Below are 49,881 nucleotides of genomic sequence, written 5' to 3' on the forward strand. Positions count from 1 at the left end.
CCTCAAGGTCACCCTCTCCGTCTCCACCGGCGACAAAGGGCAGGGCCGAGGCCATCCAGCAGGGCCTGTCCCGGGCCGGGCATCCAGGTCGTCATCGACACCGTCGACCCCGGCGCGTACTACGACGTCATCGGGCGACCTTCTCCACCACCCCCGACATGACCTACACCGGCTGGTGCCCCGACTACCCCTCCGGCTCCACCTGGATGCCCTTCGTCTTCGACGGACGCACCATCAAGGACAAGGGCAACCAGGGCAACTACTCCCAGTTCCGCGACGAGGCCACCATGAAGCGGATCGACGAGATCAACGCCATGGCCGACGCGAAGCAGGCCAACCAGGCCTGGATCGACCTCGACGCCGAGATCATGAAGAAGTCCCCCTCCATCCCGATCCTGATGGAGCGCAAGCCGCTGCTCGTCGGCCCCAACATCGCCGGCGCCTACGGCCACCCCTCCTGGACCGGCACCATCGACTACGGGACCGTCGGCCTCAAGGACCCGTCGAAGAGCCAGGGCTGAGGAACCCCGAGGCCACCGACACCATGACCACCACCACACCCGGCGCCGCTCCCGCCCCCGCGCCCGACGCCCCGGCCGAACGGCCCGCGGCGGCGCCGGGCAGCAGCCCCTGGCAACTCGCCCGGCGGGAACTGCGCCGCCGCCCCGCCGTCCGCGTCAGCGCCGCCGTCGTCCTCCTCTTCGTCCTGATGGCCCTCACCGCACCCTGGCTCGGAGCACTCGGCGGCTGGTCCCCCGAGGAGTTCGACAAGAGCGCCGTCGACCCCTACCTCGGCGGTCTCCCGCTCGGCGACCTCGGCGGGATCGGCCCCGAGCACTGGCTCGGCGTCGAACCCGTCACCGGCCGCGACCTGTTCGCCCGCGTCGTCCACGGCGCCCAGGTCTCCCTGCTCATCGCCTTCGCCGCCACCGCCATCGTCGTCCTCGCCGGGACCGCCGCCGGCATCGCGGCCGGCTACTTCGGCGGCCGCACCGACGCCGTCCTGTCCCGGCTGATGGACCTCACCATGTCCTTCCCCTCGCTGATCTTCATGATCGCGATGCTGTCGGTGGCCAAGGACGTCAACCGCATCGTCCTCATGACCTCCGTCATCGGCCTCTTCGGCTGGCCCGGCGTCGCCCGCGTCGTCCGCGGCCAGACCCTCTCCCTCAAACACCGCGAGTACGTCGACGCCGCCCGCGTCGGCGGCGCGAGCGCCTGGCGCATCCTGACCCGCGACATCCTCCCGGGCGTCTCCGGCCCGGTCATCGCCTACACCACCCTGCTCATCCCCGGCATGATCAGCACCGAGGCCGCGCTCAGCTACCTCGGCGTCGGGGTCCGCCCGCCCACCCCCTCCTGGGGCCAGATGATCGCCGAGTCCGTGGCCTTCTACGAGACCGACCCCATGTACTTCGTCATCCCGAGCGTCTTCCTCTTCCTCGCCGTCCTCGCCTTCACCCTCCTCGGCGACGCCCTGCGCGACATCCTCGACCCGAGGGGAGGCCGCAGTTGATCCTCTACCTGCTCCGCCGCCTGCTCGCCCTGGCCGGCGTGCTCCTCGCCATCGCGGCCGTCACCTTCGTCATCTTCTACGTCCTGCCCACCGACCCGGCCGCCGCCGCCTGCGGCAAGACCTGCAGCGCCGAACGGCTGGCCGACGTACGCCAGTACCTCGGCCTCGACCAGCCGCTGTGGCGGCAGTTCGCCGACTTCCTCACCGGCATCTTCACCGGCCGCACCCTCGGCTCCGGCCAGTACGCCGTCCAGTGCGACTTCCCCTGCCTGGGCTACTCGTACGAGAACTCCCTGCCCGTCTGGGACCTGCTGATGGACCGGCTCCCCGTCTCCGCCTCCCTCGCCGTCGGCGCCGCCGCCCTCTGGCTCCTGCTGGGCCTCGGCGCCGGCGTCACCGCCGCCCTGCGCAAGGACACCGCCACCGACAAGGCCCTCATGGTCGGCGCCGTCGCCGCCGCCTCCCTGCCCGTCTACTTCACCTCCGTCATGCTCGTCTACGGGGTGATCCGGGTCGCCGGACTGCTGCCCTACCCCAGCTACCAGGCCTTCACCGAGGACCCCCTCGCCTGGGCCTCCAACCTGCTGCTGCCCTGGACCGCGCTCGCCCTGCTCTACGCCGCCATGTACGCCCGCCAGAGCCGCGGCTCGATGATCGAGGCGATGGCCGAGCCCTACATCCGCACCGCCCGCGCCAAGGGCATGCCCGAACGCACCGTCGTCGTCAAACACGGCCTCCGCTCCGGCATGACCCCCATCCTCACCATCTTCGGCATGGACCTCGGCGGCCTCCTCGCCGGAGCCGTCATCACCGAATCCATCTTCGGACTCCCCGGCATCGGCAGGCTCTTCTACGGAGCCCTCGTCAACTCCGACCAGCCCGTCGTCCTCGGCGTCACCCTGCTCGCCGCCTTCTTCATCGTCGTCGCGAACCTCGCCGTCGACCTCCTGTACGCCGTAGTCGACCCGAGGGTGAGGTACTGATGACCACCCCGCTGCTCGAAGTCCGTGACCTGCACGTCACGTTCAGCACCCCGCGCGGGACCGTACGCGCCGTCGACTCGCTCGGCTTCGCCGTCGAGGCCGGCCGCACCCTCGGCATCGTCGGCGAGTCCGGATCCGGGAAGTCCGTCACCTCCCTCGCCGTCATGGGCCTGCACCGCACCGGCGCCGAGGTCACCGGCTCCGTCAGGCTCGCCGGACAGGAGCTGAACGGCCTGCCCGAGAAGGAACTCGCCAAGGTCCGCGGCCGCAGGATGGCCATGATCTTCCAGGACCCGCTGTCCAGCCTGCACCCCTACTACACCGTCGGCGAACAGATCGCCGAGCACTTCCGCGTGCACTTCCGGGCCGGGCGCGCCGCCGCCCGCAAACGCGCCGTCGACATGCTCGGCGAGGTCGGCATCCCCGAACCCGCCCGCCGGGCCGGGGAGTACCCCCACCAGTTCTCCGGCGGCATGCGCCAGCGCGCCATGATCGCCATGGCCCTGGCCTGCGAACCCGAACTGCTCATCGCCGACGAGCCCACCACCGCCCTCGACGTCACCGTCCAGGCCCAGATCCTCGAACTGATCGCCCGCCTCCAGGAGGAACGCGGCCTCGGCGTCGTCATGATCACCCACGACCTGGGGGTGGTGGCCCGCGTCGCCCACGAGGTCCTCGTCATGTACGGCGGCCGGGCCGCCGAACAGGCCCCGGCCGACGAGCTGTTCGCCGACCCGGCCCACCCCTACACCCGGGGCCTGCTCGACTCCCTGCCCCGCCTCGACAGCCCCGACGACGTCCCGCTGCCCTCCATCCCCGGCTCCCCGCCCTCGCTCCTCAACCGCGACCCCGGCTGCGCCTTCGCCCCCCGCTGCCCGCGCGCCGCCGCGGGCACCCGCGAGGAGCGGCAGCGCTGCACGGGCGAACTGCCCGAGCCGCGCCCGTACGGATCCCCGGCCCGGACCGCCGCCTGCCACTTCGCCGGCTCCGCGCCCGTACCCGTCCCCACCCCGGAGGTGTCCCGATGACCGCCCCGGCCACCGGTCAGGACCGGGCCGTACGGCAGGACGCCCCGGCCGGGCCCCTGCTCTCCGTACGGGACCTGACCATGACCTTCCCCGGCAAGCGGTCGCTGACCGGACGCCGGGCCGCCCCCGTCCGGGCCGTCGACGGCATCTCCTTCGACCTGGAGCCCGGCCGCACCCTCGGCCTCGTCGGCGAGTCGGGCTGCGGGAAGTCCACCACCGGCCGGATGCTGGTACGGCTGCTGGAACCCACCTCCGGCCGCATCACCTTCGACGGCCGGGACATCAGCCGGCTCTCCCAGTCCGCGCTGCGCCCCCTGCGCCGCGACATCCAGATGGTCTTCCAGGACCCGCACTCCTCCCTCAACCCCCGCCAGACGGTGGCCCGGATCATCTCCGACCCGCTGCTGGTGCAGGGCTGGAGCGCGGCGGACGCCCGCCGCCGGGCCGCCGAGCTGATGGAGCTGACCGGGCTGATCCCCGAGCACATCGACCGCTACCCGCACGAGTTCTCCGGCGGCCAGGCCCAGCGCATCGGCATCGCCCGGTCGCTGGCCACCAGCCCCCGGCTGGTGATCGCCGACGAGCCGGTCTCCGCCCTCGACGTCTCCGTCCAGGCGCAGATCGTCAACCTGATGGAGCGGCTGCGCGCCGAACTGGGCCTGGCCTACGTGTTCATCGCCCACGACCTCTCGGTGGTCAAGCGGGTCAGCGACCGCGTGGCGGTCATGTACCTCGGCCGGATCGTCGAGATCGGGGACAAGAAGTCCCTCTACGAGAACCCGCAGCACCCCTACACCCGGGCGCTGCTGTCCGCCGTACCGCTGCCGGACCCGGCGGCGGAGCGGCGGCGGGAGCGGATCGTGCTGCTCGGCGACCCGCCGAGCCCGGCCGCCCCGCCCCCGGGCTGCACCTTCCACCCGCGCTGTCCCAAGGCGCAGGAGGTCTGCCGCACCGAGCGGCCGTTGCTGCAGCTCGCCGCCTCGCGAGAGGTGGCCTGTCACTTCCCGGGTGACTGACGGGGATCACGGGAAGAAAGGGAGGGCCCCGCGGACGGCAGCGTCCGCGGGGCCCTTTTCCGGTGTCCGGGGGGCGACGGGCCCGCTACGGGTCTACAGGCCCAGCTCGCGGCGGGAAGAAACTCCAGCTTCCAGCCGCCATGATCTTCTCCGGCGTCCCGCCCGGGGTCATGTGCGTGACGCCGGGCAGCGCGAGCAGCTGGTGCGGGCGGCCCGCGTCGGTGAAGGGCCCGGGACAGGCGCAGGGTGTGGGAGGGGTGACGTTGTCGTCGGCCAGGCCGTGACCAGCAGCAGCGCCGGGCCAGTCGCGGCGCGTCGGGGATCAGCGAGTCCCGCTCGTAGACCTCGGGGTGTTCCTGAGGGAGGCCGAGGTAGCACTCGGTGTAGGCGGTGTCGTAGTGCCGGAAGTCGGTCGGCGCGGCCCCGGCTGCCGCCGCGTGGAAGACGTCCGGCCGGCGCAGCACCGCCATCGCCGACAGGTAGCCGCCGTAGGACCAGCCGCGGACGCCGACCCGGCCGAGGTCGAGGTCGCGGTGGCGTTCGCCGAGCGCCCGGAGCGCCGCGACCTGGTCCTCCAGGGTGACGTCCGAGAAGCCCCGGTACATGGCGTGGGTGTGGGCGGGGGAGACGTACGGGGTGCCCCGGTTGTCGACGGTGACCACGGCGAAGCCCTGGTCGGCCCACCACTGCCGGGCCTGCCAGCGGCGCGGCTCGGCGGACACGTCCTGGAAGCCGGGGCCGCCGTAGCTGTCCATCAGCACGGGCAGCCGCCGGCCCGGGACGTGGCCGCGCGGCAGCACGAGGGCCGTCGGGATCCCGAGTTCGGTGACCCGTTCCAGGACCGGCTCCACCCGGTACGGCAGCGGGGCGGACAGGTCGGCGGGAGTGAACTCCCGCCCGTCCGGGGTGCGTACGGTGCGCCGGATGCCGTCGGCGTCGGCGCTGGTCAGCAGCAGGGTCCCGGCCGACGCCGAGACGCCGTACACGCCGGGCCCGTCGGCGAGCGGGGTCAGCTCGCCGCTGTCGGGGTCCAGCAGCAGCACCTGCTGTTCGGCCGGGTCGCGCAGCCCGGCCTCGATCAGCAGCCGGCCCTCGTGGAGGCCGGCGACGGCGCGGACCTGTATCCCCTCGCCGGTGAGGGGCTTCCCGTCGAGGGCGAGGCAGCGTGCGGTGCCGCCGGGGGTGTCGGCGGCGGTGAGCATCCGCCCGTCGGGCAGCCGGGCCGGGGTGCCGGGCAGGAGGGGGTCGACCCACTGGGGGTGCGTGGTGCGGGACAGCTCCGTGGTGCGGCCTGTGGCCGGGTCGGCGGCGAGGAGGAGCACGTTGCGCTGGAGCCGGTCCTGCACGGTCAGCAGGATCTCGGTCGCGGACTCCCATCCCGCGTCGGAGACGTACGGGTAGGCCTCGGCGTCCCAGTCGAGTCGGATCCGGCCGCCGTCGGGGCCGAGCACCCACAGCTGCACGTCGGCGTTGGGGCCGCCCGCCTCGGGGTAGGCGAAGTCCTCGGCCGGCAGCTCCGGGTGCGCCGGGTCGGCGAAGTGGCGGCGCTGGAGGGCGCTCTCGTCGACGCGGGCGGCGAGCAGGGTGACCCCGTCGGGGGACCACCAGTGGCCCCGGCTGCGGCCGAGTTCCTCGGCGGCGGCGAACTCGGCCAGGCCCCAGCGGGCCCCGTCGGCGGGACTGATCCGGCCGCCGGGGTGGACGTACAGGGCGTCGTCGGATACGTAAGCGGTGCGCGAGCCGTCGGCGTTGGGGCGCGGATCCAGGGCGGGGCCGGCGGCCGGGACCGGCTCGGGCGCGGCGGCGCCGTCGCAGGTGACCGCGTACAGCCTGCCGTGGAGGGGGAAGACGGCGCGGCGGCCGTCGCCGGAGAGGGCGTACGAGCCGATCCCGGCGGCGACGAGGCGGGTGCGCTCGCGCAGGCGGCGCTCGGCGACGGGGAGTTCACCGGGCTCGGGGGAGAGGGCGCGCGGGTCGGCGAGCCGGGTTTCGGCGCCGGTGGCGGTGTCGAGGACCCAGAGGCTGTCGAAGGCGTCGGTGGGGCCCGTGGAGCGCAGGAACCAGAGGAGGCGGCCGTCGTCGCCGAACGAGAAGGCCCTGGGCGAGCCGTGGGTGAACCGGGCCGTGTCGGCGGAGAGCCTGAGGAATTCATCCATGATCGCATTGTGGCATGTGCAATATCACACAGCATAGGCCATTCGAGTGGTGAGCCCTGGTCCGCGGGCTTAGCGTCGACTAGTGGACCCGAACGCACTGCCGAACAACAACGGGACCGACGGCAAGGTCCGCGGGAGCGGAAACGGGCTGGCGCTGTTCGTGATTGCCTCCTGCCAGCTCATGGTCGTGCTCGACATCACCATCGTGAACATCGCGCTACCACACATCCAGACCGCGCTCGACTTCTCCACCGAGAGCCTGTCCTGGGTCGTCAACGCCTACACCCTGACCTTCGGCGGCCTGCTCCTGCTGGGCGGCCGCACCGGCGACATCCTCGGGCGCAAGCGCGTCTTCATCTTCGGCGTCCTGCTCTTCGGCCTCGCCTCCCTGCTCGGCGGACTCGCCCAGAACGCGGGCCAGCTGATGGCCGCCCGGGCCCTCCAGGGCGTCGGCGGAGCCATCGCCTCCCCGACCTCGCTCGCCCTGATCACCACCACCTTCCGCGAAGGCCCGGCCCGCAACCGGGCCTTCGGCGTGTTCGCCGCCGTCTCCGCCGGCGGCGGTGCGATCGGGCTCCTCGCGGGCGGGGTGCTGGTCGAATGGCTCAACTGGCGCTGGGTGCTCTTCGTCAACGTCCCGATCGCCCTGCTGATCGCCGTACTGGCCGCCCGGGTCCTGCGCGAGTCCGAACGCCACCCCGGACACTTCGACCTGATCGGCGCGCTGCTGGGCACCTGCGGCATGGTCGCCCTCGTGTACGGCTTCATCCGCGCCTCCCAGGACGGCTGGCGCGACGGGTTCACCCTCGGCTCCTTCGCCGCCGCCGTGGTCCTGCTGGTCCTGTTCGTCCTCAACGAGCGGCGCTCGCCGCAGCCGATCACGCCGCTGCACATGTTCGCCGACCGCAACCGCGCCGGGACCTACGGGATCATGCTCTTCCTCGCCTGCGCGATCTTCGGCATGTTCTTCTTCCTGACCCTGTTCGTGCAGAACGTCCTCGGCTTCAGCCCGCTGCGCGCCGGACTCGCCTTCCTCCCGGTCAGCGTGATGGTCGCGCTCGCCGCCGGGACCACCTCCCAGCTGCTGCCGAAGTACGGGCCCAAGCCCTTCATGGTCACCGGCGCCCTGTGCTGCGCCGTCGGACTGGGCTGGCTGACCCGCGTGGACGTCCACTCCACCTACCCCGGCAGCGTCCTCGGCCCGCTCCTGGTGTTCGCCACCGGCATGGGGCTCCAGTTCGTCTCCCTGACCCTGATGGCCCTGTCCGACGTCCCCGACCGGGAGTCCGGTGCCGCCTCCGGTCTGCTCAACTCGATGCAGCAGATCGGCGGGTCGCTCGGACTGTCGATCCTGGTCACCGTCTTCGGCACGGCCAGCCGCAACGAAGCCGAGGAGCAGGTGCCGGCCTTCCTCGGCTCGGCGAGCCCCGAACAGAAGGCCTTCTTCGCCCGCACCGGCCAACTCCCCGAGCCCTGGGCCGACCAGGTACTGACCTCGGGGGTCAGTACGGCCTTCGTGGCGGCCTCGCTCTTCACCCTCGTCGGCGCGGTCATCGCGCTCTTCGCGATCCAGGTCCGGCCCTCCGACCTGGAACGACTCCAGGGCAACCACACCCCGGCGGCCGTCCCGGGCGAGGGCAGGGGGTAGGCTCGGCCGATCATCGCAAACCGGGGGGAAATCCGATGTTCCGATCCACGATGCGCGGCGCCGCCGCGGCAGCCCTGACCGTCACCCTGGCGGCGTTCACCGTCTCCTGCGGGAACGACGCCGAGCCGAAGGCCAAGCCCTCGTCGCCCGCCGCGGCCGCCTCGCCCGCCACCTCCGCACCCGTCCCCGGCGCCGCGTCGCCGAGCGCGGGCTCCGCCGGTACGGGCACGCCCGCGCCGGCCGCGACGCCGACCGCGCAGGCCTCCCCGAAGGGCCCCTCGGCGTCGCCCTCCACCCCGCCCGAGCTGGTCCGGGACGCCTTCGCCGGACTCCAGGCGACCCTGAACGACTCCTGCACCCCGGGCAACTGCGCGTACTTCCTCGGCCGGGTGTACGACGAACTCCACCGCCTGGACCGTGCGATGAAGGCCGACGCGAAGGGCCCCGGCCACTTCCCCGAGCCGATCGCCCTCATCGTCAAGCTCGACAAGGAACTCGGCGGCGACCGCACCTTCGAGAACCTGAAGAAGCACCAGAACGCCCTCATCGGCACCCGGGACCAGATCAACACCTGGATGCAGGACCACCCCGACGACTACCGCTGACTAACCCTCCAGGCGGCGGATCCGGCAGCGCGCCGGACCCGCCGCCCGCAGGGTGATCCCGGCACTCACCGGCACCTCCCGGTCCACGGCCTCGAACTCGTACGCCCGCAGCAGCATCGCCAGCGCGATCACGGACTCCAGCATCGAGAAGTGCTGCCCGATGCAGGCGCGCGGCCCGCCGCCGAACGGGAACCACGCGTAGCGGTGCCGGCCGGCCTCGGCCTCCGGCGCGAAGCGGTCGGGGTCGAAGCGCTCCGGCTCCTTCCAGTACCGGGGATGGCGGTGCGTGACCCAGGGGGCCACGATCACATCGGCCCCCGCCGGGACGGTGTGGCCCTCGATCTCGGTGGCGGCGACGGCCTTGCGCCCGATGACCGGGGCGGCGGGGTAGAGCCGCATGGCCTCCTTGAGCACCTGGGTGAGGTACGGCAGGCGCTCCAGGTCACCGGCCACGGGAACCCGTCCGCCCAGCACGCTCCGCACCTCCTCGCGGGCCCGGGCCTGCTCCTCGGGGTGGCGGCCGAGCAGGTGCAGGGCGAAGGCCAGCGAGGTGGCGGTCGTCTCGTGCCCGGCGAGCAGGAAGACGAGCACCTGGTCGCGGAGTTCGGCGGGGTCGAAGGTGGCGTCGTCCTCGCCCCGCGCACCGGCCAGCAGGCTGAGCAGGTCCTCGCCCTCCGCCTGCCCGGGCGGGGCCGCCCCGAGCCGCTGGGCGATGATCTCGTCGCAGACGGCGTACAGCTCGTCCAGCGCGGTGGCCGCCCGCCGGTTGCCCGGGGTCGGCCAGGTGCGCGGGAGGTTGGCGGGGGAGTAGCCCCGGCGCAGCACGTAGTCCGTGATGACCGGAAAACACCGGTCCACGACATCCACGGTGGCGTCGACATCGGCACCGAACAGGATCCGGGACACCGCGCGCAGGGCCAGGTGCATCATCTCGGTGGAGACGTCGACGATCCCGTCCCGGGCCTCCGCCCACGCGGCGAGGGTGCCCTCGGTCTCGGCGGCGACGGCCCCGGCGTAGCCGTCCACCCGCTTGCGGGTGAACAGCGGCTGGACCAGCCGGCGCTGGCGCACGTAGTCGGCGTCCTGGCTGGTGAGCAGGCCGTTGCCGAAGGAGTCGCGGACCTCCTGGTAGAAGGCGTTGTCCTTGCGGAAGTTCGCGGCCTCGGAGGCCAGCACCCGCTGGGCGCCCTCCGCGGAGAACACGCAGTACAACTCGGCGCGCAGCCCGGGCGGGCCGGCGCTGATCCGCACGACGTCCCCGTGCCGCTGCCGGGCCCGCTCGTAGGTCCCGAGGGAGTCCGCCTTGAGGTCGAAGAGCGACCCGAGCAACGGAACCCCCTCCAGCCCCGGAACCCGCACCCCGTCAGCCATTCCCCGCCCCCGCCTCTGGACACCGCCCGTCGGGGCCGATTCTGCCCGCCCGCCCGACCGGGATCGACCCCTGACAAGCCATCCGGCCGAATCTCGCCGCCGCCCCGGCGTCCGGTGTGGCGCCACGAGCCGCCCTGGCAGGCATTGCCACGGCCACACCACACTGACTGTTCGTCAGTCGATCACCGCAACAACATCTTCAGATCTGAGGATCCACGCGTTACCGTCCCCGCCTTCGCCCAAGGAAGGACCACTCGCGTGAGATCCGTTTCCCGTGCCGTCAGCGCGTCCGCCGTCGCCCTGGCCCTCGCCGCCACGCTGGCCCCCGTGGCCGCCCACGCCGCGACCACCGCCCCCGCGACCACCGCCCCCGCGCCGGCCGCGTCCGTCTCCGGCGCACCCAGCCGCGTCCTGTCCGTGCCCGGGCTCGTCAACGCCCGCGACCTCGGCGGCTACACCACCTACGACGGCAAGACCACCAAGTGGGGCACCGTCTACCGCACCGAGACCCTCTCCAAGCTCACCCCCGACGGCGTCAACGCCGTCGGCGCGCTCGGCCTCGGCAAGGTCGTCGACCTGCGCACCACCCCGGAGATCTCCGCCGACGGCACCGACAGGCTCCCGCCCGGCGTGACCGCGGTGGCCCGGCCGGTCGACGACACCAGCCTCTTCGCGTTCATCGGCGGTGTGGTCCGCTCCAAGGACCCCGTCTACCAGCAGGCGCAGCTCGGCAACGGGGCGGCGGAAGCGCGGATGACCGCCCTCTACAGGGGCTTCGTCACCAACCCGGGCAACCGGGCCCAGCTCGGTGCGGCGATCAAGGACGTCGCCAACTCCACCAAGCCGATCGCGTTCCACTGCTCGGCGGGCAAGGACCGCACCGGCGTCCTCGCGGACACGATCCTGCGCGCCGTCGGCGTCCCCGCCCCGACCTCGGAGCAGGACTACCTCCTCTCCAACAGCCTCCGTGCAGCGACCGACAAGGCCCTCCGCGACCAGGTCAGGGCGGCCGGGTACATGCAGGACCCGGACCTGCTGATCCCGCTCCAGGAAGTCCGCAGCGACTACCTCGCCGCGTTCCGGAACCAGGCCGTGGCCGACTACGGCAGCTTCGGGGAGTTCCTCACCAGGGGCCTCGGCCTGAGCGTGTCGGACCTGCTCAAACTCCGCTCGCGCACCGTCTCCTGACCCGGCAGACGACGAAGACCCCCGCCCGGACGGATCGTGCCGGAGGCGGGGGCCTTCGAGGTCAGGGCCGCACTGGAACTCCTGATGCTCCGCCTCCGCCTCCGCCGCCGGGGGGCGGGGGCCGGGCATGAGGAAGCCCCCGCCCCGGAGAAATCCGGGAGCGGGGGCTTCTCGGCGGGTCAGGGCGGCTCAGATGTCCCGGAAGATCTCGATCTGCGCGCCGACCGAGTTGAGGCGCTCCGCGAGTTCCTCGTAGCCGCGGTTGATGACGTAGACGTTGCGCAGGACCGAGGTCCCCTCGGCCGCCATCATGGCCAGGAGGACGACCACCGCCGGGCGGAGGGCCGGGGGGCACATCATCTCGGCCGCGCGCCAGCGGGTCGGGCCCTCGACCAGGACGCGGTGGGGGTCCAGGAGCTGGAGGCGGCCGCCGAGGCGGTTGAGGTCCGTCAGGTAGATGGCCCGGTTGTCGTACACCCAGTCGTGGATCAGGGTCTTGCCCTGGGCGGACGCGGCGATGGCGGCGAAGAACGGGACGTTGTCGATGTTCAGCCCGGGGAACGGCATCGGGTGGATCTTGTCGATCGGGGCTTCGAGCTTGGAGGGGCGGACCGTGAGGTCGACCAGGCGGGTGCGGCCGTTGTCGGCGACGTACTCGGCGGAGCGGTCGTGGTCGAGGCCCATCTCCTCCAGGACCGCGAGCTCGATCTCCATGAACTCGATCGGGACGCGGCGGATGGTGAGTTCGGACTCGGTGACGACCGCGGCGGCCAGGAGGCTCATCGCCTCGACCGGGTCCTCGGAGGGGGAGTAGTCCACGTCGGCGTCGATGACGGGGACGCCGTGCACGGTGAGGGTGGTCGTGCCGATGCCCTCGACCTTGACGCCCAGCGCCTCCAGGAAGAAGCAGAGGTCCTGGACCATGTAGTTGGAGGAGGCGTTGCGGATGACGGTGACGCCGTCGTGGCGGGCCGCGGCCAGCAGGGCGTTCTCGGTGACCGTGTCGCCGCGCTCGGTCAGGACGATCGGGCGGTCGGGGGCGACCCCCGCCTCGACCTTCGCGTGGTAGATGCCCTCGGTCGCGGTGATGTCCAGGCCGAAGCGGCGCAGGGCGATCATGTGGGGCTCGATGGTGCGGGTGCCGAGGTCGCAGCCGCCGGCGTACGGCAGGCGGAACTGGTCCAGGCGGTGCAGCAGCGGGCCCAGGAACATGATGATGCTGCGGGTGCGGACGGCCGCCTCCGCGTCGATGGCGTCCATGTCGAGGCGGGCCGGCGGGACGATCTCCAGGTCCACGCCGTCGTTGATCCAGCGGGTGCGGACGCCGATGGAGTTCAGGACCTCCAGGAGGCGGTAGACCTCCTCGATGCGGGCGACCCGGCGCAGGACCGTGCGGCCCTTGTTGAGCAGGGAGGCGCACAGCAGTGCCACGCACGCGTTCTTGCTCGTCTTGACGTCGATGGAACCGGACAGGCGGCGGCCGCCGACGACGCGCAGGTGCATCGGGCCGGCGTAGCCCAGGGAGACGATTTCGCTGTCGAGCGCTTCACCGATTCGGGCGATCATCTCAAGGCTGATGTTCTGATTGCCGCGCTCGATGCGGTTCACGGCGCTCTGGCTCGTGCCGAGGGCGTCCGCGAGCTGACTCTGGGTCCAGCCGCGGTGCTGCCGGGCGTCACGGATGAGCTTGCCGATGCGTACGAGGTAGTCGTCTGCCATGGGTGCACCGTATCTCAGATATGAGATGTGGATCGCCCGGGGTGTGGCGGACGGGTGTTATCGGTCCGTCAGATTGCACGTACGGCCCAACAGGGCTTGCGCCGCGCGGACTCCGCCGGCGCCGGCGTCAACTCCCCTTTGTCCCGGTGTGTCGATCTTTTGGGGGTGGATTGCCGTTTGTTTCGCGAACGTCCCCTTTGGGGTGTGATGGAGTCCGCCGTGCCGATGTCGGCGTCGCCCGGCAGGGCGGTGTCCGGGCCGGCGCCCCGGCCGGTGTCCGGGCATGCCGGAGCGGCCGCCCGGTGGACGGCTCCGGCGGGGCGCGAGGTGTGCACCTCGTGCCCGCCCCCCGACATGTACTAGAGTTATCTCGACATCGAGATATCTGCCGAAGGCGTACCGCAGCCGCCCCCGCTGGTAAGGGTTACCTAACTTAGCCTTACCTTAGCGGATTGGCCACAGGGCGTGGCGGCAGGATTGCGGTTATACGCGCGAGATCATGCATGAAGGAGACTGTCGTGTCGGCGAACAGCTTCGACGCCCGCAGCACGCTGCAGGTGGGCGACGAGTCGTACGAGATCTTCCGGCTGGACAAGGTTGAGGGCGCCGCCCGCCTTCCCTACAGCCTGAAGGTCCTGCTGGAGAACCTGCTCCGCACCGAGGACGGCGCGAACATCACCGCCGACCACATCCGGGCGCTCGGCGGCTGGGACTCCCAGGCGCAGCCCAGCCAGGAGATCCAGTTCACGCCGGCCCGCGTGATCATGCAGGACTTCACCGGCGTCCCCTGCGTCGTGGACCTCGCCACCATGCGCGAGGCCGTGAAGGAGCTCGGCGGCGACCCGGCGAAGATCAACCCGCTCTCGCCCGCCGAGATGGTCATCGACCACTCCGTCATCGCCGACAAGTTCGGCACCAAGGACGCGTTCGCCCAGAACGTGGAGCTGGAGTACGGCCGCAACAAGGAGCGCTACCAGTTCCTGCGCTGGGGCCAGACCGCCTTCGACGACTTCAAGGTCGTCCCCCCGGGCACCGGCATCGTCCACCAGGTCAACATCGAGCACCTGGCCCGCACGGTCATGGTCCGTAACGGCCAGGCGTACCCCGACACCCTCGTCGGCACCGACTCGCACACCACCATGGTCAACGGCCTCGGCGTGCTCGGCTGGGGCGTCGGCGGCATCGAGGCCGAGGCCGCGATGCTCGGCCAGCCGGTCTCCATGCTGATCCCGCGCGTCGTCGGCTTCAAGCTGACCGGCGAGCTGCCGACCGGCACCACCGCCACCGACCTCGTGCTCACGATCACCGAGATGCTGCGCAAGCACGGCGTCGTCGGCAAGTTCGTCGAGTTCTACGGTGAGGGCGTCGCCGCCACCTCCCTCGCGAACCGCGCCACCATCGGCAACATGTCGCCGGAGTTCGGCTCCACCGCCGCGATCTTCCCGATCGACGGCGAGACCCTGAAGTACCTCAAGCTCACCGGCCGCTCCGAGCAGCAGGTCGCGCTCGTCGAGGCGTACGCCAAGGAACAGGGCCTGTGGCTGGACCCGGCCGCCGAGCCGGACTTCTCCGAGAAGCTGGAGCTCGACCTCTCCACGGTCGTCCCCTCCATCGCCGGCCCGAAGCGCCCGCAGGACCGCATCGTCCTGGCCAACGCCGCCCAGCAGTTCGCGGTGGACGTCCTGAACTACGTGGACGACGCCGACGAGGCGGGCAAGGAGTCCTTCCCGGCCTCCGACGCCCCGGCCGCCACCAACGGCGTCCCGACCCGCCCGACCCAGGTCACCCTGGCCGACGGCACCACCTTCGAGATCGACCACGGCGCCGTCACCGTCGCCGCGATCACCTCCTGCACCAACACCTCGAACCCCTACGTCATGGTCGCCGCGGCGCTCGTGGCCAAGAAGGCGGTCGAGAAGGGCCTGACCCGCAAGCCGTGGGTCAAGACCACCCTGGCCCCGGGCTCGAAGGTCGTCACCGACTACTTCGACAAGGCCGGCCTGACCCCGTACCTCGACAAGATGGGCTTCAACCTCGTCGGGTACGGCTGCACCACCTGCATCGGCAACTCCGGTCCTCTGGACGAGGAGATCTCGAAGGCGATCAACGAGCACGACCTCGCGGTCACCTCGGTCCTCTCGGGCAACCGCAACTTCGAGGGCCGCATCAACCCCGACGTCAAGATGAACTACCTGGCCTCCCCGCCGCTGGTCGTCGCGTACGCCATCGCGGGCTCCATGAAGGTGGACATCACGACGGAGGCCATCGGCACCGACGCCGAGGGCAACCCGGTCTTCCTCAAGGACATCTGGCCCTCCGAGGCCGAGGTCAACGACGTCGTGGCCAACGCCATCGGCGAGGACATGTTCTCGAAGTCCTACGAGGACGTCTTCGCGGGCGACGCCCAGTGGCAGGCGCTGTCGATCCCGACCGGCAACACCTTCGAGTGGGACCCGCAGTCCACCTACGTCCGCAAGCCCCCTTACTTCGAGGGCATGACGATGGAGACCACCCCGGTCTCCGACATCGCCGGCGCCCGCGTGCTGGCGAAGCTGGGCGACTCGGTCACCACCGACCACATCTCCCCGGCCGGTGCGATCAAGGCCGACACCCCGGCCGGCAAGTACCTCACGGAGCACGGCGTCGAGCGCCGCGACTTCAACTCGTACGGTTCCCGCCGCGGCAACCACGAGGTCATGATCCGCGGTACCTTCGCCAACATCCGCCTGCGCAACCAGATCGCGCCGGGCACCGAGGGCGGCTTCACCCGCGACTTCACCGTCGAGGGCGCGCCGGTCTCCTTCATCTACGACGCCTCCCAGAACTACCAGGCCGCCGGCATCCCGCTGGTCATCCTGGCGGGCAAGGAGTACGGCTCCGGCTCCTCCCGCGACTGGGCTGCCAAGGGCACCGCGCTGCTCGGCGTCAAGGCCGTCATCGCCGAGTCCTACGAGCGCATCCACCGCTCGAACCTGATCGGCATGGGCGTCCTCCCGCTCCAGTTCCCCGAGGGCGCCACCGCGGCCTCCCTGGGCCTCACCGGCGAGGAGACCTTCTCCTTCACCGGTGTGGAGGAGCTGAACGACGGCACCACCCCGCGCACGGTCAAGGTCACCACCGACACCGGTGTCTCCTTCGACGCGGTCGTCCGCATCGACACGCCGGGTGAGGCGGACTACTACCGCAACGGCGGCATCATGCAGTACGTCCTGCGGAACCTCATCCGCGGCTAAGGGCGCGCCAGGCGGAGCGATCCGCCGCCAGTCGGCACCATAGGGCCGTACCCCCGTTAAGGGGGTGCGGCCCTTCCGCTTTTCGCGGCGGCGGTCCCGGACAGCGGTCAGGTCTCAACTCGGAAAAGCCGGGAACGATCCTTGTGCACGATCTTGCTCAGTCGAGCGGAAGTGGACTATACCTGTGCCCGTCCGGGCCACCGCGCGACGAGCGGCCCCGGGCCGGAGGGAAGCCGGGGGACCGCGGCGATGCCCGCCTGCACGGTAACTGCCGCTTTTTCCGGCCTCCTTCACACATCTGACGAAGGCGAGGACATGAGCATGGGATCCACTGGTGAGGGCCTCGGCCGCCGTGATCTGATCAAGCGTTCTGCAGCGCTCGGACTGATCAGCGTGCCGACGATGAGCTTCCTGTCCGCCTGCGCCTCCGGCGGTGAGGACACCACGAAGGGCCCCGACAAGGGGGCCGTGTCCAAGGAGAACCCCTTCGGCCTCGCCAAGGGCGGGAAGCTCGACGTGGTCATCTTCAAGGGCGGTTTCGGCGACGACTACGCGAAGGCCTGGGAGGCCGCGTTCGACAAGAAGTGGGGCACCACCAGCTCCCACCTGGCCACCCAGGAGATCGCGGCCAAGCTCCAGCCCCGGTTCAACGCCGGCAACCCGCCGGACGTCCTCAACGACTCCGGCGCCCAGATGATCAAGATCGACGTCCTGGCCAAGGGCGGCCAGCTCGCCGACCTGACCACGCTCCTCGACTCCCCCTCGCTCGACGACCCGGCCAAGAAGGTCCGCGACACCCTGATCCCCGGCACGGTCGAACAGGGCTCCCAGGGCGGCAAGTTCGTCGCCCTCAACTACGTGTACACGGTTTTCGGCCTCTGGTACTCCGGCAAGCTCTTCAAGGAGAAGGGCTGGACCGAGCCGAAGACCTGGGACGAGTTCCTGGCCGTCTGCGCCAAGGCCAAGGAGGCCGGCATCGGCGGCCTGGCCCACCAGGGGAAGTACCCCTACTACATCAACGTCGTCATCATGGACCTGATCGCCAAGAAGGGCGGTCTGGAGGCGATGAAGGCCATCGACAACCTCGCCCCGAACGCCTTCGAGGGCAACCCCGCGGCCCTGGCCGCCGTCGAGGCGGTCTACGAGGTGGTCGAGAAGGGCTACCTCATGCCCGGCACGAACGGCCTGACCCACACCGAGTCCCAGACCGCCTGGAACCAGTACAAGGCCGCCTTCATCCCCTCCGGCTCCTGGCTGGAGAACGAGCAGCTCAAGCAGACCCCCGAGGACTTCGACATGAAGTTCCTGCCGGTCCCCGTGCTCGCCGACAGCAAGCTGCCCTTCACCGCCATCCGGGCCGGCGCCAACGAGGCCTTCGTCGTCCCCGAGAAGGCCGCCAACAAGGCCGGCGGCCTGGAGTTCCTGCGCTCCATGCTCTCCCGCGAGTGGTCCACCCTCTTCGCCCAGCAGGCCAACTCCCTCACCGTCGTCAAGGACGGCGTCGACCCGGGCGTCAAGCTCCGGCCGGGCACGCAGTCCGCCGTCGCCGCGGTCAAGGCCGCCGGGGCCGACACCTTCAACTACCTCTACCCCGACTGGTACAGCGAGATGGACTCCGAGATCCAGAACGCGTCCAATGAGCTGATGGCCCAGCGGATCCAGCCAAAGGAGTGGATCAAGCGGGCCCAGGCTGCGGTAGACAAGGCTGCCAAGGACCCCAACGCCAAGAACAACCACCGCAGCTGACCCCACGTCCACCGGCAGCGTCACAGGGACGGACACCATGAGCCAAGTAGCCCGGCGCAGGGGAAGGACCACCGGCTTCATCGCCGGCTTCCTCGTCCTGCCGCTCGCGCTGTACCTGACCTTCGTCATCTGGCCGTACGTTCAGACGTTCGGCTACTCCTTCACCAACTGGTCGGGCCAGTCGCCGACGTTCGACTTCGTCGGCCTGGAGAACTACTCCGCCCTGATGGACGACGAGGTCTTCCGCGGCGCCCTCTGGCACAACCTGCTGCTCCTGGTGTTCGTCCCCGTGATCACCATCCTGCTCGCCCTCTTCTTCGCCTTCATGGTGAACGCGGGAGGGCGCAGCGGGGCCGGCGGGGTGCGGGGCGTACGCGGATCTGCCTTCTACAAGATCGTCTACTTCTTCCCGCAGGTCCTCTCCCTCGCGATCCTCGCGGTGCTCTTCGGAGCGGTGTACCGCAGCGACGAGGGCGGCCTGCTCAACGGCCTGCTCTCCTGGGCGGGCCTCGTCGACCCGGCCCACCCGGTCGAATGGCTCAACGACCCCGACCTCGTCCTGTGGTGCCTGCTCCTCGTGGTGGTCTGGCACGGCGTCGGCTTCTACCTGGTCCTCTTCTCGGCCGCCATGCAGTCCGTGCCCAGGGACATCTACGAGGCCGCCCTGCTCGACGGCGCCGGGCGCGCCCAGACCTTCTTCCGGGTGACGCTGCCCCTGCTGTGGGATTCTGTGCAGACCTCCGCGGTCTACCTGGGCATCGCCGCGATGGACATGTTCGTCCTGGTGTCGACCATGACCTCGGGCCAGTTCGGCGGCGGACCCGACCACCACAGCGAGGTCATGGCCACGGTGCTGATGCGCAACTTCCTCTACTTCGGCAAGAGCGGCTACGCCTGCGCCATGGGCGTGGTCATGCTCGTCCTGACCATGATCCTCTCCGTCGTCACGCTGCGCGCCACCCGCCGCGAGCGCATCGAGTTCTGAGCGGGAGTCCACGATGACCACAGTGATCAAGGCGCCGGGCGAGTCCTCCGCCGAGCGTTCCGGCGGCACCGGGGGCGGCCAGGGCGGCGGGGGTCGCCGTTCCGACGGCATGGTGCTCAACGTCTTCTCGCACGGCTTCCTCGCCGTCTGGGCGGTACTGATCGTCCTGCCGCTCGTCTGGCTGGCCCTCGGATCCTTCAAGACCGACACCCAGATCGGCGCCTCGGCCCTCAGCTGGCCCTCCAACTGGCACTTCGACGCCTTCGGCCGAGCCTGGGACAAGGGCATCGGCGGCTACTTCGGCCACACCCTCATCGTGATGGCCTTCTCGGTCCCGCTGACGATGCTGCTCGGCTCGATGGCCGCCTACGTCCTGGCCCGCTACCCCTTCCGGGGGAACCGGATCATCTACTACTTCTTCGTCAGCGGGGCGATGTTCCCCGTCTTCCTGGCGCTCGTGCCGCTGTTCTTCATGGTCAGGCGCCTGGACATGCTCAACACCTACCAGGGGCTGATCCTGGTCTACGTCGCCTACTCGCTGCCGTTCACCGTCTTCTTCATGCACTCCTTCTTCCGCACCCTGCCGACGGCGGTGCACGAGGCGGCGGTGATCGACGGGGCCTCCGACACCCGGATCTTCTTCCAGGTGATGCTGCCGATGGCCAGGCCCGGCCTGATCAGCGTGGGGATATTCAACGTCCTGGGCCAGTGGAACCAGTACATCCTGCCCTCGGTGCTCATGCAGCCGCAGAGCGGGTCCGACCCCGAGCGCTACATGCTCACCCAGGGCCTGATCCAGCTCCAGTACCAGATGGGCTACGAGACGGACCTGCCGGTGCTGTTCGCCGGCGTCACCATCGCGATGATCCCGATGCTGGTGGTCTACCTGTCCTTCCAGCGCCAGATCCAGGCGGGCCTCACCTCGGCCACCCTGAAGTAGCCTTCCGCAGCTGGTACAGCTCCCGGGAGCCGGGACCCCCGACGCTCTGGTGGATCCTGGGCTCCCGCCCGGTGCCGCCGACGCCCCACTCCGGCCAGTCGCACCCCGGTACGTCCAGGCGGACCCGCTGGGACCAGGGGTCCCGGCCGGGCTCGTACGTCCAGGTGCCGGTGCCCGAGCAGCCCGGCGGGGTGCTGCCCGAGGTGTCGCCGGGGGAGTGCACGGCGACACCGGAGGCGGTGACCCGGCCGTCCGCCGTGAAGGTCAGGGTGTTGCCCGTGTGGTCGACCCAGGCGCCGGCCAGGGCCGCCGGGCCGATCACCGGGGGCTCGTACGGGGGCAGCACCCCGGTGACGAGCCCGAGGGTGCCGAACAGGCCCGTCCCCGCCACCAGCGCCCCGCCCCACCGTGCCACCCGGCGCGTGAGCCCCTCGCCCCGGAGCCGGGCGATCCGGGCGCCCGCCGACAGGGAGGCGGTGGCCGCGGCCCAGAAGAGCAGCACGGGCCGGGTCCGCGCGTCGTTGTACGAGGCGAAGGCCCAGACGGGCGGCGCCAGCAGGGCGGCCACCAGGAGCGGTACGCAGCACCACGCGGCACGCTCGCCGACCCGGCGGCCGAGCAGATCGGACAGTGCGACCGCCGGGAGCACGAAGAGCAGCGACAGCAGGAACGCGACGACGGCGACGATGCCCGTGAGCGGGACGAGGGCCGCCGCGATCCGGCCCCAGTCGGGCGGTGTGTCCGGGGGCGGCTGCGTCCGGACGTAGAGCAGCACGACCACGGTGGTGAGCGCCACCTCCAGGCAACCCACCAGTACCGAGACCAGCAGGACCCGTCCGTACGACCGTTTCTGACGCATGCTCGCCCCCCGGTGACGTCCCGGCTCCATACTGCCAGCCGGGCTGAACGTGTTCAATTCATTGCGCTACAGCCAGGTGCGCGCTACAGCCAGGTGCCGAAGCGGCGGACGTACCAGGTCTTCACGAGCTGGGTGAGCGTGCAGTACGCGAGCAGTACGCCGACCAGCCACGGGAAGTACGACGCCGGCAGGGCGGTGAAGCCCAGCGCGGGGGCCAGCGGCGAGAAGGGCAGCCAGAGTCCGGTCAGCACCGCGAGGACGGTCATCACCATCACCGGCCAGGAGGCGCGGGACTGGACGAACGGGATCTTGCGGGTGCGGATCATGTGGACGATCAGGGTCTGCGAGAGCAGGCCCTCGATGAACCAGCCGGACTGGAAGAGCGACTGCTCGGCCGCCGTGTTCGCCGCGAAGACGTGCCACATGATCACGAACATCGCGATGTCGAAGACCGAGCTGATGGGACCGATGCTGACCATGAAGCGGAAGATGCCCTTGGCGTCCCAGTTGCGCGGCTTGCGCAGGTACTCCTCGTCCATCCGGTCCCAGGGCGTGGCCAGCTGGGAGATGTCGTAGACCAGGTTCTGCACCAGCAGCATGATGGCGAGCATCGGCTGGAAGGGGATGAACGCGCTCGCCACCAGCACCGAGAAGACGTTGCCGAAGTTCGACGAGGCCGTCATCTTGATGTACTTGATCGTGTTGCCGAAGGTGGTCCGGCCCTGGACCACGCCCTGTTCCAGGACGGTCAGGTCCTTCTCCAGCAGGATGATGTCCGCCGACTCCTTCGCGATGTCCACGGCGGTGTCCACCGAGATGCCGACGTCGGCGTCGCGCAGGGCGGCCGCGTCGTTGATCCCGTCGCCGAGGAAGCCGACGGTGTGCCCCTCGGCCTGCAGGGCCCGGACGATCCGCGCCTTCTGGACCGGATTGGCCTTGGCGAAGACGGTCGTACGGGCGGCCAGCGCGCGCAGCGCCGTGTCGTCGAGGGCGTCCACCTCGGAGCCCGGGACCACGTGGCCCACTTCGATGCCGACGTCGGCGCAGACCCGGGCGGCGACGAGCTCGTTGTCGCCGGTGACCACCTTGACCGCGATGCCCTTGTCCGCCAGGCCCCGCAGGGCGGCGGCCGCGGAGGCCTTCGGCGGGTCGAGGAAGGCGAGGAAGCCGACCAGGGTCAGCCCGTCCTCGTCCGCGACGGTGTAGGTGTCGCGGGGCTCGGCGACGGTGCGGGTGGCCACCGCGAGGACCCGCAGGCCCTGCCGGTTGTGCTCCTCGGCGATCCGGGTGGCGCGCAGGCGCAGTTCGCCGGTCAGCCCGACCTCCTCGCCGTGGTCGGTCATGTGGGTGCAGAGGGCCAGGACCTCCTCGACCGCACCCTTGGTGATCATGATGTGCTCGGGCCGGCCGGCCTTCCCGGCCGTGCCGTTGCGGTTGAGGACCACGGACATCCGGCGCCGGGCGAAGTCGAAGGGGATCTCGTCGACCATCGAGAACCGTGCGTCGACGACAACCTCCTCGGCCTCGTTGACGCGGTCGATGACCGCTTGGTCCATCAGGTTCTTCAGGCCGGTCTGGAAGTGGGCGTTGAGGTAGCCGTACTCCAGGACCTCGCCGTCCTCGGCGCCGTGCACGTCCAGGTAGCGGTCCAGGACGATCCGGTCCTCGGTGAGGGTGCCGGTCTTGTCCGTGCAGAGCACGTCCATCGCGCCCAGGTTCTGGATCGCGTTCAGCCGCTTGACGACGACCTTGCGCCGGGACATGGCGACCGCGCCGCGCGCCAGGTTGGCCGAGACGACCATCGGCAGCATCTCGGGGGTCAGGCCCACCGCGACGGCGATGCCGAACAGGAAGGCCTCGTTCCAGTCGCCCTTGGTGAGGCCGTTGACCATGAAGACGACGGGGACCATCACCAGCATGAAGCGGATCAGCAGGAAGCTGACCTTGCGCACGCCGGTGTCGAAGTTGGTCTGCGGGCGCTCGCCGACCAGGGTGCCGGCCATGGAGCCGAACCAGGTGTCGGCGCCGGTGGCGACGACCACGCCGGTGGCGGTGCCGGAGGTCACCGACGTGCCCATCAGGCAGAGGTTGTCGGCCTCCACCGGGTCGGTGGTCGCGTCCTGGCCGAGGTCCTCGGTACGAGTGTCGGCCTTGGGGACCGGCAACGACTCGCCCGACAGGGCCGCCTGGCCGACCATCAGGTCCTTGGACGTGATCAGCCGCAGGTCGGCCGGGATCAGGTCGCCGGCGGCCAGCTTGACCAGGTCGCCCGGAACGACCCGGTCCATGGGTACCTCGACGGTGGTGGGCGCCGATCCGCTGCCGGCCCGGCGCTGCACCGCGCAGGTGGTGGTGACGAGCTTCTTCAGGGCGTCGGCGGCCCGGCCCGAACGGTACTCCTGCCAGAACCGCAGCAGCCCGCTGACCGCCACCATCACGGAGAGGATGACGACCCCGGGATCGGCCGGGTCCTGCCAGAACATGACGGCGGCGAGGAGGACCAGGACGCCGATGAACGGGTTGCAGAAGGCCTTCGCGAGCTGCGTGGTCCACAGCGGGGTGCGCTCCTGGGCGACGGTGTTGGGGCCGTGCCGCTCCAGTCGCCGCACCGCCTCGGCGTGGGTGAGGCCGCACCGGGAGGTGTCGGCGTCCTGGAGGACCCGTACGGCCGGACGGGCGCTGATCGCGGCCAGGCGCTCGCCGGCGAGGCGGGTGGCGGCTTCGAGCTCGGCGGCCTTGCGCTCGCGGCGGCCGCGGCCCGGCGGCGCGAGCTTCGTCGGGGTGCGAGGGGTGAGCATGGTCATGACGACTACCTCCCTCCACGGCGTCCGGGCAGCGTGGAGCCGCGCGGTGACGTGGAGTGATCGGGGTGCGGCGCGGGGTGGCGCGGGACGCCACGGGGTGCGCCGCGGACATGGATGACGTATGCCTGACAGGAGAGTCAGGGCATGCAGGAAAGGAGAGGGGAAGCGGTGTCCCGCAGGGGACCGCGGCGGGCGCGGTACGGGAACGGCACCCGGACGTGGCCGTGGGTGCACGCGGAAGGGTCAGCCGGTCGGCGGGGCGCAGGCCCGGACGGTCGGCGGATCAGCCGGCGCAGGCGCGGCGAGGACTTCGATCGGGACTCATCCCGAACACCTCCTCGCGTAGCGCTGTCACGGCACGGCGCGCGGTCCGGCCGGAAAGGCCGCAGAGGACCGGCGCCTCAGCGACCGTAGCACGATCCCGGAGGCCTCTTGTTCATACTTTCGGGTCATGTGTCCGGTTCGCTCTGTCTCAGGCTCTTGACGGCGGAGTGGGCAAAGGCTCGACTTAAGGTTCACAAGTTGGAGAGACGCCGGGGTCTCGGAGCGCACAGCCGCGATACCGGCCGGGGGGCGACGGATGGCCGTCGCTTATGGGCAGGAGTGGATGAGTCGTGCAGACTCCCGGATCGCAGTCCTCGCTGCATCGCGCGAACCTGGCAAGAGTCGTGCGGGCCGTGCGCCTCGCCGGTTCGCTGACCCAGGCGGAGATCGCCCGCACCACCGGACTGTCGGCGGCCACGGTCTCCAACATCGTCCGTGAACTGAAGGAGAGCGGCACCGTCGAGGTCACCGACACCTCGGCCGGCGGCCGCCGGGCCCGCAGCGTCTCGCTCAGCGGGGACGCGGGCATCGTCATCGGAGTGGACTTCGGCCACACCCACCTGCGGGTGGCCGTGGGCAACCTGGCGCACCAGGTGCTCGCCGAGGAGGCCGAGCCGCTGGACGTGGACGCCTCCTGGGTGGACGGCTTCGACCGGGCGGAATCCCTGGTCGGACGGCTGGTCCAGGGCATCGGGGTGGCCCGCGACAAGGTCATCGGCGTCGGGCTCGGCGTCCCGGGCCCGATCGACGTGGAGTCCGGCACCCTGGGCTCGACGGCGATCCTGCCGGGCTGGGCCGGGATCAACCCGCGCCAGGAGCTCTCGCAGCGCCTCGGCGTGCCCGTCTACGTGGACAACGACGCGAACCTCGGCGCGCTGGGGGAACTCGTCTGGGGGAGCGGCCGGGGGGTCCGCGACCTGGCGTACATCAAGGTCGCGAGCGGTGTGGGCGCCGGCCTGGTGATCAACGGCCAGATCTACCGGGGACCCGGCGGCACGGCGGGGGAGATCGGGCACATCACCCTGGACGAGTCGGGCCCCGTCTGCCGCTGCGGCAACCGCGGCTGCCTGGAGACCTTCGCGGCCGCGCGGTACGTGCTGCCGCTGCTCCAGGGCACGCACGGACCGGAACTGACGATGGAGAAGGTGGTCGAGCTGGCCCGCGGCGGGGACCCCGGCTGCCGCCGGGTCATCACCGACGTGGGCCGGCACATCGGCAGCGGCGTGGCCAGCCTGTGCAACCTCCTGAACCCGAGCCGGATCGTGCTCGGCGGCTCCCTGGCGGAGGCCGGCGAGCTGGTGCTGGCCCCGATCCGCGAGTCCGTGGGGCGGTACGCGATCCCCAGCGCCGCCCGCCGGCTGTCGGTCCTGACGGGGTCGTTGGGGGGCCGCGCGGAAGTACTCGGCGCACTGGCCCTCGTACTCAGTGAGATGGGCGATTCGACGCTTTTGGCGGAAAATGGCATTGGGGTGCGAGTCCCCGCCGCCATGTCTTCAGGTAGATAACGGATGGCACCGTTGTCATCTCGTTAAGGATTCACTCCTTGACGGCAAACCGCGGCCGGGGTTGACTCACGTCCACCTCGGCCGCAGCGTTGCGGCCTCGTCAGGGAGGTTCAACGAATGAACACGCGTATGCGTAGAGCCGCCGTTGCCGTCGCCGCCGGCGCCATGGCCGTTTCGCTGGCCGCTTGTGGCAGCGCCAAGGAAGCGGGCGGCGAGAAGAAGCCCTCCGGCTCCGCCGCCGCCGGTGACGCCATCAAGGTCGGTCTGCTCCTGCCCGAGAACCAGACCGCGCGCTACGAGAAGTTCGACAAGCCGCTGATCGAGAAGAAGATCGCCGATCTCACCGGCGGCAAGGCCGAGGTGGTCTACGCCAACGCCAAGCAGGACGCGACCACGCAGAACTCGCAGGTCGACACGATGATCACCAACAAGGTGAACGTCCTGATCGTCGACGCGGTCGACGCCAAGGCCATCGCCGGCTCGGTCAAGAAGGCCAAGGACGCCGGCATCCCGGTCGTCGCCTACGACCGCCTGGCGGAGGGCCCGATCGACGCCTACACCTCCTTCGACAACGAAGAGGTCGGCAAGGTCCAGGGCAAGGCCCTGCTGGAGGCCCTGGGCGACAAGGCCAAGGACGGCCAGATCGTCATGATGAACGGCTCCGTCACCGACCCGAACGCCGCGCTGTTCAAGAAGGGCGCCCACTCCGTCCTCGACGGCAAGGTGACCATCGGCAAGGAGTACGACACCAAGGAGTGGAAGCCGGAGAACGCCAACACCAACATGGCGGGCGCGCTGACCGCGCTCGGCAAGGACAAGGTGATCGGCGTCTACTCCGCCAACGACGGCATGGCCGGCGGCATCATCACCGCCCTCAAGGCCGCCGGCCTGTCCCCCCTGCCCCCGGTCACCGGCCAGGACGCCGAACTCGCCGGTGTGCAGCGGATCGTGGCGGGCGAGCAGTTCATGAGCGTCTACAAGCCGTACGCCCCCGAGGCCGCGGCCGCCGCCGAGATGGCCGTCGCCCTCGCCAAGGGCGAGAAGATCGACGGGATCATCAACAACAAGGTCGACAGCCCGACCAGCAAGGGCGTCCCGTCCGTGCTGATCCCGGTCGTCTCGCTCACCAAGAGCAACATCAAGGACACCGTCGTCAAGGACGGCGTCTACACGGTCGACGAGATCTGCACCGACAAGTTCTCGGCCGCCTGCGCCACCATCGGCCTCAAGTAAGGCCCCCCGCCGCCGCCCCTCCCGCGGCCCGGCGACCCCCTGCTCTGCCCGGCGCCCCGCCCCTCATACCCCGCCAACCGCGGGGCGCCGGGCAGGAACGCTGTATCGCAAAAACGATTCGCCTTTCGCTTGTCGTATCCCCATCCGCCCCGCTCCTGCTCTTTTGCACGACATCCCCGCCGGTCAGGCGGCGAAGGAGATGGTTCATGTGTCCGCTGCGCCCGTGCTGGCGTTGCGAGGGGTCTCGAAGCGGTTCGGCGCCGTCCAGGCCCTGACCGACGTAGAACTCGAGATCCACTCCGGTGAGGTGGTCGCCCTGGTCGGCGACAACGGCGCCGGCAAGTCCACGCTGGTCAAGACGATCGCCGGCGTGCACCCCATCGATGACGGAGTCATCGAGTGGGAGGGCCGCCCGGTCTCCATCGGCAAGCCCCACGACGCCCAGAACCTCGGCATCGCGACCGTCTACCAGGACCTCGCGCTGTGCGACAACATCGACGTCGTCGGCAACCTCTTCCTCGGGCGAGAGCTCAAGCGCTTCGGCGTCCTCGACGAGGTGGAGATGGAGCGCCGCGCCCGCGAGCTCCTCACCACCCTGTCCATCCGGATCCCCAGTGTCCGGATCCCCATCGCCTCGCTCTCCGGCGGCCAGCGCCAGACCGTGGCGATCGCCCGCTCGATGCTGGGCGAGCCCAAGCTCGTCATCCTCGACGAGCCCACCGCGGCCCTCGGCGTCGAGCAGACCGCACAGGTGCTCGACCTCGTGGAGCGGCTGCGCGAGCGAGGCCACGCCGTCATCCTCATCAGCCACAACATGGCCGATGTGAAGGCCGTCGCCGACAAGGTGGCGGTGCTGCGGCTGGGCCGCAACAACGGTGTCTTCAACGTCGCCGACACCTCGCAGGAAGAGATCATCTCCGCCATCACCGGGGCCACGGACAACGCCGTGACCCGCCGGGCGGCCCGCACCGGGGAGGCCCGCAAGTGAGCACCGAACACCACACGCACGCGGAAGAGGTGGCCCAGCTCGCCAACCCCGCCGCACCGGCGGACGCCATCCCGGTCGTGGACCCCCGCCTGCTCGTGCGCGAGCAGGGCCTGTCCGGCTACCTGAGCGAGTTCGGCCGCAAGATGAAGGCCGGCGACCTGGGCTCGATCCCGGTCGTCCTCGGCCTGATCATCATCTGGAGCATCTTCCAGGGGCTGAACTCGAACTTCCTCTCCCCGGAGAACCTCTCCAACATCGCGATCACCATGGTCGCCACCGGCATGATGGCCGTCGGCATCATCTTCGTCCTGCTGCTCGGCGAGATCGACCTCTCGGTCGGCTCGGTCAGCGGCGTCTCGGGCGCCATCGTCGCCGTCCTCGCCGTCACCCACGGCGTCAACGAGTGGGTCGCCATCCTCGCCGCCGTCGGCGGCGGCGCCCTGATCGGCGCGATCCACGGCTTCTTCTTCGCCAAGATCGGCGCCCCCGCCTTCGCCGTCACCCTGTCCGGCCTGCTGTTCTGGTCCGGCGCCATGCTCCAGATCCTGGGCAGCAACGGCACCATCAACCTCGACTCCGAGGGCGTCGTCGGACAGCTCACCACGTACTACTTCTCGGACGTGGCCGCCGGCTACGGCCTCGCGGCCGTCGCCACGGTGGCGTACTTCCTCGCCACCTACTTCGACAACCGCCGCCGGGAGGCCGCCGGGGTCCCCTCGCGCCCGCTCAGCGAGATCCTGCTGCGCACCGGCCTGCTGGCGGTCTTCACCTTCGGCCCGGCCGTCGTGTTCAACCAGTACAAGGGCCTGCCCCTGGCGCTGGTGATCTTCGTGGTGGCCCTGGTCGGCACGGACTTCGTCCTGCGCCGCACCACCTTCGGCCGCAACGTCTTCGCCCTCGGCGGCAGCGTCGAGGCCTCCCGCCGCGCGGGCATCAACGTCAACGGCATCCGCATCGCCGTCTTCGCGATCGCGGGCACCTTCGCGGCCGTCGGCGGCCTCTTCTGGGCCTCCAAGATCGCGGCGGCCAACCAGAGCGCCGGCGCCGGCGACCTGCTGATGAACGTGATCGCGGCGGCCGTCATCGGCGGCACCAGCCTCTTCGGCGGCCGCGGCCGCACCTGGAACGCCCTCCTCGGTGTGATGGTCATCACCAGCATCCAGTACGGTCTGGCCCTGGAGGGGATCGCGACTCCGATCCAGTACATGATCACCGGTGCCGTCCTGCTGGCGACGGTGGTCATCGACTCGGTGACCCGCAAGACCCAGAAGTCGGCCGGCCGCGCCTGACCGCGCGACCTGGGACGACACCAGGCGGTAAGACCCGTCACAGTGCCCGGTGCCACTCCGTGTGGCACCGGGCACCCGTGCGTACACCTGTGCGCACGGGTGTGCTGGTGTACGCCCGTTTGGGATGTGTGACTTCGCGGCGAGGTGTACAGGTATGACAAAGGTGTGACCCGTCAGGTACCGCCCGATGACCGCCCTCGCGAGCGGAACATTAGACTCGACAGACCAGCAAGCAACTGCAAGGAGGCACGGGTGCTGCTGACCCGCATCAAGGGACCGCGCGATCTGGACCGGCTCAGCCAGGAGGAGCTCAACCAGCTCGCGGCAGAGATCAGGTCCTTCCTCGTCGACGCCGTCTCCAAGACCGGCGGGCACCTCGGCCCCAACCTCGGCGTGGTCGAACTGACGATCGCCCTGCACCGGGTCTTCGAATCGCCCAAGGACAAGGTCCTCTTCGACACGGGCCACCAGGCCTACGTCCACAAGCTGCTCACCGGCCGCCAGGACTTCTCGGACCTGCGCGCCAAGGGCGGCCTGTCCGGCTACCCCTCGCGCGCCGAGTCCGACCACGACGTGATCGAGAACTCGCACGCCTCCACGGTTCTGGGCTGGGCCGACGGCCTCGCCAAGGCCAACGAGGTGCTCCGCCGCGAGGACCACCACGTCGCCGCCGTCATCGGTGACGGCGCCCTCACCGGCGGCATGGCATGGGAGGCGCTGAACAACATCGCCGCCGCCAAGGACCGCCCGCTCGTCATCGTCGTCAACGACAACGAGCGCTCGTACGGCCCCACCATCGGCGGCCTCGCGAACCACCTGGCCACCCTGCGCACCACGGACGGCTACGAGCGCTTCCTGGCCCGCGGCAAGGAGATCCTGGAGCGCACCCCCGTCGTCGGGAAGCCGCTCTTCGAGACCCTGCACGGCGCCAAGAAGGGCCTCAAGGACTTCATCGCCCCCCAGGGCATGTTCGAGGACCTGGGCCTGAAGTACATCGGCCCCATCGACGGCCACGACATCGAGGCCCTGGAGTCCGCGCTCCAGCGCGCCAAGCGCTTCAGCGGCCCGGTCATCGTGCACTGCCTCACCCAGAAGGGCCGCGGCTACACCCCGGCCCTGGAGCACGAGGCGGACCGCTTCCACGCGGTCGGCGTGATCCACCCCGACACCGGCCTCCCGGTCAAGACCGCCGCCGCCAGCTGGACCTCCGTCTTCGCCGACGAGATGGTCAAGCTCGGCCACGAGCGCGAGGACATCGTCGGCATCACCGCCGCCATGCTCCACCCAGTCGGCCTCAACAAGTTCGCCGAGGCCTTCCCGGACCGCATCTACGACGTCGGCATCGCCGAGCAGCACGGCGCCACCTCCGCGGCGGGCCTGGCCACCGGCGGCGTCCACCCCGTCTTCGCCGTCTACGCCACCTTCCTCAACCGCGCCTTCGACCAGGTCCTCATGGACGTGGCCCTGCACAAGTGCGGCGTCACCTTCGTCCTCGACCGCGCCGGCGTCACCGGCGACGACGGCGCCTCCCACAACGGCATGTGGGACATGTCCATCCTCCAGGTCGTCCCCGGCCTGCGCCTGGCCGCGCCGCGCGACGCCGAACAGCTGCGCGCCCAGCTGCGCGAGGCCGTCGAGGTCAAGGACGCGCCGACCGTCGTGCGCTACTCCAAGGGCGTCGTCGGCCCGGCCGTCCCGGCCGTCGGCCGGATCGGCGGCATGGACGTCCTGCGCACCCCGGCCCCCGAAGTCACCCGTCCGGACGTACTCCTCGTCTCCGTCGGCGCGCTCGCCCCGATGTGCCTGGAGATCGCCGGCCTCCTCGACAAGCAGGGCATCTCCACCACCGTGGTCGACCCCCGCTGGGTCAAGCCGGTGGACGAGGCCCTCGCCCCGCTCGCCGAGCGCCACCGGGTGGTCGTCACCGTCGAGGACAACGGCCGCACCGGCGGTGTGGGCGCCGCGGTCTCGCAGGCCCTGCGCGACGCCGGCGTCGACGTACCGCTGCGTGACTTCGGCATCCCGCAGCGCTTCCTCGACCACGCGCAGCGCAAGGAGATCATGGCCGAGATCGGCCTGACCGCCCCGGACATCGCCCGCCAGGTCACCGGTCTCGTCGCCAAGCTGGACGGCCGCTTCGAGAGCGAGCCGGCCGCCGCCGTCGACTAGCCGGAACGGGCCGGATCGCGCGGTTGCACGTCACGGGCCGGGAGATCACCCTTGAAGGGTGGGCCTCCCGGCCCGTTCGCGTACTTCTTGGGAGGTGCGTAGGTGAGCACGGATCAGAACAGCCCGTTCCGCACCAAGACGGTGGAACAGTCCATCCGTGACACGGAGGAGCCGGAGCACGCGCTCCGCAAATCGCTCTCCGCCTGGGACCTGACGGTCTTCGGTGTCGGCGTCATCATCGGTACCGGCATCTTCGTCCTCACGGGCATCGCGGCCCGCAACAACGCCGGCCCCGCCACCGCGCTCTCCTTCGTGGTGTCGGGCGTCGTCTGCGCCCTCGCGGCCCTCTGCTACGCCGAGTTCGCGTCCACCGTCCCGGTGGCGGGATCGGCGTACACGTTCGCGTACGCCTCGATCGGAGAGCTGCCGGCCTGGATCATCGGCTGGGACCTGGTCCTCGAATTCGCGCTCGGCACGGCCGTCGTGGCCGTCGGCTGGTCCGGGTACGTACGCCACCTCATGCACACGAACCTCGGCTGGGACATGCCCGTCGCGCTGTCCGGACCCGACGCGGGCGGCACCTTCGACCTGATGGCCTTCCTGCTGGTCATCGTCCTGACCGCGATCCTCGTCGTCGGCACGAAGCTGTCGGCCCGGATCACCGCGGTCGTCGTCGCCATCAAGGTCTTCGTGGTGCTGCTGGTCATCGTCGCGGGCCTGTTCTTCGTCAAGGCCGACAACTACTCGCCGTTCATCCCCCCGGCGAAGCCGCAGGAGGGCGGCAGCGGCTGGACGGCACCACTGGTCCAGCTGCTGTTCGGGTACGAGCCCACCAACTTCGGCGTGATGGGCATCTTCACCGCGGCCTCCCTGGTCTTCTTCGCCTTCATCGGCTTCGACGTCGTGGCCACCGCGGCCGAGGAGACCAAGAACCCGCAACGGGACATGCCGCGCGGCATCCTCGGCTCGCTGCTCATCTGCACGCTGCTCTACGTCGCCGTGACCATCGTCGTCACCGGCATGCAGTACTACGCGGAGATGTCGCCGACGGCGCCGCTCGCCGAGGCCTTCAAGTCCGTGAACCAGCCGTTCTTCTCCGGCGCCATCAGCCTCGGGGCGGCCGTCGGCCTGATCACGGTCAGCATGATCCTGCTGCTGGGCCAGACCCGCGTGTTCTTCGCGATGAGCCGTGACGGACTGCTGCCGCGCGTCTTCTCCGTCACCCACCCCAAGTACCGCACCCCCTACCGGGCCACGCTGCTCCTCGGCGGGATCATCGCGGTCATCGCGGGCTTCACCAGCCTGGCGAAGCTCGCCGAACTGGTCAACATCGGCACCCTGTTCGCCTTCGTCATCGTGGCGCTCGGCGTGATCATCCTCCGCAAGACCCGCCCCGACCTGCACCGGTCCTTCCGCACCCCGTGGGTGCCGGTGATCCCGATCCTGTCGATGGCGGCCTCGCTCTGGCTGATGCTCAACCTGCCGGCCGAGACCTGGCTGCGCTTCGGGATCTGGATGGCCGTCGGCTTCGTCGTCTACTTCCTGTACGGCAGGCGCAAGAGCCGCCTCGCGCAGGTCGGCCAGGACGCCAGGTAGGAGTGCGCGGACGTCAGGACGACGGGGACGGCCCGGGCGCGCGGGACTTGGCGCCCGGGCCGCCGCCCTTGGCGGGGGAGTCCTTCGCCGAAGCGGGCACCTTCCGGTCGTTGCGCAGGGCCTCCCACAGCTGGGAGGCCTGCTCCTGTGCGACCACGACCCGGTTCGGGTCCACCTTGTCGTAGGCCACCGGCAGCATGATGGTCTCCATGGTGGACGGGTCCACGCCCTGCAGGCTCCGCGCGAAGTCGGACAGCGCGGTGAGCGAGGCCAGATCGGAGTCGGTGGTCAGCGACTTGGTGCCGGCGTCGGCGAGCTTGTAGAGCCGCGCGGGATTGCCGAGGGCGTCCTGCTTCTTGATCTCGGACAGCATCGCGAGCATGAACTGCTGCTGGAGTCCTATGCGTCCGAGGTCGCTGCCGTCGCCGTAGCCGTAGCGGGTCCGTACGAACTTCAGCGAGTCGGTGCCGTTCAGGCGGTGCGTCCCCGCGTCCAGCTTGAGGCCGCCCTTCGCGCCGGTCATCGGCTGGTCGAGGGTGACGGTGACCCCGCCCAGGGCGTCGACGAGGCCCTTGAAGCCGGCGAAGTCCACCTCGACGAAGTGGTCCACGCGGATCCCGGACAGCTGCTCCACGGTCTTGACCACGCAGGCCGGACCGGCCAGCGAGTAGACGGAGTTGAACATGACGCGGCGGGCCTCGGGAACCGTGGTGCCGTCCCCGTCCTTGCACTCGGGCCGGGTGACCAGGGTGTCGCGCGGGATGCTCACCGCGGTGGCCCTGGAGCGGCCCTCGGGTATGTGGACCAGCATCGCGGTGTCGGAGCGGGCTCCGCTGACGTCGCCGTGGTCGAGCTCGCCGTTGGCCCCGGCCCGCGAATCGGAGCCGAGGACCAGGAGGTTCTGTGCGTTCTCGACGACCTTCGGCGGCCGGTTGTCGGTGCCGATGGCCTCGTCCAGGTCCACGCTGTCGATGTTCCCGCTGAGGTGGCCGTAGACCCACCAGCCGGACCCCGCCGCGCCGAGGACCACCAGGGCCGCCGTCCAGGCGAGCCCCCGCCGGATCCGGGAGGCGCGCGAACGGGGCGGCTTCGTGGGGGCGGTGGAGTCTGAAGTCATGCCCGGGAACCGGTCCTTCCGAACGGGTGGCGGGAGATCCGGTGGGGATCTCGGGGGGAACTCGCGGGCTACAACATAGACGCAGGGGGCCGCCCGGGAGCCCCGGGGTATCCTGAATCTGTTCGAACGACGAAGCGGAAGGTTTGCTGCGGTTCCATGGCGACGCGATCCCGGCGCGGTTCGGACAGATCACCCGAGCAGCCCTCCGGAGCCGCCGGGACCCCCGCGGCCGGCCGGAACGGCGCCGCGCTGGGCCCCCTGACCGGTCGTTGGCTCCTCACCGGCAAGGACGGCCGGCTCACCGCCTACGCGCGCGCCGCGGACGGCATGCTCCGCTGGACCGAAACCGCCCCCGGCGGCCCCGGATGGACCGGCCCCGACCTCCTGCCCGCCGACGGCCTGACCGACCTCACCGTGGGCCAGGGCCCGGACGGGTACGCCCACTTCGCGGGACGGCGCCGCACCGGGACCGGGGACGCCGCGACGGTCACCTACCACCACGCGGTGCAGTACCAGAGCGGCCGCCCGACGGGCCCCTGGGAATCCCTCGGCACGCTCTACCAGCGGGCCGGGATGTCGCACCGCGGCGGCCCGCCCGCCCTGGCGGTCGACGCCCAGGGCACGCCCCACCTCTTCGTCCGCAACGCCGGTCGCGGAGTCCACGTCAGGCGCCAGGACGGCAAGGGCAACTGGCAGCCCTGGGAGGACCTGCGGGGCAGCAAGGCCTTCGAGGGCGTCACCGCCGACTCCACCGCCGACGGCCGCATCTGGCTCGCCGCACCCGGCGAGAAGGGCCTCTCCCGCTGGACCCAGAACACCCCCGGCGGCCCGGTGGAGCGGGCCGAGGACGTCCCGTACCTCGCCCAGGACGGCTCCGTGCGCACCCTGGAGACGTCCCCGGGCCGGGTCACCCACTTCTGGCACGCGGCCGACGGCAGCGGGGTGTTCGCTTGCCGGGAGGGCGCCGGGGTGCTGGCGCTGGGCGGCGGACCGGGCACCGGCGCGGTCGCGGCCGTCCGCGCGCTGGTCGACGGCTACGACTGCACGGTGCTGGCCCACCGGGGCGTGAACGGGCGCACCGTCCTCGCCGCGTACCCCACGGAGCACGAGGCGGCGGGGCTGTGGTGGACCGAGATCGGCGAGGAGGGGCCGGGCTCCCCGGCGCTCGCCCTCGACGCCCGCGGCCTGCTCGTCATCGCCTGCGTCAGCGCCAGGGGCGAGCTGCTGGTCAGCCGGCAGAAGGACAACTCCGGCCTGTCACTGGGCCGCTGGCAGCGCCTGTGACGGCTCGGGCCGCCGCCGCCCCTGCGGCGGGATCCTCGTCAGGTTGTGCCGGTCCACCGCCAGCGCCGATATCCGCCGCAGGAAGTCCACCGACCGCGCCGCGGTGTCCGGGGTGATCCAGGCGTCGTCGATGTCGCACAGCTCCACCCGCACGGGCGAGCCGCCCAGCACGATGGGCAGGGTGTAGGCGATGGTGGACGCGAAGGTCAGCAGGGACCGGCCGATGGGCTCGGTGAGCGCGGTCAGTTCGAGCGGCAGCTCGGGGTGCACGATCTCCATGCCGGTGAGTCCGGCGATCCGCTCCAGCTTGGGCCCGCTCTCCCTGCGGTGGGCGAAGTAGCGGCCGGCCGCCCGGTGGCGGGCGATCCAGCCGACCGCCTCGATGTACCGGTCCTCGTCGACGACCCCGGTCTCCACCAGGGAGCTGCCCGCCAGGTCGGCGCCGGGCCGCACCCGTACCGGACCGAACGTGGCGCGGCTCCAGGCGTAGTCGTTGGGCCGCAACTCGGTGCCGGGCGGCGCGGCGACCGGCATGCAGGTGAAGAAGACGGCGCGCTCCAGCTCCTCCCGGGCCAGCCAGCGGTTGACCGGGCCGCCCTTGGCGGAGGGCTTGAGCTCGCCCTGGTGCCAGCGGGTCAGCTGCCCGCCGTAGGTCAGCAGGCTGACCAGCTCGGTGGTGGCGGTGCCGTCGTCCACGACGACCACCTCGCGGGCCTTGGAGCGGGGCAGCAGCAGCTGGATCGTACGGGAGAACAGGTCGCCGATCACCAGGCGCCGGGCGGAGGCCACCGCGCGGCCGAGGCGGACGAGCTCCCCGGCCCGCCCCAGGTAGCCGGCGCGGACCTCGTAGCGCCGCCAGACCACCTTGGACTGGGAGGCGAACCGGCACAGCCGGCGGACCTGCGCGCGCGAACGCGGGTCCACCGGCTGGAGGACGGCGATGGTGAGGGACGCTGCCTCGCCCGGGTGGACGTACGCCCACTCCAGGACGTTCAGTAGTTGAGCCGGGCTCTCCACCAGGGCGAGGGTGTCGCTCATGCCGTGGCCGTCACGCCCTCGGCGGGGAGGGTGCCCTGGACCCGGCGGAGCTTCTTCATCGGACCGAGTTCGGAGGCGTAGACGCGCTTGACGCCGTCGCCGAGGGCGGTCTCGATGGTGCGGATGTCACGGACCAGGCGGGCCAGGCCCCCCGGCTCGACGGAGGCGGCCTGGTCGGAGCCCCACATCGCGCGGTCCAGGGTGATGTGCCGCTCCACGGCGCAGGCGCCGAGGGCGACCGCGGCGACGGTGGTCTGCAGGCCGGTCTCGTGACCGGAGTAGCCGATCGGGACGTTGGGGTACTCCTCCTGGAGCGTGTTGATGACCCGCAGGTTGAGCTCCTCGGCCTTGGCCGGGTACGTCGAGGTGGCGTGCAGCAGGACGACGTTCGCGCTGCCCAGCACCTCCACGGCGTGCCGGATCTGCTGCGGGGTGGACATGCCGGTGGACAGGATGACCGTCTTGCCGGTGGCGCGCAGGGCGAGCAGCAGTTCGTCGTCGGTCAGCGAGGCGGAGGCCACCTTGTGGGCCGGGACGTCGAACTTCTCCAGGAAGGTGACGGCCTCGGTGTCCCAGGGGGAGGCGAACCAGTCGATGCCGCGCTCGGCGCAGTGTTCGCCGATGGCCCGGTACTCGTCCTCGCCGAACTCGACGCGGTGGCGGTAGTCGATGTACGTCATCCGGCCCCAGGGGGTGTCCCGCTCGATGTCCCACTGGTCGCGGGGCGTGCATATCTCGGGGGTGCGCTTCTGGAACTTGACGGCGTCACAGCCCGCGTCGGCGGCCGCGTCGATCAGCGCGAGGGCGTTGGCGAGCTCACCGTTGTGGTTGATCCCGATCTCGCCGATCACGTAGGTGGGCCGGCCGGGGCCGACCTCCTTGTTCCCGATCCGGCGGATTCGGCTGCTGTGCACCACTGTTCAGAGTTCCTTTCCGGGGTACTGCAAGGGGTACTGCGAGGGGTTGTGCGAGGGGTTCTGCGAAGGGTCCGGCGACGGCGGGGCCGCCGGGGTCTGCGGGGCGTCGAGGAGGGGGGCCAGGGCCCGGGCCCGGTCGAGGTCGCCGGGCTCGTCGATCTCGATGGCCCGCTCGGGGGCGGTGGGGACGAGCTGGGTCCGGCCGAAGAAGCGGTGGCCGTGCCGGCGGAAGCCGTCGGCACGCATGGCGTAGACGGCGCCCGACTCCAGGTACTCGGGGGTGCGGTCCTGGCGGCGCAGGCGTACGGAGCTGTCGTGGTTGACCCCGTGCGCGTGGTGGGCGGCCTGCGCCCCGGCGGGCCCGGTGCCCCAGAGGAAGCCGTGGAAGGGCACGGCGGTGAACGCCGAGTCGGCGCCGCCCCGCACCACGGCCAGCACGGTCTCCTCGACCTCCTCCGGGGTGGTGAAGGGGCTGGTGCACTGCACGAAGACGAGGACGTCCACGGGCTCGGAGTGACGTTCCTCCAGCACGTCCAGGGCGTGCAGCAGCGCGGACTCGCTGGACGCCCGGTCCGAGCCCAGCTCCGCCGGGCGGTCGACGACCTCCGCGCCCGCCGCGAGGGCGGCGCGGGCGATCGCCGCGTCGTCGGTGGAGACCACCACCCGGGTCACGTGGGCGGCGCCCCGGCAGGCGAGGACGGCCCGGGCGACGAGCGGTACCCCGCCGACCTCGGCGGTGTTCTTGCCGGGGATGCCCTTGGAGCCGCCCCGGGCGGGTATGACGGCGGTGACGTTCACGAGGCTTCCCCCTGGGGTGCCGGTACGACGGGGGCGGTCACACGCCGCCCCACTGCTGGATCTTCGGGGCCACGCGCTGGACCCCGAACTGGTAGGCGACCTTCAGCACCCGGCGGGAGGTGCGCCGCATGGGTCCGCTCGGGCGGCGGACGGCGGCCGCCGCGCCGGGGGAGCCGTCCGGGTTCAGCCCCCGGCGGCGCAGCAGCGCACCCACGTATTCGGGGGCGCTGTCGGCCGTGTAGTACGGGGATATCGGCGGCAGCGCGGAGCCGCGCAGCTGCTCGATGCGGTGGCGGAGTTCCCCGTACGGATTCACCGCGCGGATTCCCTGGTCGGCGGTCCAGGATTCGTCCGCGAGCGGGGCGTCGCCCTCGTCTATCGCGGTCCAGTCGGTGACGCATCCGGAACCGGTGAAATAGTGGTTCCCGTGGACCTCACGGACTCCGAGATCGCTGAGGATCGCGGTCGGCATTCCCCGGTGCATCGATTCCAGGGCGGCCGTGGAACTGACCGTCACGAGCAGGTCGGTGCGGTCGAGGGTCTCCGACATGTTTCCGTAGACGAAATGCAGATTGGGCGGCAGAGGTTCTTCCAGCTGTTCCGCGAGCACCTGGTAGTGGAAGGCTTCCACATGGGTGGTCGCCTCACCGGGCTTGCTGCGGAGTTTGACGAGTACGTCGCGTCCCGGGCGCAGCCGCGCGTGGGATATCGCGCGGCGCAGCAGGTAAAGGCGGCCGTTCCGGTCGGCGGGCACCGACGGCTGGACGGCGAAACACACCGTATAGGGGTGGGTGGCGTGCGTGCGGTTCGCGTCGTAAGGCCTCTGGTCGAGGAAGGGGAGCGCCGTCTGGACGATGCAGGAAACGGGAATTCCGAGCGGCTCGTACACCTCGGTGAAACGGCGCCGGTCGAAAGGACTGTTGGCGAGGACGATGTCGGCGCCGGCCCGCAGCAGGAGCCCGTCGGCCATCTTCTCGTAGACGACGCCCACGTAACCCGTCATCAGCACCGGCCGCCGCGGCGCCCCGGCGAACCGGCGGGCGAGCGCGTGCAGGGCCGCGTGGGTGGCGCCGCCGACCGTGCCCAGGATGATCAGATCCGCTCCGTCGAGTTCCGGCGCCGCCGCGAAACCGGCGAGCGTGGCCTCGGTGATCGAGGCGGGGGTGATGCCGACCTCCGCCAGCTGGCGCGCCGTCGGCGTGCTGCGGCCGCGCAGCATGTGGGCGTGCACCTCGCTGCCCGGTGCCAGGCCCACCGCCAGCCCCGCGCCCCATTTCCAGCGGGTGTCGGAGTCTGCGAGCACGTGGATGCGCACTTGGTGATTCCCGGTCGGTCGGCGGAGCCCAACTGCCGTCGGCGTGCCCGCGGCCGGCGCGGGCGGGGCGGGACTGCCGCCGGGCCCCATAGACCCTACATGCTCACCTGAGCCTTATGTGTCACGGAAAGGCTTCGACGGCCCGGGGAGTTGTACGTCACACCCGGAGGTTCCGGGTGCCTCTCCGGGCGCTCCTATCATGATGTCCGGTCCGTCCGTGCGGCTCCGGCGGACGTGTGTGGGCAATGGGGAGAAGGTGAGTGGTTCCGGTGGTGACCCTTTCGGTAATCGTCGCGATGTGTGACGTCCGGGAGTTCTGCCGGACGGCGCTCAAGTCCTTGGCGCTCAATGCCCGGGCGGACTTCGAGTTCATCGTCGTCGACGACTGCTCCGTCGACGGCACGTCAGAGATCCTGCGGGAGATGGTCCCCGGGATTCCCGGCGCCGTGCTGATCCGCAACGAGCGGAACCTCGGTATTTCGGCCACCCGCAACATCGGCCTCGCCGCCGCCCGCGGCCGGTTCTTCACCTTCCTCGACGGCGACGACTGGTACGCCCCCGGATATCTCGCGCAACTGGTCGGCTGGATGAGCGAGTCGGGCGTGGATTTCCTGCGCACCGGCCACGTCCGCGTGTACGGGAGGAAGCGGAAGATCGTCATGGCGCCGCTCGCGCCGAGGGCCCTCCCGCTCGATCCCGCCGACTACATAGGCCCCGTCGACGCCTCCACCTTCATGGACTACCCCCAGTCCTGGGCCGGCATCTACGACCGCGAACGGCTGCGGGCGGCCGACGCCCTGTTCTTCGACGAGAGCCTGCGCACCGCCGAGGACCGCCCCTGGTTCTACAAGCTGCACCTGCGGATGCGGTCCTTCGGAGTGGTCGACCTCCATGGCATCTTCTACCGCCGCGACGTGTCCACCTCCCTCACCAAGGTCCCCGACGAACGGCAGCTGGACTTCCTCCCCGCCTTCCGGATGATTTTCGACGAGCTCTCCCACCACCCGCGCGGATACGAACTGTCGTTCAAGGCCATGCGAACACTGTGCGCGCTCATCGTCATTCACCTGGGCCGCGAGGAGCAGTACGAGGAACTCACCCGGGACCTGCTGCGCGCACGCGGCGCGCAGATCCTCTTCGACCTCCCCCAGGACATCCTCGAAGGAACCCTGGCGGGAATGGACTCCGCACGCGTGACCAAGCTCAGGGAACTCATGTCGCAGCACCAGGGCGCCGCCGCCCGATGACCCGGATATTCGCCGCCTCCACCCTCTACGGCGCCATGACGGTGGCCGCCGCCATCGACGCCGGACAGCTCGGCCGGGACGACCGCGAGCGCGTCCTGCTCGTCTGCAACAACGTCGACATCCCCGAAGTCGCCACCCCGCTGCACCAGATGCCCGGCGCCGCCGCCGTCCTGAAGCGCTTCCACCGGGTCGTCTACTGGAACGACCTCATCTACCCCTTCCACCCCGCGGTGTGGGCCCCCCGCGACGAGGACGCCCCCCTCTGGCGCACGGTCATGGCGGAGAAGATGGCCATCCGGCCCGGACCCCTGGAACTCGTCGTCGAGTCGATCCAGGTCAAGCCCGCCCAGACCCTCTGCAAGATCTTCTCCGACGCCACCCTCGCCGTGTACGCCGACGGCGTCATGAGCTACGGCCCCACCCGCAACGACCTGCCCCGCCCCCTCCACGGCCGGATCGACCAGGTCCTCTACCTCGACCTCGTCCCCACCCTGCTGCCCATGCTCCTCACCGAGTACGGGATCCCCTCGCAGCCCGTGCACACCGGCGCCGTGCTCGAACTGATGGCGGAGCTCACCGAGGAGTGCCGCCCCCTCCTCGACCGGGTGATCCCGCGGCAGCTCGCCGGGGGAGGCCCGGGGACGGCACTCCTCCTCGGCCAGTACCTCTCCCCCCTCGGCATCCTCACCGAGGAGGAGGAAGAGGACCTGCACCGGCGCATGTTCGAGCACGCCGTGCGGCTCGGCCACACCGCCGTCGTCTTCAAACCGCACCCCAGCGCCCCTTCCGCCCTCTCCGACGCCCTCGCCGGGGCGGCCCGCGAGGCCGGCGTCCCCTTCCTGGTGCTGGACGTCCCGGTCCTCGCCGAGACCGTCTTCGCGTACCTGCGCCCCGGCCGGGTGATCGGCTGCTTCTCCACCGGCCTGTTCACCGCCCGCGCCCTGTACGGGATCCCCGTCGCCCAGACCGGCGCGCTGGAGGTCGTCCGGCGCATGCGGCCCTACGCCAACAGCAACCGGATCCCCGCCACCCTCACCCACGCCCTGGTCCCCGACCTGGAGGACCCGCAGGCCGCCCCCGCCGACCGGATCCTGGACGCCGAACACATCCGCACCGAGGTCACCCCGTACGTCCAGGCCGTCGGCTACTGCATGCAGCCCAAGCGGTTCGGCTTCCTGCGCCCGGTGGCCGAGGCGTACATCGCCGCGGCCGTCGACCGGTGGGAGGACCGCCCCGAGCTGTCCATGCACTTCAACGAACGCACCCGCACCCGCCTGGAACTGCCCGGCCCGCGCACCTGGAAGTGGCGGCGCGGCCTGGGCTGGACCCTGCGCAGCACCGGGGAGCGCCGCGAGCCGGACGAGGCGCCCGTCACCGACGTCTCGATGAGCGGCTTCGCCTCGCTCGTCGAGGCCAAGGACGACCAGGGCGTCCTGGAGGTCGGCGCGCGCCTGCTCGCCGAGCAGGAGAACCTCGACCTGCTCCTGGGCATGGCCCAGGCCCACATCCGCCGCAAGGAGACCGACCGGGCCAGGCAGCTGATCGAGCGGGCCGCGGAGGTCTCCGCCGACAGCGGGCGCGCCATGGTGTGGCTGCGGATCGCGGAGACCGCCGCCAAGCTGGGCAAGCGCGGCGACGACCTGCGCCTCACGGCGGGGCGGCGGGCGCTCGGCATCAACCCGGACTCGCCGGCGGCCCAGCGCCTGGTCAGGACCGGCCGGCTCGGCCGCCGGTAGGGGGCGTCCGGCCCTACGGGGAAGGGCCCGTCCGCACCAGGTGCGGACGGGCCCTTCACTGTGTTGCTCGCGGTGTTACGCCGGGACGCTGGCGACACCCGGGGCGAGGAACTTCTTGCCGTTCACCCGCTCCGAGACGCCCTCACGGTCCAGGTACGGGGTGATGCCGCCCAGGTGGAAGGGCCAGCCCGCACCGGTGATGAGGCAGAGGTCGATGTCCTGGGCCTCGGCCACGACACCCTCCTCCAGCATCAGGCCGATCTCCTGCGCCACCGCGTCCAGGACGCGGTCGCGGACCTGCTCCTCGGTGAGGACGGAGTCGCCCTGCACCAGGAGGGCGGCGACCTCGGGGTCCAGCTCCGGCTTGCCGGAATCGTAGACGTAGAAGCCGCGCTTGCCGGCCTCGACGACCCGCTTGAGGTTCGGGGAGACGGTGAAGCGCTCCGGGAAGGAACGGTTCAGCGTCTCGGACACGTGCAGGCCGATCGCCGGGCCCACGAGCTCCAGCAGCACCAGCGGGGACATCGGCAGGCCGAGCGGCTCGATGGCCTTCTCCGCCGTGACGACCGGGGTGCCCTCGTCGATGACGTTCTGGATCTCGCCCATGAAGCGGGTCAGGATGCGGTTCACGACGAACGCCGGGGCGTCCTTCGTCAGGACCGCGGTCTTCTTCAGCTTCTTGGCGACACCGAACGCCGTGGCCAGCGAGGCGTCGTCCGTCTGCTCACCGCGGACGATCTCCAGCAGCGGGAGGATCGCGACCGGGTTGAAGAAGTGGAAGCCGACCACGCGCTCCGGGTGCTGGAGCTTGGAGGCCATCTCCGACACCGACAGCGAGGAGGTGTTGGTGGCGAGGATCGCGTGCGCCGGGGCGACCGCCTCGACCTCCGCGAACACCTTCTGCTTGACGGACATCTCCTCGAACACGGCCTCGATGATGAAGTCCGCGTCCGCGAAGCCCTCGGCCTTGTCCAGGACACCGGTGACCAGGGCGGTCAGGCGGTTGGCCTTGTCCTGGTTGATCCGGCCCTTGCCGAGCAGCTTCTGGATCTCGGCGTGGACGTAGCCCACGCCCTTGTCCACGCGCTCCTGGTCGATGTCGGTGAGGACCACCGGCACCTCCAGGCGGCGCAGGAACAGCAGCGCCAGCTGCGAGGCCATCAGGCCCGCGCCGACGACGCCGACCTTGGTGACCGGACGGGCCAGGGACTTGTCCGGGGCGCCGGCCGGGCGCTTGCCGCGCTTCTGGACCAGGTTGAAGGCGTAGATGCCCGAGCGCAGCTCGCCGCCCATGATGAGGTCGGCCAGGGCCTTGTCCTCGGCGTCGAAGCCGGCCTGGAGGTCGCCGTCCTTGGCCGCGGCGATGATCTCCAGCGCGCGGTAGGCGGCCGGAGCGGCGCCGTGCACCTTGGAGTCCGCGATGAAGCGGCCCTTGGCGACGGCCGCGTCCCAGGCCTCGCCGCGGTCGACCTCGGCGCGTACGACCTCGGTCTCGCCCTTCAGGACCTTCGCGGTCCAGATCAGGGACTGCTCCAGGAAGTCGGCGCCCTCGAAGATCGCGTCGGCGATGCCGAGCTCGAAGACCTGCTTGCCCTTGAGCTGGCGGTTCTGGTTGAGCGAGTTCTCGATGATGACCGAGACCGCGCGCTCCGCGCCGATCAGGTTCGGGAGGATGGCGCAGCCGCCCCAGCCCGGAACCAGGCCGAGGAAGACCTCGGGCAGCGAGAAGGCCGGGATGGCCTTCGAGACGGTGCGGTACGAGCAGTGCAGGCCGACCTCGACACCGCCGCCCATCGCCGCGCCGTTGTAGTACGCGAAGGTGGGGACGGCCAGCGCGGAGAGGCGCTTGAAGACGTCGTGGCCGCCCTTGCCGATGGCGAGCGCCTCGTCGTGCTTCTTCAGCAGCTCGACGCCCTTGAGGTCGGCGCCGACGGCGAAGATGAACGGCTTGCCGGTGATGCCCGCGCCGACGATGGTGCCGGCGGCGGCCTCCTGCTCGACCTGGTCGATCGCCGCGTTCAGGTTGGCGAGGGACTGCGGGCCGAAGGTGGTCGGCTTGGTGTGGTCGAAGCCGTTGTCCAGCGTGATGAGCGCGAAGCGCCCGGCGCCGAACGGCAGGTCCAGGTGGCGGACGTGCGCGGACGTGACGACCTCGTCCGGGAACAGCTCGGCCGCGCCCTTCAGGAGCTCAGCGGTGGTGCTCACTTGGAGTCTCCCTCGGCGTTGAAGTTCGGGTTCTCCCAGATGACCGTGGCGCCCATGCCGAAGCCGACGCACATGGTGGTCAGGCCGTAGCGGACGTGCGGCTGCTCCTCGAACTGGCGGGCCAGCTGCGTCATCAGGCGGACGCCGGAGGAGGCCAGCGGGTGACCGAAGGCGATGGCGCCGCCGTACTGGTTCACGCGGGCGTCGTCGTCGGCGATGCCGTAGTGCTCCAGGAACGCGAGGACCTGGACGGCGAAGGCCTCGTTGATCTCGAACAGGCCGATGTCGTCGATCGTCAGACCGGCCTGGGCCAGGGCCTTCTCGGTCGCCGGGATCGGGCCGTAGCCCATGACCTCCGGCTCCACGCCCGCGAAGGAGTACGAGACGAGGCGCATCTTGACCGGGAGGTTGTTCTCGCGGGCGAAGTCCTCGGACGCGATGATCGCGGCGGTGGCACCGTCGTTGAGACCGGCGGCGTTGCCCGCGGTGACCCGGCCGTGCGTACGGAACGGGGTCTTCAGGCCGGCCAGGTTCTCCAGCGTGGTGCCCGGGCGCATCGGCTCGTCGGAGGTGACCAGGCCCCAGCCCGTCTCACCCGCGGCCTCGTTGGTGTTGCGCACCGAGATCGGGACCAGGTCCTGCTGGATCTTGCCGTCGGCGTACGCCTTGGCGGCCTTCTCCTGCGAGCGCACGGCGTACTCGTCGGCGCGGAGCTTGGTGATCGTCGGGTACCGGTCGTGCAGGTTCTCGGCGGTCATGCCCATGAACAGGGCGGACTCGTCGACCAGCTTCTCGGAGACGAAGCGCGGGTTCGGGTCGACGCCCTCGCCCATGGGGTGGCGGCCCATGTGCTCGACACCGCCGGCGAGGGCGACGTCGTACGCACCGAAGGCCACACCGCCCGCGACGGCGGTCACGGCGGTCAGCGCGCCGGCGCACATGCGGTCGATGGAGTAGCCCGGGACGGACTGCGGGAGGCCCGCGAGGATGCCGGCCGTGCGGCCCAGCGTCAGGCCCTGGTCGCCGATCTGCGTGGTCGCGGCGATGGCGACCTCGTCGATCTTCTTGGGGTCCAGGTCCGGGTTGCGGCGCAGCAGCTCCCGGATCGCCTTCACGACGAGGTCGTCGGCGCGGGTCTCGTGGTAGATGCCCTTCGGGCCCGCCTTGCCGAACGGGGTGCGGACGCCGTCGACGAAGACGACGTCCCTGACGGTACGAGGCACGTTGGCTCTCCTCCAGGTACGGGATGGCGCTGCTGCGCGGGGGCGGCCCGGCCGGTATGGCTGAGCGCCCGCTCACCCGGCCCATGCTACTTGCGGGTAACCAATGTGCACACCCCCTCCCCGAGGAGCGGCGAAGGTCACACTCCCGAGCGGTGCGTGCGGACAGCGCGAAAGCCCCCGGCCGGGGGCCGGGGGCTTTCGTGGGGCCGGGCTCAGGCGGTCGCGGCCAGGGCCGTGACCAGCACCGGGGTCACCTGCTCGATCTGCCAGGGGCGGGCGCCGTGGCCGGCCAGGGCCTGTGCCACCGTGTCCGCGTCGAGCCGCTTGGGGGGCTCCCAGCACAGCCGGCGCACGGTGTCCGGGGTGATCAGGTTCTCCTGCGGCAGGTTCAGCCGCTCGGCCAGCGCGGAGACGGCCGTGCGGGCCGCCGCCAGCCGGGCCGCGGCGGCCGGGTCCTTGTCCGCCCAGGAACGCGGCGGGGGCGGGCCGGAGGGGGACGCCCCGGGCTGCGGCAGCTCGCTCTCGGGCAGGGCCTTCGCCCGGTCCACGGCGGCCATCCACTGGTCCAGCTGGCGCCGGCCCATCCGCTGCCCGTAGCCGGGCAGGGACGACAGGGCGTGCACGTTCACCGGGAGGGCGAGGGCCGCCTCCACGATCGCGGCGTCGCCCAGCACCTTGCCGGGGGAGACGTCCCGGCGCTGCGCGATGCGGTCGCGGGACTCCCACAGCTCCCGGACGACCGCCATCTGCCGGCGGCGGCGCACCTTGTGCATGCCGGACGTGCGGCGCCACGGATCCTTGCGGGGCGGGGCGGGCGGGGCCGAGGCGATGGCGTCGAACTCCTGGCGGGCCCACTCCAGCTTGCCCTGCCGGTCCAGTTCCTTCTCCAGCGCGTCCCGCAGGTCCACCAGCAGCTCCACGTCGAGCGCCGCGTAGCGCAGCCAGGGCTCGGGGAGCGGGCGGGTGGACCAGTCGACGGCGGAGTGCCCCTTCTCCAGGGCGTAGCCGAGCACGCCCTCCACCATCGCGCCGAGTCCGACCCGGGGGAAGCCCGCCAGGCGGCCGGCCAGCTCGGTGTCGAAGAGCGAGGTGGGCACCATGCCTATTTCACGCAGGCACGGCAGGTCCTGGGTGGCGGCGTGCAGGATCCATTCGGTCCCGGAGAGAGCCTCGCCCAGCGCGGACAGGTCCGGACAGCCCACCGGGTCGATGAGCGCGGAGCCCGCACCCTCGCGGCGCAGCTGCACGAGGTAGGCGCGCTGGCCGTACCGGTAGCCGGAGGCGCGCTCGGCGTCGACGGCCACGGGCCCGGTGCCGGCGGCGAAGGCCGCGACGACCCGGGCGAGGGCGTCGGCGTCGGCGACGACCGGCGGAATGCCCTCACGGGGCTCCAGCAAGGGGATCGGCGTCGGCTGCCCATCGGACGGAACCTCGGCGTCCGGGGGGCCGCCCCCGGTGGTGGTGCGCAGGTGTGCTGCGGTCTCTTGGGCGTCGGTCACCGGTAAAGGGTATCCGTGTATGGGACGCGCCCGTCGCCGGAACGTTCCGTCGACGGGCGCGAAGGGGAGAACGGCGGCCGGTGCCCGGGGCCTCCAGGCGGTTCGCCGGGGAGCCTCGGGACGGATCAGTGGATGATCCCCGTCCGCAGCGCGACGGCGACCATCCCGGCCCGGTCGCCGGTGCCCAGCTTGCGGGCGATCCGGGCGAGGTGGGACTTGACGGTCAGGGCGGACAGGCCCATCGAGACGCCGATGGCCTTGTTGGACTGGCCCTCCGCGACGAGGCGCAGGACCTCGACCTCGCGGCCGGAGAGCTCTCGGTAGCCGCCCGGGTGGCTCGGGGCACCCGGGGGGCGGCGGTGCATGCGTGCGGCGGCGGCACCGATGGGGGCGGCGCCGGGCCGGGTGGGGAGCCCGATGTTGGTCCGCGTACCCGTGACGACGTAGCCCTTCACCCCGCCCGCGAGGGCGTTGCGCACGGCACCGATGTCATCGGCGGCGGACAGGGCCAGGCCGTTCGGCCAGCCCGCGGCGCGGGTCTCGGAGAGCAGGGTGAGACCGGAACCGTCGGGCAGGTGTACGTCGGCCACGCAGATGTCGCGCGGGCTGCCGACGCGGGGGCGGGCCTCCGCGATGGACGACGCCTCGATCACGTCACGGACTCCGAGGGCCCACAGATGGCGGGTCACGGTGGAACGGACGCGCGGGTCGGCCACGACGACCATGGCCGTCGGCTTGTTCGGGCGGTAGGCGACCAGGCTTGCGGGCTGCTCGAGAAGAACGGACACCTAGGCCTCCTGGGGGAGTGGCGGGACGGGCCGGCTCGGGGAAGGAAGCCGGTTCGCACCGTGCGGATGGTCACTGACTCCTTCGGCACGTCACCCACCCGGCTTTAGGGAATGATCACGATTTGGTGAGTAACAATTCGGGCAATTCGGACGCACGATCGATCAAGGGATGATCGGAAGGCCGCCCGGCACGCACCGTTCTGACGCACCGTTATGACAACGAGCGGTCGTCACGGGTGCGCACGCGGCCGCCGGACGGGCCCGTACGGCCCCTTCGGGCCGCCCGGCTACGGGTGGTGCGGACCGCGCCGCTGTGGCAGGGACACCACGCCCGTGACGTTGTCCGTCGGCCCCACCGGCGGCAGCCCCGCGATCTGGCACAGCAGCTCGCACCAGGCCGCCAGGTGCGCGGTCGTGTCCGGCACCCCGCCCGTCCCCTCGCGCGGCGTCCACGAGGCCCTGATCTCGATCTGCGTCGCCGGACGCCGCTCCGAGAGCCCGCCGAAGTAGTGCGAGGCCGCCATCGTGACGGTGCCGCTCGCCTCCCCGTACCCCAGCCCGCGCGCCTCCAGCGCACCCGTCAGCCAGGACCAGCACACCTCGGCCAGCAGCGGGTCCGCCGCCATCTCCGGCTCCAGCTCCGCCCGCACCAGCGTCACCAGCCGGAACGCACCCTGCCAGGCGTCGTGCCCGGCCGGATCGTGGAGCAGGATCAGCCGGCCGTCGGCCAGGTCGTCCTCCCCGTCCACGACCGCGGCCTCCAGCGCGTACGCGTACGGCGCCAGCCGCTGGGGCGGTTTCACCGGCTCGATCTCGATCCCGGGCCGCAGCCGCGCCGTGCGCAAACCGTCTACCGCCCGCCGGAACGGGAGCGGGACCGAACTCTCCTTCGCGCTGTCCGTACCCTCGGCGCCATCTGAAAATCGTCCCTGAGCCGCAGCCATGCCGGGAAGACTAGGCGGAACGAGCGCCCGTACGGCGCAGGGACACCCGCGCCGGGCCGGGCACTTCTTCATACGTGCGAAGATTTGGGTCGTGAGCGCCAACGACCGCCCCCAGGGCCCGCCGAGCCAGACGTACGATTCCGCCTTCCTGAAGGCGTGCCGGCGGGAGCCGGTGCCCCACACGCCGGTGTGGTTCATGAGGCAGGCCGGCCGCTCACTCCCCGAGTACCGCAAGGTGCGCGAGGGCACGGCCATGCTGGAGTCCTGCATGCGCCCCGACCTGGTCACCGAGATCACCATGCAGCCCGTGCGGCGCCACGACGTGGACGCGGCGATCTTCTTCTCCGACATCGTGGTCCCGCTGAAGGCCATCGGCGTCGACCTGGACATCAAGCCGGGCATCGGCCCGGTCGTCGCCCAGCCGATCCGCCGCCGCGAGGACCTCGCGCAGCTGCGCGACCTCACCCCGGAGGACGTCGCGTACGTGACCGAGGCGATCGGCATGCTCACGGGTGAACTCGGCGGCACGCCGTTGATCGGCTTCGCCGGCGCGCCGTTCACCCTCGCGAGCTACCTCGTCGAGGGCGGCCCGTCCAAGAACCACGAGCACACCAAGGCCCTCATGTACGGGGACCCGCAGCTGTGGGCCGAGCTGCTCGACCGCCTCGCCGAGATCACCTCCGCCTTCCTGAAGGTCCAGATCGAGGCCGGCGCCTCCGCCGTCCAGCTCTTCGACTCCTGGGTCGGCGCCCTGGCCCCGGCGGACTACCGCCGCTCGGTCATGCCGGCCTCCGCGAAGGTCCTGGAGTCCGTCGCCTCGTACGGCGTCCCGCGGATCCACTTCGGCGTGGGAACGGGCGAGCTGCTCG

Annotated in this window: 36 protein-coding genes and 1 pseudogene; 22 read left to right on the top strand and 15 right to left on the bottom strand. The window is 71.0% G+C overall.

The window, feature by feature from the left end:
* The 5 genes and pseudogenes from SSNG_RS27280 to SSNG_RS27300 all read left to right on the top strand — a co-directional run.
* Window positions 1-521 (top strand): annotated as a pseudogene (locus tag SSNG_RS27280) (ABC transporter substrate-binding protein); the annotation flags it as partial.
* A gap of 23 nt (window positions 522-544) precedes the next feature.
* A complete protein-coding gene (locus tag SSNG_RS27285; protein ID WP_042802030.1) occupies window positions 545-1,516 on the top strand; it encodes an ABC transporter permease in 972 nt (323 codons plus the stop codon).
* Complete coding sequence (locus tag SSNG_RS27290) at window positions 1,513-2,499, top strand: ABC transporter permease (RefSeq protein WP_007267159.1); 987 nt, start codon at window positions 1,513-1,515, stop codon at window positions 2,497-2,499. The genes SSNG_RS27285 and SSNG_RS27290 overlap by 4 nt, the downstream gene beginning before the upstream one ends.
* The gene (locus SSNG_RS27295; RefSeq protein WP_007267160.1) at window positions 2,499-3,527 is read left to right on the top strand and encodes an ABC transporter ATP-binding protein; all 1,029 of its coding nucleotides are present in this window, start codon (window positions 2,499-2,501) and stop codon (window positions 3,525-3,527) included. The genes SSNG_RS27290 and SSNG_RS27295 overlap by 1 nt, the downstream gene beginning before the upstream one ends.
* Window positions 3,524-4,543, top strand: coding sequence for a dipeptide ABC transporter ATP-binding protein (locus SSNG_RS27300; protein ID WP_042802032.1), 1,020 nt, complete (start codon window positions 3,524-3,526; stop codon window positions 4,541-4,543). Before SSNG_RS27295 ends, SSNG_RS27300 begins: the two co-directional genes overlap by 4 nt.
* Here the strand turns inward: SSNG_RS27300 and SSNG_RS27305 are convergent.
* Complete coding sequence (locus SSNG_RS27305; RefSeq protein ID WP_007267162.1) at window positions 4,525-6,699, bottom strand: alpha/beta fold hydrolase; 2,175 nt, start codon at window positions 6,697-6,699, stop codon at window positions 4,525-4,527. The two genes, SSNG_RS27300 and SSNG_RS27305, sit on opposite strands and share 19 nt — an antisense overlap.
* Window positions 6,700-6,781: 82 nt before the next feature.
* Here SSNG_RS27305 and SSNG_RS27310 point away from each other — a divergent pair, with 82 nt between their 5' ends.
* Together SSNG_RS27310 and SSNG_RS27315 are read left to right on the top strand one after the other, a co-directional pair.
* Window positions 6,782-8,347: an MFS transporter gene (locus SSNG_RS27310; protein WP_128637176.1), complete on the top strand. Its 1,566-nt coding sequence runs from the start codon at window positions 6,782-6,784 to the stop codon at window positions 8,345-8,347.
* 35 nt (window positions 8,348-8,382) lie between these two features.
* Complete coding sequence (locus SSNG_RS27315) at window positions 8,383-8,952, top strand: hypothetical protein (protein ID WP_007267164.1); 570 nt, start codon at window positions 8,383-8,385, stop codon at window positions 8,950-8,952.
* Here the strand turns inward: SSNG_RS27315 and SSNG_RS27320 are convergent, their stop codons facing one another.
* On the bottom strand, window positions 8,953-10,323 hold the full coding sequence (locus tag SSNG_RS27320; protein WP_007267165.1) for a cytochrome P450: 1,371 nt from the start codon (window positions 10,321-10,323) through the stop codon (window positions 8,953-8,955).
* Between the two features lie 258 nt (window positions 10,324-10,581).
* Between SSNG_RS27320 and SSNG_RS27325 the strand changes: the two genes are divergently transcribed.
* Window positions 10,582-11,511: a tyrosine-protein phosphatase gene (locus SSNG_RS27325; RefSeq protein WP_050779741.1), complete on the top strand. Its 930-nt coding sequence runs from the start codon at window positions 10,582-10,584 to the stop codon at window positions 11,509-11,511.
* Window positions 11,512-11,700: 189 nt separating this feature from the next.
* On the opposite strand, the gene SSNG_RS27330 is transcribed toward SSNG_RS27325, so the two are convergent.
* Complete coding sequence (locus SSNG_RS27330; RefSeq protein ID WP_007267167.1) at window positions 11,701-13,230, bottom strand: UDP-N-acetylglucosamine 1-carboxyvinyltransferase; 1,530 nt, start codon at window positions 13,228-13,230, stop codon at window positions 11,701-11,703.
* Window positions 13,231-13,748: 518 nt separating this feature from the next.
* Between SSNG_RS27330 and acnA the strand changes: the two genes are divergently transcribed.
* From acnA to SSNG_RS27350, 4 genes are all read left to right on the top strand, one after another.
* Window positions 13,749-16,463, top strand: a complete 2,715-nt coding sequence (gene acnA / locus SSNG_RS27335) for an aconitate hydratase AcnA (RefSeq protein WP_042802035.1) — start codon at window positions 13,749-13,751, stop codon at window positions 16,461-16,463.
* A 321-nt stretch (window positions 16,464-16,784) separates the two neighbouring features.
* Entirely contained in the window at window positions 16,785-18,209 is a 1,425-nt protein-coding gene (ngcE, locus tag SSNG_RS27340; protein ID WP_042804179.1) for an N-acetylglucosamine/diacetylchitobiose ABC transporter substrate-binding protein, read from the top strand.
* A 37-nt stretch (window positions 18,210-18,246) separates the two neighbouring features.
* Window positions 18,247-19,194 (top strand): sugar ABC transporter permease, encoded by a 948-nt coding sequence (locus SSNG_RS27345; RefSeq protein ID WP_007267170.1) that lies wholly within the window; start codon window positions 18,247-18,249, stop codon window positions 19,192-19,194.
* 13 nt (window positions 19,195-19,207) lie between these two features.
* Window positions 19,208-20,134 carry a carbohydrate ABC transporter permease gene (locus SSNG_RS27350; RefSeq protein WP_007267171.1) on the top strand — a complete coding sequence of 309 codons (927 nt, stop codon included), beginning with the start codon at window positions 19,208-19,210 and terminating at the stop codon, window positions 20,132-20,134.
* On the opposite strand, the gene SSNG_RS27355 is transcribed toward SSNG_RS27350, so the two are convergent.
* Window positions 20,112-20,993: a hypothetical protein gene (locus SSNG_RS27355; protein WP_042802037.1), complete on the bottom strand. Its 882-nt coding sequence runs from the start codon at window positions 20,991-20,993 to the stop codon at window positions 20,112-20,114. The two genes, SSNG_RS27350 and SSNG_RS27355, sit on opposite strands and share 23 nt — an antisense overlap.
* A gap of 83 nt (window positions 20,994-21,076) precedes the next feature.
* The gene (gene mgtA, locus SSNG_RS27360; RefSeq protein ID WP_128637178.1) at window positions 21,077-23,797 is read right to left on the bottom strand and encodes a magnesium-translocating P-type ATPase; all 2,721 of its coding nucleotides are present in this window, start codon (window positions 23,795-23,797) and stop codon (window positions 21,077-21,079) included.
* A gap of 614 nt (window positions 23,798-24,411) precedes the next feature.
* Between mgtA and SSNG_RS27365 the strand changes: the two genes are divergently transcribed.
* From SSNG_RS27365 to SSNG_RS27390, 6 genes are all read left to right on the top strand, one after another.
* Window positions 24,412-25,626 (top strand): ROK family transcriptional regulator, encoded by a 1,215-nt coding sequence (locus SSNG_RS27365; protein WP_007267174.1) that lies wholly within the window; start codon window positions 24,412-24,414, stop codon window positions 25,624-25,626.
* Window positions 25,627-25,743: 117 nt separating this feature from the next.
* Window positions 25,744-26,859 (top strand): substrate-binding domain-containing protein, encoded by a 1,116-nt coding sequence (locus tag SSNG_RS27370; RefSeq protein WP_007267175.1) that lies wholly within the window; start codon window positions 25,744-25,746, stop codon window positions 26,857-26,859.
* A 199-nt stretch (window positions 26,860-27,058) separates the two neighbouring features.
* Window positions 27,059-27,847 carry an ATP-binding cassette domain-containing protein gene (locus SSNG_RS27375; protein ID WP_007267176.1) on the top strand — a complete coding sequence of 263 codons (789 nt, stop codon included), beginning with the start codon at window positions 27,059-27,061 and terminating at the stop codon, window positions 27,845-27,847.
* A gap of 29 nt (window positions 27,848-27,876) precedes the next feature.
* Window positions 27,877-29,136 (top strand): ABC transporter permease, encoded by a 1,260-nt coding sequence (locus SSNG_RS27380; RefSeq protein WP_042804181.1) that lies wholly within the window; start codon window positions 27,877-27,879, stop codon window positions 29,134-29,136.
* Between the two features lie 252 nt (window positions 29,137-29,388).
* Window positions 29,389-31,305: a 1-deoxy-D-xylulose-5-phosphate synthase gene (dxs, locus tag SSNG_RS27385; RefSeq protein ID WP_007267178.1), complete on the top strand. Its 1,917-nt coding sequence runs from the start codon at window positions 29,389-29,391 to the stop codon at window positions 31,303-31,305.
* A gap of 102 nt (window positions 31,306-31,407) precedes the next feature.
* The gene (locus tag SSNG_RS27390; RefSeq protein ID WP_007267179.1) at window positions 31,408-32,901 is read left to right on the top strand and encodes an amino acid permease; all 1,494 of its coding nucleotides are present in this window, start codon (window positions 31,408-31,410) and stop codon (window positions 32,899-32,901) included.
* A 13-nt stretch (window positions 32,902-32,914) separates the two neighbouring features.
* Here SSNG_RS27390 and SSNG_RS27395 read toward each other — a convergent pair whose 3' ends face one another.
* A complete protein-coding gene (locus SSNG_RS27395) occupies window positions 32,915-34,018 on the bottom strand; it encodes an LCP family protein (protein WP_007267180.1) in 1,104 nt (367 codons plus the stop codon).
* A 156-nt stretch (window positions 34,019-34,174) separates the two neighbouring features.
* On the opposite strand from SSNG_RS27395, the gene SSNG_RS27400 reads away from it, so the two are divergent.
* Window positions 34,175-35,302: a hypothetical protein gene (locus SSNG_RS27400; RefSeq protein ID WP_007267181.1), complete on the top strand. Its 1,128-nt coding sequence runs from the start codon at window positions 34,175-34,177 to the stop codon at window positions 35,300-35,302.
* Here the strand turns inward: SSNG_RS27400 and SSNG_RS27405 are convergent.
* Genes SSNG_RS27405 through SSNG_RS27420 form a run of 4 tightly spaced genes read right to left on the bottom strand, consistent with a single transcriptional unit; the run spans window position 35,276 to window position 39,370 of the window.
* The gene (locus SSNG_RS27405; RefSeq protein WP_007267182.1) at window positions 35,276-36,340 is read right to left on the bottom strand and encodes a hypothetical protein; all 1,065 of its coding nucleotides are present in this window, start codon (window positions 36,338-36,340) and stop codon (window positions 35,276-35,278) included. The two genes, SSNG_RS27400 and SSNG_RS27405, sit on opposite strands and share 27 nt — an antisense overlap.
* Window positions 36,337-37,254 carry an N-acetylneuraminate synthase family protein gene (locus SSNG_RS27410; RefSeq protein ID WP_050779924.1) on the bottom strand — a complete coding sequence of 306 codons (918 nt, stop codon included), beginning with the start codon at window positions 37,252-37,254 and terminating at the stop codon, window positions 36,337-36,339. Before SSNG_RS27410 ends, SSNG_RS27405 begins: the two co-directional genes overlap by 4 nt.
* A gap of 6 nt (window positions 37,255-37,260) precedes the next feature.
* Window positions 37,261-38,055 carry an acylneuraminate cytidylyltransferase family protein gene (locus SSNG_RS27415; RefSeq protein ID WP_007267184.1) on the bottom strand — a complete coding sequence of 265 codons (795 nt, stop codon included), beginning with the start codon at window positions 38,053-38,055 and terminating at the stop codon, window positions 37,261-37,263.
* Between the two features lie 37 nt (window positions 38,056-38,092).
* A complete protein-coding gene (locus tag SSNG_RS27420) occupies window positions 38,093-39,370 on the bottom strand; it encodes a DUF6716 putative glycosyltransferase (protein ID WP_042802039.1) in 1,278 nt (425 codons plus the stop codon).
* 272 nt (window positions 39,371-39,642) lie between these two features.
* Here SSNG_RS27420 and SSNG_RS27425 point away from each other — a divergent pair, with 272 nt between their 5' ends.
* Together SSNG_RS27425 and SSNG_RS27430 are read left to right on the top strand one after the other, a co-directional pair.
* Window positions 39,643-40,617, top strand: a complete 975-nt coding sequence (locus tag SSNG_RS27425; RefSeq protein ID WP_007267186.1) for a glycosyltransferase family 2 protein — start codon at window positions 39,643-39,645, stop codon at window positions 40,615-40,617.
* Window positions 40,614-42,353, top strand: coding sequence for a polysialyltransferase family glycosyltransferase (locus SSNG_RS27430; RefSeq protein WP_007267187.1), 1,740 nt, complete (start codon window positions 40,614-40,616; stop codon window positions 42,351-42,353). Before SSNG_RS27425 ends, SSNG_RS27430 begins: the two co-directional genes overlap by 4 nt.
* A 75-nt stretch (window positions 42,354-42,428) precedes the next feature.
* On the opposite strand, the gene SSNG_RS27435 is transcribed toward SSNG_RS27430, so the two are convergent.
* The 5 genes from SSNG_RS27435 to SSNG_RS27455 form a co-directional block, all read right to left on the bottom strand.
* Window positions 42,429-44,558: a 3-hydroxyacyl-CoA dehydrogenase NAD-binding domain-containing protein gene (locus SSNG_RS27435; protein ID WP_007267188.1), complete on the bottom strand. Its 2,130-nt coding sequence runs from the start codon at window positions 44,556-44,558 to the stop codon at window positions 42,429-42,431.
* The gene (locus SSNG_RS27440) at window positions 44,555-45,781 is read right to left on the bottom strand and encodes an acetyl-CoA C-acyltransferase (protein WP_007267189.1); all 1,227 of its coding nucleotides are present in this window, start codon (window positions 45,779-45,781) and stop codon (window positions 44,555-44,557) included. Before SSNG_RS27440 ends, SSNG_RS27435 begins: the two co-directional genes overlap by 4 nt.
* A 212-nt stretch (window positions 45,782-45,993) precedes the next feature.
* Window positions 45,994-47,280: a ribonuclease D gene (locus SSNG_RS27445; RefSeq protein WP_007267190.1), complete on the bottom strand. Its 1,287-nt coding sequence runs from the start codon at window positions 47,278-47,280 to the stop codon at window positions 45,994-45,996.
* Window positions 47,281-47,405: 125 nt separating this feature from the next.
* Window positions 47,406-48,068 carry a response regulator transcription factor gene (locus SSNG_RS27450; RefSeq protein ID WP_007267191.1) on the bottom strand — a complete coding sequence of 221 codons (663 nt, stop codon included), beginning with the start codon at window positions 48,066-48,068 and terminating at the stop codon, window positions 47,406-47,408.
* Window positions 48,069-48,355: 287 nt separating this feature from the next.
* A complete protein-coding gene (locus SSNG_RS27455; protein ID WP_007267193.1) occupies window positions 48,356-49,012 on the bottom strand; it encodes a DUF3000 domain-containing protein in 657 nt (218 codons plus the stop codon).
* Between the two features lie 91 nt (window positions 49,013-49,103).
* On the opposite strand from SSNG_RS27455, the gene SSNG_RS27460 reads away from it, so the two are divergent.
* On the top strand, window positions 49,104-49,881 hold a 778-nt coding region (locus SSNG_RS27460; protein ID WP_042802043.1), incomplete at its 3' end, for a uroporphyrinogen decarboxylase.

The organism is Streptomyces sp. C (assembly GCF_000158895.1).
GTDB classification, from domain to species: domain Bacteria; phylum Actinomycetota; class Actinomycetes; order Streptomycetales; family Streptomycetaceae; genus Streptomyces; species Streptomyces racemochromogenes.

Coding starts and splice junctions, on each gene's coding strand:
- SSNG_RS27350 (WP_007267171.1), top strand. CDS start 19,208: ATGACCACAGTGATCAAGGCGCCGGGCGAGTCCTCCGCCGAGCGTTCC.
- mgtA (WP_128637178.1), bottom strand. CDS start 23,797: ATGACCATGCTCACCCCTCGCACCCCGACGAAGCTCGCGCCGCCGGGC.
- SSNG_RS27375 (WP_007267176.1), top strand. CDS start 27,059: ATGGTTCATGTGTCCGCTGCGCCCGTGCTGGCGTTGCGAGGGGTCTCG.
- SSNG_RS27455 (WP_007267193.1), bottom strand. CDS start 49,012: ATGGCTGCGGCTCAGGGACGATTTTCAGATGGCGCCGAGGGTACGGAC.
- SSNG_RS27285 (WP_042802030.1), top strand. CDS start 545: ATGACCACCACCACACCCGGCGCCGCTCCCGCCCCCGCGCCCGACGCC.
- SSNG_RS27320 (WP_007267165.1), bottom strand. CDS start 10,323: ATGGCTGACGGGGTGCGGGTTCCGGGGCTGGAGGGGGTTCCGTTGCTC.
- SSNG_RS27345 (WP_007267170.1), top strand. CDS start 18,247: ATGAGCCAAGTAGCCCGGCGCAGGGGAAGGACCACCGGCTTCATCGCC.
- SSNG_RS27395 (WP_007267180.1), bottom strand. CDS start 34,018: ATGACTTCAGACTCCACCGCCCCCACGAAGCCGCCCCGTTCGCGCGCC.
- SSNG_RS27315 (WP_007267164.1), top strand. CDS start 8,383: ATGTTCCGATCCACGATGCGCGGCGCCGCCGCGGCAGCCCTGACCGTC.
- SSNG_RS27400 (WP_007267181.1), top strand. CDS start 34,175: ATGGCGACGCGATCCCGGCGCGGTTCGGACAGATCACCCGAGCAGCCC.
- SSNG_RS27430 (WP_007267187.1), top strand. CDS start 40,614: ATGACCCGGATATTCGCCGCCTCCACCCTCTACGGCGCCATGACGGTG.
- SSNG_RS27295 (WP_007267160.1), top strand. CDS start 2,499: ATGACCACCCCGCTGCTCGAAGTCCGTGACCTGCACGTCACGTTCAGC.
- SSNG_RS27305 (WP_007267162.1), bottom strand. CDS start 6,699: ATGGATGAATTCCTCAGGCTCTCCGCCGACACGGCCCGGTTCACCCAC.
- SSNG_RS27330 (WP_007267167.1), bottom strand. CDS start 13,230: ATGGCAGACGACTACCTCGTACGCATCGGCAAGCTCATCCGTGACGCC.
- SSNG_RS27405 (WP_007267182.1), bottom strand. CDS start 36,340: ATGAGCGACACCCTCGCCCTGGTGGAGAGCCCGGCTCAACTACTGAAC.
- SSNG_RS27355 (WP_042802037.1), bottom strand. CDS start 20,993: ATGCGTCAGAAACGGTCGTACGGACGGGTCCTGCTGGTCTCGGTACTG.
- SSNG_RS27300 (WP_042802032.1), top strand. CDS start 3,524: ATGACCGCCCCGGCCACCGGTCAGGACCGGGCCGTACGGCAGGACGCC.
- ngcE (WP_042804179.1), top strand. CDS start 16,785: ATGGGATCCACTGGTGAGGGCCTCGGCCGCCGTGATCTGATCAAGCGT.
- SSNG_RS27370 (WP_007267175.1), top strand. CDS start 25,744: ATGAACACGCGTATGCGTAGAGCCGCCGTTGCCGTCGCCGCCGGCGCC.